Annotated in this window: 49 protein-coding genes, 1 other RNA gene and 1 pseudogene (1 of these 51 running past the window's edge); 30 read left to right on the forward strand and 21 right to left on the reverse strand. The window is 33.9% G+C overall.

Features of this window, described 5'->3' with window-relative positions:
- Positions 1-37 precede the first annotated feature (37 nt).
- A complete protein-coding gene (gene gltX / locus AAGD65_RS01115) occupies positions 38-1,390 on the forward strand; it encodes a glutamate--tRNA ligase (RefSeq protein ID WP_264682963.1) in 1,353 nt (450 codons plus the stop codon).
- Positions 1,391-2,240: 850 nt separating this feature from the next.
- Here gltX and AAGD65_RS01120 read toward each other — a convergent pair.
- Entirely contained in the window at positions 2,241-2,696 is a 456-nt protein-coding gene (locus tag AAGD65_RS01120; RefSeq protein WP_264682964.1) for an Hsp20/alpha crystallin family protein, read from the reverse strand.
- Positions 2,697-3,068: 372 nt separating this feature from the next.
- Between AAGD65_RS01120 and AAGD65_RS01125 the strand changes: the two genes are divergently transcribed.
- On the forward strand, positions 3,069-3,776 hold the full coding sequence (locus tag AAGD65_RS01125) for a pyridoxine 5'-phosphate synthase (protein ID WP_010402508.1): 708 nt from the start codon (positions 3,069-3,071) through the stop codon (positions 3,774-3,776).
- Between the two features lies 1 nt (position 3,777).
- On the opposite strand, the gene AAGD65_RS01130 is transcribed toward AAGD65_RS01125, so the two are convergent.
- The 3 genes from AAGD65_RS01130 to rplM all read right to left on the reverse strand — a co-directional run bounded on the left by AAGD65_RS01130 (position 3,778) and on the right by rplM (position 5,133).
- Complete coding sequence (locus AAGD65_RS01130) at positions 3,778-4,080, reverse strand: HU family DNA-binding protein (RefSeq protein ID WP_019236673.1); 303 nt, start codon at positions 4,078-4,080, stop codon at positions 3,778-3,780.
- Between the two features lie 145 nt (positions 4,081-4,225).
- Entirely contained in the window at positions 4,226-4,627 is a 402-nt protein-coding gene (gene rpsI / locus AAGD65_RS01135; protein WP_410542121.1) for a 30S ribosomal protein S9, read from the reverse strand.
- Between the two features lie 47 nt (positions 4,628-4,674).
- Entirely contained in the window at positions 4,675-5,133 is a 459-nt protein-coding gene (gene rplM, locus AAGD65_RS01140) for a 50S ribosomal protein L13 (protein ID WP_006014941.1), read from the reverse strand.
- 119 nt (positions 5,134-5,252) lie between these two features.
- Between rplM and AAGD65_RS01145 the strand changes: the two genes are divergently transcribed.
- From AAGD65_RS01145 to AAGD65_RS01160, 4 genes are all read left to right on the forward strand, one after another.
- Positions 5,253-6,488 carry a TolC family protein gene (locus AAGD65_RS01145; protein ID WP_341810951.1) on the forward strand — a complete coding sequence of 412 codons (1,236 nt, stop codon included), beginning with the start codon at positions 5,253-5,255 and terminating at the stop codon, positions 6,486-6,488.
- Positions 6,489-6,498: 10 nt separating this feature from the next.
- On the forward strand, positions 6,499-7,044 hold the full coding sequence (locus AAGD65_RS01150) for a PopZ family protein (protein WP_264682966.1): 546 nt from the start codon (positions 6,499-6,501) through the stop codon (positions 7,042-7,044).
- A gap of 75 nt (positions 7,045-7,119) precedes the next feature.
- Positions 7,120-7,698, forward strand: coding sequence for an RlmE family RNA methyltransferase (locus AAGD65_RS01155; protein ID WP_064085440.1), 579 nt, complete (start codon positions 7,120-7,122; stop codon positions 7,696-7,698).
- Positions 7,699-7,867: 169 nt separating this feature from the next.
- On the forward strand, positions 7,868-9,505 hold the full coding sequence (locus AAGD65_RS01160) for an SLC41A family transporter (RefSeq protein WP_264682967.1): 1,638 nt from the start codon (positions 7,868-7,870) through the stop codon (positions 9,503-9,505).
- A gap of 529 nt (positions 9,506-10,034) precedes the next feature.
- Here the strand turns inward: AAGD65_RS01160 and AAGD65_RS01165 are convergent.
- Complete coding sequence (locus AAGD65_RS01165; RefSeq protein ID WP_341810952.1) at positions 10,035-11,612, reverse strand: lysine--tRNA ligase; 1,578 nt, start codon at positions 11,610-11,612, stop codon at positions 10,035-10,037.
- A gap of 64 nt (positions 11,613-11,676) precedes the next feature.
- On the opposite strand from AAGD65_RS01165, the gene AAGD65_RS01170 reads away from it, so the two are divergent.
- The 11 genes from AAGD65_RS01170 to AAGD65_RS01220 all read left to right on the forward strand — a co-directional run bounded on the left by AAGD65_RS01170 (position 11,677) and on the right by AAGD65_RS01220 (position 28,733).
- The gene (locus tag AAGD65_RS01170; RefSeq protein WP_006015054.1) at positions 11,677-11,973 is read left to right on the forward strand and encodes a type IV secretion system protein VirB3; all 297 of its coding nucleotides are present in this window, start codon (positions 11,677-11,679) and stop codon (positions 11,971-11,973) included.
- A 9-nt stretch (positions 11,974-11,982) separates the two neighbouring features.
- Complete coding sequence (locus AAGD65_RS01175; protein ID WP_010402460.1) at positions 11,983-14,388, forward strand: VirB4 family type IV secretion/conjugal transfer ATPase; 2,406 nt, start codon at positions 11,983-11,985, stop codon at positions 14,386-14,388.
- Positions 14,381-16,978 carry a type IV secretion system protein gene (locus AAGD65_RS01180; RefSeq protein ID WP_264682969.1) on the forward strand — a complete coding sequence of 866 codons (2,598 nt, stop codon included), beginning with the start codon at positions 14,381-14,383 and terminating at the stop codon, positions 16,976-16,978. The genes AAGD65_RS01175 and AAGD65_RS01180 overlap by 8 nt, the downstream gene beginning before the upstream one ends.
- Before the next feature lie 17 nt (positions 16,979-16,995).
- Positions 16,996-19,524 carry a type IV secretion system protein gene (locus tag AAGD65_RS01185; RefSeq protein WP_264682970.1) on the forward strand — a complete coding sequence of 843 codons (2,529 nt, stop codon included), beginning with the start codon at positions 16,996-16,998 and terminating at the stop codon, positions 19,522-19,524.
- The gene (locus AAGD65_RS01190) at positions 19,521-22,427 is read left to right on the forward strand and encodes a type IV secretion system protein (RefSeq protein WP_264682971.1); all 2,907 of its coding nucleotides are present in this window, start codon (positions 19,521-19,523) and stop codon (positions 22,425-22,427) included. The genes AAGD65_RS01185 and AAGD65_RS01190 overlap by 4 nt, the downstream gene beginning before the upstream one ends.
- Before the next feature lie 81 nt (positions 22,428-22,508).
- Positions 22,509-25,763: a type IV secretion system protein gene (locus AAGD65_RS01195; RefSeq protein ID WP_264682972.1), complete on the forward strand. Its 3,255-nt coding sequence runs from the start codon at positions 22,509-22,511 to the stop codon at positions 25,761-25,763.
- Positions 25,747-26,376, forward strand: a complete 630-nt coding sequence (locus AAGD65_RS01200; RefSeq protein ID WP_064085846.1) for a hypothetical protein — start codon at positions 25,747-25,749, stop codon at positions 26,374-26,376. The genes AAGD65_RS01195 and AAGD65_RS01200 overlap by 17 nt, the downstream gene beginning before the upstream one ends.
- 104 nt (positions 26,377-26,480) lie before the next feature.
- Positions 26,481-27,029: a 16S rRNA (guanine(966)-N(2))-methyltransferase RsmD gene (gene rsmD / locus AAGD65_RS01205; protein ID WP_007302024.1), complete on the forward strand. Its 549-nt coding sequence runs from the start codon at positions 26,481-26,483 to the stop codon at positions 27,027-27,029.
- Between the two features lie 87 nt (positions 27,030-27,116).
- Positions 27,117-27,434, forward strand: a complete 318-nt coding sequence (locus AAGD65_RS01210; RefSeq protein ID WP_264682973.1) for a hypothetical protein — start codon at positions 27,117-27,119, stop codon at positions 27,432-27,434.
- A 440-nt stretch (positions 27,435-27,874) separates the two neighbouring features.
- Complete coding sequence (locus AAGD65_RS01215) at positions 27,875-28,222, forward strand: transposase (protein WP_264336399.1); 348 nt, start codon at positions 27,875-27,877, stop codon at positions 28,220-28,222.
- 28 nt (positions 28,223-28,250) lie between these two features.
- Positions 28,251-28,733, forward strand: a complete 483-nt coding sequence (locus AAGD65_RS01220) for an IS630 family transposase (protein WP_252154099.1) — start codon at positions 28,251-28,253, stop codon at positions 28,731-28,733.
- Between the two features lie 9 nt (positions 28,734-28,742).
- Here the strand turns inward: AAGD65_RS01220 and AAGD65_RS01225 are convergent.
- The 4 genes and pseudogenes from AAGD65_RS01225 to AAGD65_RS01240 all read right to left on the reverse strand — a co-directional run.
- A pseudogene (locus tag AAGD65_RS01225) lies at positions 28,743-29,936 on the reverse strand (IS4-like element ISWen1 family transposase); the annotation flags it as partial.
- 235 nt (positions 29,937-30,171) lie between these two features.
- The gene (locus AAGD65_RS01230; RefSeq protein ID WP_341810953.1) at positions 30,172-30,459 is read right to left on the reverse strand and encodes a hypothetical protein; all 288 of its coding nucleotides are present in this window, start codon (positions 30,457-30,459) and stop codon (positions 30,172-30,174) included.
- Positions 30,460-30,474: 15 nt separating this feature from the next.
- Positions 30,475-31,803 (reverse strand): IS4 family transposase, encoded by a 1,329-nt coding sequence (locus AAGD65_RS01235; protein ID WP_264682442.1) that lies wholly within the window; start codon positions 31,801-31,803, stop codon positions 30,475-30,477.
- A 57-nt stretch (positions 31,804-31,860) separates the two neighbouring features.
- Complete coding sequence (locus tag AAGD65_RS01240) at positions 31,861-32,145, reverse strand: hypothetical protein (RefSeq protein ID WP_341810954.1); 285 nt, start codon at positions 32,143-32,145, stop codon at positions 31,861-31,863.
- A gap of 135 nt (positions 32,146-32,280) precedes the next feature.
- Between AAGD65_RS01240 and AAGD65_RS01245 the strand changes: the two genes are divergently transcribed.
- Positions 32,281-32,889: a superoxide dismutase gene (locus tag AAGD65_RS01245; protein ID WP_264375731.1), complete on the forward strand. Its 609-nt coding sequence runs from the start codon at positions 32,281-32,283 to the stop codon at positions 32,887-32,889.
- Between the two features lies 1 nt (position 32,890).
- A complete protein-coding gene (locus AAGD65_RS01250) occupies positions 32,891-34,165 on the forward strand; it encodes a M16 family metallopeptidase (protein WP_264682975.1) in 1,275 nt (424 codons plus the stop codon).
- Here AAGD65_RS01250 and AAGD65_RS01255 read toward each other — a convergent pair.
- From AAGD65_RS01255 to AAGD65_RS01270, 4 genes are all read right to left on the reverse strand, one after another.
- Positions 34,162-34,479 carry a hypothetical protein gene (locus AAGD65_RS01255; protein WP_264682976.1) on the reverse strand — a complete coding sequence of 106 codons (318 nt, stop codon included), beginning with the start codon at positions 34,477-34,479 and terminating at the stop codon, positions 34,162-34,164. The two genes, AAGD65_RS01250 and AAGD65_RS01255, sit on opposite strands and share 4 nt — an antisense overlap.
- A 103-nt stretch (positions 34,480-34,582) precedes the next feature.
- Positions 34,583-35,794, reverse strand: coding sequence for a tRNA guanosine(34) transglycosylase Tgt (tgt, locus tag AAGD65_RS01260; RefSeq protein WP_264682981.1), 1,212 nt, complete (start codon positions 35,792-35,794; stop codon positions 34,583-34,585).
- Positions 35,795-36,295: an NADH-quinone oxidoreductase subunit NuoE gene (gene nuoE, locus AAGD65_RS01265; protein ID WP_010402402.1), complete on the reverse strand. Its 501-nt coding sequence runs from the start codon at positions 36,293-36,295 to the stop codon at positions 35,795-35,797.
- Positions 36,296-36,392: 97 nt separating this feature from the next.
- Positions 36,393-38,465: an ankyrin repeat domain-containing protein gene (locus AAGD65_RS01270; protein ID WP_341810955.1), complete on the reverse strand. Its 2,073-nt coding sequence runs from the start codon at positions 38,463-38,465 to the stop codon at positions 36,393-36,395.
- 588 nt (positions 38,466-39,053) lie between these two features.
- Between AAGD65_RS01270 and AAGD65_RS01275 the strand changes: the two genes are divergently transcribed.
- The 5 genes from AAGD65_RS01275 (at position 39,054) to AAGD65_RS01295 (ending at position 44,479) form a co-directional block, all read left to right on the forward strand.
- On the forward strand, positions 39,054-40,442 hold the full coding sequence (locus AAGD65_RS01275; RefSeq protein WP_341810956.1) for a hypothetical protein: 1,389 nt from the start codon (positions 39,054-39,056) through the stop codon (positions 40,440-40,442).
- A 15-nt stretch (positions 40,443-40,457) separates the two neighbouring features.
- On the forward strand, positions 40,458-41,204 hold the full coding sequence (locus AAGD65_RS01280) for a hypothetical protein (RefSeq protein WP_341810957.1): 747 nt from the start codon (positions 40,458-40,460) through the stop codon (positions 41,202-41,204).
- Positions 41,205-41,361: 157 nt separating this feature from the next.
- An RNA gene (gene rnpB, locus AAGD65_RS01285) (RNase P RNA component class A) lies at positions 41,362-41,711 on the forward strand.
- A gap of 129 nt (positions 41,712-41,840) precedes the next feature.
- Positions 41,841-43,169 (forward strand): IS4 family transposase, encoded by a 1,329-nt coding sequence (locus AAGD65_RS01290; protein ID WP_264682442.1) that lies wholly within the window; start codon positions 41,841-41,843, stop codon positions 43,167-43,169.
- A gap of 77 nt (positions 43,170-43,246) precedes the next feature.
- A complete protein-coding gene (locus AAGD65_RS01295; protein WP_341810867.1) occupies positions 43,247-44,479 on the forward strand; it encodes an IS256 family transposase in 1,233 nt (410 codons plus the stop codon).
- Between the two features lie 376 nt (positions 44,480-44,855).
- On the opposite strand, the gene AAGD65_RS01300 is transcribed toward AAGD65_RS01295, so the two are convergent.
- Positions 44,856-45,626, reverse strand: coding sequence for a response regulator transcription factor (locus tag AAGD65_RS01300; protein ID WP_264682989.1), 771 nt, complete (start codon positions 45,624-45,626; stop codon positions 44,856-44,858).
- A gap of 323 nt (positions 45,627-45,949) precedes the next feature.
- Between AAGD65_RS01300 and AAGD65_RS01305 the strand changes: the two genes are divergently transcribed.
- From AAGD65_RS01305 to AAGD65_RS01320, 4 genes are all read left to right on the forward strand, one after another.
- Positions 45,950-46,927, forward strand: coding sequence for an NAD(P)H-dependent glycerol-3-phosphate dehydrogenase (locus AAGD65_RS01305; protein WP_064085646.1), 978 nt, complete (start codon positions 45,950-45,952; stop codon positions 46,925-46,927).
- Positions 46,928-47,003: 76 nt separating this feature from the next.
- Positions 47,004-47,429: a phosphatidylglycerophosphatase A gene (locus AAGD65_RS01310; RefSeq protein ID WP_341810958.1), complete on the forward strand. Its 426-nt coding sequence runs from the start codon at positions 47,004-47,006 to the stop codon at positions 47,427-47,429.
- On the forward strand, positions 47,419-48,210 hold the full coding sequence (locus tag AAGD65_RS01315) for a GNAT family N-acetyltransferase (RefSeq protein WP_064085647.1): 792 nt from the start codon (positions 47,419-47,421) through the stop codon (positions 48,208-48,210). The genes AAGD65_RS01310 and AAGD65_RS01315 overlap by 11 nt, the downstream gene beginning before the upstream one ends.
- Positions 48,211-48,245: 35 nt before the next feature.
- Positions 48,246-49,382: a hypothetical protein gene (locus AAGD65_RS01320; RefSeq protein ID WP_264682992.1), complete on the forward strand. Its 1,137-nt coding sequence runs from the start codon at positions 48,246-48,248 to the stop codon at positions 49,380-49,382.
- A gap of 3 nt (positions 49,383-49,385) precedes the next feature.
- Here AAGD65_RS01320 and AAGD65_RS01325 read toward each other — a convergent pair whose 3' ends face one another.
- From AAGD65_RS01325 to AAGD65_RS01350, 6 genes are all read right to left on the reverse strand, one after another.
- The gene (locus tag AAGD65_RS01325; protein WP_007302009.1) at positions 49,386-50,174 is read right to left on the reverse strand and encodes a succinate dehydrogenase iron-sulfur subunit; all 789 of its coding nucleotides are present in this window, start codon (positions 50,172-50,174) and stop codon (positions 49,386-49,388) included.
- A 54-nt stretch (positions 50,175-50,228) separates the two neighbouring features.
- The gene (ybeY, locus tag AAGD65_RS01330) at positions 50,229-50,687 is read right to left on the reverse strand and encodes an rRNA maturation RNase YbeY (protein WP_015587883.1); all 459 of its coding nucleotides are present in this window, start codon (positions 50,685-50,687) and stop codon (positions 50,229-50,231) included.
- 339 nt (positions 50,688-51,026) lie between these two features.
- Positions 51,027-51,425, reverse strand: coding sequence for an EVE domain-containing protein (locus tag AAGD65_RS01335; RefSeq protein WP_015587882.1), 399 nt, complete (start codon positions 51,423-51,425; stop codon positions 51,027-51,029).
- Positions 51,425-52,609, reverse strand: a complete 1,185-nt coding sequence (ftsZ, locus tag AAGD65_RS01340; RefSeq protein ID WP_264682995.1) for a cell division protein FtsZ — start codon at positions 52,607-52,609, stop codon at positions 51,425-51,427. Before ftsZ ends, AAGD65_RS01335 begins: the two co-directional genes overlap by 1 nt.
- Positions 52,610-52,840: 231 nt before the next feature.
- Positions 52,841-53,365 carry a hypothetical protein gene (locus tag AAGD65_RS01345; protein ID WP_264682997.1) on the reverse strand — a complete coding sequence of 175 codons (525 nt, stop codon included), beginning with the start codon at positions 53,363-53,365 and terminating at the stop codon, positions 52,841-52,843.
- A gap of 77 nt (positions 53,366-53,442) precedes the next feature.
- Complete coding sequence (locus AAGD65_RS01350) at positions 53,443-54,954, reverse strand: YifB family Mg chelatase-like AAA ATPase (RefSeq protein ID WP_341810959.1); 1,512 nt, start codon at positions 54,952-54,954, stop codon at positions 53,443-53,445.
- 120 nt (positions 54,955-55,074) lie between these two features.
- Between AAGD65_RS01350 and AAGD65_RS01355 the strand changes: the two genes are divergently transcribed.
- Positions 55,075-55,845: a polysaccharide deacetylase family protein gene (locus AAGD65_RS01355; protein ID WP_264683050.1), complete on the forward strand. Its 771-nt coding sequence runs from the start codon at positions 55,075-55,077 to the stop codon at positions 55,843-55,845.
- A gap of 20 nt (positions 55,846-55,865) precedes the next feature.
- Positions 55,866-57,422: a penicillin-binding transpeptidase domain-containing protein gene (locus AAGD65_RS01360; RefSeq protein ID WP_319803477.1), complete on the forward strand. Its 1,557-nt coding sequence runs from the start codon at positions 55,866-55,868 to the stop codon at positions 57,420-57,422.
- Positions 57,423-57,520: 98 nt separating this feature from the next.
- Here the strand turns inward: AAGD65_RS01360 and lon are convergent, their stop codons facing one another.
- On the reverse strand, positions 57,521-57,671 hold the end of the coding sequence (lon, locus tag AAGD65_RS01365) for an endopeptidase La (RefSeq protein WP_264683052.1). It continues 2,306 nt past the right edge of the window; 151 of the gene's 2,457 nt are visible here — the last part of the coding sequence; its start codon lies beyond the right edge, outside the window; its stop codon occupies positions 57,521-57,523.

Below are 57,671 nucleotides of genomic sequence, written 5' to 3' on the forward strand. Positions count from 1 at the left end.
TTAGTTATCATCGGTTACGTTATCACAATAGACAAATATGCCAGGTATAGTCACTAGATTCGCTCCATCACCAACAGGATTTTTACATATTGGAGGAGCTCGTACTGCGTTATTTAATTGGCTCTATGCAAAGCGTCATGGTGGGGAGTTTTTGCTAAGGATTGAAGACACTGACAGAAAACGTTCAACACAAGAAGCAATTGATGCAATAATGGATGGGCTAAAATGGCTTGGAATAAACTATGATGGAGAAATAATATACCAATCGAGAAGAATAGCTAGACATATTGAAGTTGCAAATCTTTTAGTTGAAAAGGGTAGGGCGTATCACTGTTACTGCCCCGAGAATGAAATTGCAGAAAAGAAGGCAAGAGCAAGGGAAGAAGGAAAAATATATAAGCATAAGTGTACTCATTCGACATCAAGCGCAAACCCTGTTGTCCGTTTCAAAGTGCCAGACTCAGAAGATATTGTTGTTGACGATAAAATATACGGCCAAGTTACAATAAGTAGCGATCAGCTTGATGACATAGTAATCTTGCGCTCTGACAATACTCCAACATATATTTTTGCTGTAGTGGTTGATGACCATGATGCTGGAATAACCGATATTATACGTGGCTCTGATCATCTCACTAATACCTTCAAACAATTACTGATATATCAGGCTCTTGATTTTGATGTTCCACGCTTTGCACATGTACCGCTAATTCATGGAGAAGACGGGAATAAGCTATCTAAAAGGCATGGGGCTACAAGTGTTTGCGATTATGAAAAGATGGGAATATTGCCACAGGCAATGCGTAATTACTTGCTAAGACTTGGCTGGAGTCATGGCAACGATGAGATTATTAGCGATGAGCAAGCAATAGAGTGGTTTAATTTAGAAAGCATCGGTCGCTCACCTGCACGGCTCGATTTCAAAAAACTGGAGCATTTGAATAACCACTATATTAGTAATATGAGCAATGAAGATATTCTGACTCTAATGCTTAGAGAAAATACTCTAACTGACAAAAAAAAGGGCTATTTACTGCAGGGACTGACAGAGCTGAAAAAAAGAGCAAACTATCTGACCGAATTATTGGATTTAGCAAAATTTTATATTCAAGTTGATTTGAGTGAAGAAGCTCAGCAAATTGTCAAATCTAACCTCGATGTAATTAAGTTACTTGCATCATTTCTTTCGAGTGTAGGTAGTGAAGATTGGAATAAGAATTTTTTATCTTCTCAGATTAAGGAATTTTCAAAATTACATAATATAAAAATGAGCGATATATACCACTCATTACGCGCCCCAATAACTGGAATAATGGATGCGCCTGGAATCATCGATATCATGGTAATTCTTGGTAAAGATGAGTGTATAAAAAGATTGCGAGCAGTTTAAATAAAAAATTACTTGACAGACTCTAGTAGCTTCATTATAGTGGAGAATGAAGATTTTTTAGGATCCAAAATCTATCTTCACCTGCAGGTTTTTTCACCAAATAATCAAATTTCAGCAAAAAATATATAAGTTTATTTTTGCTAGCTCTTTATTCATATAGGAGGGTTTATGTCTAGAATTCCTGATACTTGACTTTTATTTTTAAGTTAAAAAAACAATTGGCGCCTATGGTTTTCACATTAAATCATTTTAAATTGTTAAAGTTAATACGGGCTTTTTTTGCCTTTTTTTATTGGTATTTTTTTCATATTTTATTATATCATTATACTGTGGTACCATATAGACTTCAGTTTCATGATAAGGGGAGCAGGCTCCGTCTCAGCTATGGAATTAAAAAATGACTATGCATAAGATCTAATGGTGTGTCTAATCTATAGATAATTTTTTGTATTGCTAAGTTAATATTTTACATATCTGTTCAGTAAAGTGGCAAAAAAGACAACTAAATGAGTATCATGAAAGTAGCTTACACGTAGCTGTAGGAATATTCATTTTTTAAGGTAAATTACACAGCAAATATTGTCATTCAAGTACTGTAATTCCAGCTTCTATAATGTCATGCCAGTGCTCGACACTGGCATCGAGCAAAATTTATCACAAACAAGACAACATTTTCAATTAAAAAATCAGTGTCTGGGTGCTAAGATGACACCTTCATAAGGGAGCCAGCATCAGCTACTTTCATGACATTCATTTAGTTGTCTTTTCTCATTTACCTTATTTTGCCACTCTGCTGAACAGATATTAAAATAGCAAGCCTCAAGGTCAGAAGCCTGCTATTACTTACTGGTTACTTTACATCAATTTTCTTGGTGTGTTTCTCTGACTTAGGTATGGTTACATGCAATACCCCATCTAAAAAGTTGGCAGATACCTTATCTTGCTCTACATTTGTTGGAAGTTGAATAGATCTATAGAAAGAACCATAGTACCTTTCTTTATGGTAAAACTGCTTATCTTTTGATTCATTATTACATGTTTTTTCACCCTTCACTATTAAGTTATCGCCAGATATACTAATGTCTATGCTTTCTTTAGGAATACCTGGTAACTCTAATGATAGGCAATAGCTTTCCTTTGTTTCATAAAAATCACAAACTGGTAGTAGACTACTGCCTCTTTTGGAAAGCTCTGGGTTCCATCCTGTAAAAAAGCTATCAAATATGTCATCAACGGCTCTTTGTAACCCTCTTACACTAAAATTATCACGATTATTGTTTTTATTTAAATGAACTATATTACTCATGTTGTACCTCCTTTTACTAATACATGCATTACATAATCACTCCACTTATTAATTTCAATCCTAAATCTAAAATTTTTTAGATGCGAAAAATTTTCCCCGTTTACTATAACTTGATTATGAGAAAAAATCTTGTTTGGATTACCACGAGTAGTTCTATAAACTAGATTAACTGTAAAAAAGGGCAAGTGTATGCAAATTTATTACTTCTCTTTCCACTTCCACAATCAAACAATTTTGAATGTTTCTTATTTGACTTGTCAACAATGAGAATTGGTATAACTGCTAGCTCCGTCTTTCAGCTATGGCATTAAACAATGACATGCATAAGATCTAATAATATGTATAATTTATAAATAATTTTTGAGGTAAATTGTGAAATTGGGCGTTAATATTGATCACGTTGCAACCCTTCGCAACGCACGTGGAGCTTCTTATCCAGATCCATTAAAAGCAGCAAAAATAGCTATTGATGCTGGAGCAGATTTTATCACCGTACACTTACGAGAAGACAGAAGGCATATCAGAGATGAGGATGTATTCAATCTAAAACAAAACATTAGCACTGAGTTAAATCTTGAAATCGCAGCTACGGAAGAAATGCTCAAAATAGCAAAAGAAGTAAAACCCTATTCGATTTGTATAGTACCAGAAAAAAGAGAAGAATTAACAACCGAAGGTGGCCTGAATATCGTGAATATGCACAGTAAACTTTCTGGTATAATAGAGGAAATGCATAGCTTTGACATAAAAGTCTCACTGTTTATCGATCCAAATATTAATCAACTAAAATATCTTGAGAAGCTAGAAAGAAAGCCTGACATAATAGAAATTCACACAGGGGATTACTGTGATAATCCATCAGAAGAAAAATTAAAACTTATTACTAACTCTGCAGAATACATTAATAAACTAGGAATAGAATGCCACGCAGGGCATGGCATAAATTATAAACATGCTAAAAGAATAAAAGAGATACCTCACATCTCAGCTCTTAATATAGGCCATTCTTTAATCAGCGAGGCTATATTTCATGGCTTACATAGTGTAACTAAAAAGATGAAAATGACAATATCTAAGTAGCTTATACTTTCTCTTTGGTATTTAAAGTACTTGAAAGAGCTTGACTTGCTTTAAACCTTACTCTTTTCTTTTCAGGAACGGTCATAATCTCACCATTTTGAGGATTACGGCATTGTCTTTCCTTACTTATAGCAGTAGAGAATGTCCCTATTCCATGCAAACGTATTTCACCTTTACGATTTAGATCGTTCTTGATTGTTTCCATAAAAATATCATGAAGCTTACCCAAACTAGCTTTTGTTATATCTATACCTTGACTAGAGCACTCTTGACTCAGTTGGTTTACTATATCTTCTTTACTCATAAATTACCTTAATATTGAAAAATTACATAAACAGCATATTATGCTAATACCAATAGTCAACTAAATTCGTCATAAAAAGAGAAAATGTCATAAAACCTTGTAAGAACTTGTATAATATTTACAAAAAAATACCATTATGAAACAATTATCTCTTAGAAAACTGACATTTTTTCCGAGCTTTATGTTGACCATATTTCTTACGCTCAACAACACGTGAATCTCTAGTTAGGAATCCACCCTTACGTAATATAGAGTGTAGATCTTGACTTATACTACTTAAAGCTCTGCTTATTCCATGAGCTAAGGCACCTGCTTGGCCAGATAGTCCTCCACCTTTTACAGTTGCAAACACATCATACCTATCTAACATAGAAGTTACTATGAATGGCGCTTTAATCATTTGACACACTGATTCTCTTTTAAAATAAGAAATTAAATCATCTTTTTTATTAACACTAAATTTTCCACTTCCTGGCTTTATCCATACTCTTGCTACAGATTCTTTCCTTCGACCTGTAGCATATGAATGACCAAGTGAGTCAATCATTGCCTTTTTTGGCTGATCATTATTATTTATTTTCACTTTTTACTCCATTATTTCTTATTTTTACGATTTAAAGAGGCAAAATCTATTTTTTCAGGTTGCTGTCCTTGATGCTTATGTTCTGAACCAGAATAAACATACAAATTTTCAAACCGTCTACGTGCCATAGGACCATCATCAAGCATTCTTTTTACTGCCATTTTTATCACACGCTCAGGGAATTTGCCATTTAAAATATTATCTGGAGTAGTTTTCTTTAAACCACCAGAATAACCTGTATGCCTATAGTAGATTTTATCTTTAAGTTTCTTTCCGGTAAAATGTACCTTTTCTGCATTAACAATAATTACATTATCTCCACAATCCATATGAGGTGTGTATTCAGGCTTATGCTTTCCACGCAATAGCGCTGCTACAAACGCTGCAAGCCTTCCTACTACTAATCCTTCTGCATCTATAACAAGCCATTTTTTATCGACTTGTTTCTCTTTTAAGAAAAAAGTTTTCATATATCAATACATAACAGTAGATTATGATACACTGAGTTGCTTGATAGTGTCAACAACATTAGTTATTGATTATTAAAGTAATTTATGCTAATAACTTTAATAATATGCTAGAAAGCAAAATGTTTCGATTGATTATTATACTTATAATTGCTTTTGGTACTATAGGTTGCTATGCAATCGATTTGGAAGAAGCCATAAGCAAAGCTATCAAAAATAGCTCAAAAATAAAGTCTCAGTTTTACCAATATAAGAGTGCTGAAAAACAGCTGAAATCTTCTGGATTGGCTGGATTTTTACCTGACATTAATTTACAATATAATTTCGATAGTAATTTTAATATTATTAACGATCGACAAAACTCTGGAAAGCGTCTAACATTAAGCCAAAGAATAATAGACGGTGGGGGCACTTTTGCTACATTTAGCCGATCAAGTCATCTTCTTAAAGCAGCAAAAATTAGATTTCAGCAGTCAAAGCAAGAAGTTGCACTCAGCGCTGTGAAAGCATATGTTAATGTTTTACAAAAGGCAGAAATATTAAAACTGAGAGAACATAAAGAGCGTGTTTCTTTAGAGCATTTGTCAGCTATGAAAAAACGCTTTTCCCTTGGAGAAGTTACTAATGCTGAAGTTTTGCTAGCAAAAGCAAAATTTTCGTCTTCTATATCCGAAAGAGTTGATGCTGAAGGTAAATTAAAATTGGCAAATATTGCTTATTATCATTTGATTGGCGAAGATGCTGATGAACTTTCTGAAGCTAATGATAAATTACCTTCTGTTCCAGAGCTAAATGAATGTTTACAATTAGCAAAAACTAATAACTTGTCCCTAAAAGCAGCAGTTTATCAAAAAAGAGCAGCCGGAATGGAAGTGATCGCTGAAACTTCCAAGTGGCTTCCTTCTTTGAATCTAAGCGCAAGTAAAAATTTTGGAAAGGACAATATAAAATTGGACACGTTACTAGAAAATGTGAATGTTGTCTTTACTCTTGATATTCCGATCTTTAAAAGAGGAGTTAATGTTTTTGGTGTTAGTAGAGCTAAAATGGATGCAAAAAAATCTACCTACGATTATTATGAAACGGTAAAAAATATAGAAGAAGCAGTTGTAAATGCTTGGAATAACGTGCTGACAGCAAAAGCTATTATTAAAGCAAGTCAAGAAGCAGAAAAAGCAGCAGCTTTAGCATTGGAAGGAGTTGAGCAAGAGGTAAACTTAAGTTTAAAGAGTACATCTGACCTTTTGGACACTGAAGATGCATTATTTAAAGCACGCTCCGATCTGGTTGGAGCAAAAAGCAATTATGTAATTAGTGTTTACAACTTGCTTTTTATGATAAATAGTATAAACCTTTAAATTTAATGGTATGAGCGATAATCAATCTGTAAAAGATATCCTAGAAGATATAAAAAAAGCTATATCGGGTAAAAATCCAAGTGGCGATAGAGCAGAAATAATAGATGAAGATGATGACGTATTATGCCTTGAAGAGGAATACCTAGAAGAAATTGAAAAAGATGTTGATGATAAAAAGGAAAATAGTGAAGAAGAGAACGATTGCCAAAGTGAGAAAATAGCTTTTAACAATAATCAATCTAACAGCCATAGTTACAACTCAGAAGAGAAAAATTTGTATGATAATATCCAAATGAGTAATAACAAAGTGAGCTATCAAGAACAAAGTAACGAGCATTTAGTTTTAAAAGAAAATATGGAGGAAATTAAAACATTGCTTGAAAAGATGCAAAGCGAACTACGGCATAAACAACAAAAAAGAGCGGATCTTACTGTTGAAGAATTAGTTGTATCTCTTTTAAAACCTCAGCTTTCAGAGTGGCTGAATAAGTATCTACATGCATTGGTAAAAGAAGTAGTTGAAAAAGAGCTCAAAGATATAATCAATAATAAGTAGGTTATTAGTATAAAGACCAGAGTAAAAACAGCTAGAGGTAGAAAGTTATCTTCAACAAGATGGCTACATCGCCATTTGAATGATCAGTATGTGCAAAAAACCAATAAGGACGGTTATAGATCGCGCTCGGCATATAAGTTAATAGAAATAGACGATAAATTTAAACTACTCCAACAAGGGCAAAAAATTATTGATCTTGGCGCTTTTCCTGGTGGATGGTCACAAGTTGCATCTAAGAAAGGAGCGAGTGTGATTGCTGTTGACATAAAACCAATAAACGCAATTAGTGGAGTAGAGTGTATACAGTGTGATATTATCAGCGAACTTGAAATTTTAAGAGAAAAATTCAAGGATCACAAATTTGATGTAATTTTATCTGATATGGCACCAGAATCTTGCGGTTTAAAATCGTTAGATCATATCAGAATTATGCTTTTATGCGAAGCAGCGCTCAATTTTGCAAAGCATTTTTTGAATCATGATGGCAAATTTGTAGTAAAAATTTTTCAAGGAGAGTCTGATAAAGATTTCTGCAATGAGCTAAAAAAAATGTTTAAAACAGTAAGATACTTCAAACCAAAATCAAGTAGATCTGAATCTACAGAAATGTATTTGGTCAGCTTAGGCTTTATTGGTAGCAACTCTTCTATATAGAAGATACTTACAGAAACGTTGACGAATCTTATCCTATTAAACTGAAGATTAATAACGCTCGCACAAAAGCCCCTTTTTCTTGCTTGAGTGTTTATGATAGTTAATTAAATTCTTGACTTTATTGCTTAAGTATATAATAATTAAAGTATATTATATAGGAGAGTTTGATATGACAAAGTATGAAGATTTCACAGCGGAACAAAAGAAATTATATGATCGGTTAAAGGATGCGATAGAAAGTAAAAAAAATATTACTCCTATTCTTGAAGAAATTAAAGAAGCAGAGATATTAAAAGAAGTTCTTACTACTGCAAATATACCTAAAGGGTTATCAGATGATACGGAGTATAATCTAACACCGCTTGCCTATGCTATGCATTTCAGTAATTTTAAGGAAACAATCAAAGTTATTTTAGAAAAAATTGAAGATAAAGAAAAAGTTCTTACTACTGCAAATATAACTGAAAGTTTACCAGGTGGTACAAAGTATAATCTAACACCGCTTGCCTATGCTATGCATTTCAGTAATTTTGAGGAAATAATCAAAGTTATTTTAGAAGAAATTGAAGATAAAGAAAAAGTTCTTACTACTGCAAATATAACTAAAAAGTTACCAGGTGGTGCAGAGTATAAGCTAACACCGCTTGCCTGTGCTATGCATTTCAGTAATTGTGAGGAAAAAATCAAAGTTATTTTAGAAGCAAGTGAAGATAAAGAAAAAGTTCTTACTACTGCAAATATAACTGAAAGTTTACCAGGTGGTACAGAGTATAATCTAACACCGCTTGCCTATGCTATGAATTGCAATAATTTTAAGGAAAAAATCAAAGTTATTTTAGAAGAAATTGAAGATAAAGAAAAAGTTCTTACTACTGCAAATATAACTAAAAAGTTACCAGGTGGTGCAGAGTATAATCTAACACTGCTTGGCTATGCTATGGCTTTCAATAATTTTGAGGAAATAATCAAAGTTATTTTAGAAGAAATTGAAGATAAAGAAAAAGTTCTTACTACTGCAAATATAACTACAAATTTATCAGGTGGTGAAGAGTATGAGCTAACACCGCTTGCCTATGCTATGCATTTCAGTAATTTTGAGGAAATAATCAAAGTTATTTTAGAAGCAAGTGAAGATAAAGGAAAAGTTCTTACTACTGCAAATATAACTAAAAAGTTACCAGGTGGTACAGAGTGTAATCTAACACCGCTTGCCTATGCTATGCATTTCAATAATTGTGAGAAAAAAATCAAAGTTATTTTAGAAGCAAGTGAAGATAATAATATGTTAGAAGAAGTTTTTGCTCGTGTAGAAGGAAATGATCGTCAAAGACTTCAGGAGATTTTAAAAACATTAAAAAGTCAAGAGCAAGATGAAGGGCAAGATGAAGGGCAAGAAACTAAAATTGATAATTGGCTAGAAAGACTTGCAAATAGCATGTCTAATTGTGAAAGTAATGAAAAGCCTTTAGTGTCTGAAAGTAGCGTGCCTAGAACTGAAGAAAATATAGTAAAAACTACTAATAAATCAATAATGATTGGTAGTGTTTGTGGTGTTGTAGCTGCATTAGCAGTTGGTGGTGGATGTTTTGCTGCTGGTGTTGCATTACCAATATTGGCTTTAATTGGTATAGCTGTGGCTGCTGCTGTACTCACAGGACTTGTTGCTGGTGGTATTATATATGAAGTGTATAAGCCTTGTAATGAGTTAAAGGAGGCTATTGCACAAGCAAAGTCAAGTCCTGGTAATCAGCTAAATGGAGTTGATGTACGATCAGAAGTTTCTTCACAGTCAAGTGTAACAGTGTAGTTAAGTAGAAGGAAGAAGTCTCTTCTTCCTTTTCTCCAAGTTTTCTTATTTAGCAAGGTATCTAGATACCTTGCTTAACACCAAAACAGAATTAAGGTTTAAACATCCTAGGTGTATTAACATTCATTTTGAAGACAGCAAATGGTGTCATCCCAGCGCCCTCTTTCTTGTTATTCCAGTACTGGGATTCAGAAAACTGACCAGGTTGGTCACGCGCTGGCTCTCTAAAATTACTTTAGTTGTAAATATTAAGAAATTTACTAAATAAAAAAAGACAAAAGAATCCCCATATAGCGAGTTTTAATAATTTAAATTGATAATGTGCTAACAAGCGTGATTTGGCTGAATGTAGAAAAAATAAAAAAAGCTGCTATAATTTTATGTAATTTGCCAATAAATATCTGAGTTTTTTACTGAATTTTGTCGTTGAGCCCAAAAACAAGGATAAATACCTTTATTGGTATAATAAGGAAAGTGGGAAGGTTTGTCAAGTAATAAAACTAGAGAGCTCAAATGAAAGAAGTAAACTCTAAAGTGTACGTTCAGTAGCACTTTCTATAAGAGAGATTGTATTATCTATCCCATAAAGCTTTATAAAAGATCCCATTCTAGGACCGGTTTTTTGGCCAAGTAATGTTTCATACAAAAACTGAAACCAATCGCGTAAGTTATTGTAATTATGTTTTTTTCCGATGGAGAAAACCTGAGATTGAATCTCTTCAGCAGTGGCTGTAATAGGCAGGGAATGTAGGTTGTTCTTTAAATCTAGTAACGCTTCTTTCTCTTTTTCGTTTGAAGCTTTATACGCTTTTGTTGGCTTGATAAAGTCGTGATAATACCTAACTGCAAAATCCGAAAGCCTATCTAGCATTTTGTTGCTTTCTGGTGTAACGTTTGGTGCATAAGTTGATATAAAACCCCAAAGAATCTCTTTATTTTCAGCATTACAAGCTGCTGCCAGGTTTAAAAGTAACGAAAAATTTATGCCTGAAGTTTCTACGTTTGGAACTTTACCCTGGTGGATGTGCCATACAGGGCTATTTACATCCTTTTCTTCACTCTCATTGTAACGCTTAGCAAACTCTAAATATTCATCAGTTGATTTTGGTATCACATCAAAATATAAACGTTTAGCTTTTTTAGGACTCTGAAAGATGTATAACGCTAAACTCTCTGTGGGTGCATAAGTTAGCCACTCCTCAATTGAAATACCATTTCCTTTTGATTTTGATATCTTCTTTCCTTCTTTATCAAGAAATAACTCATAGCAAAACAAAAGCGGTGGCTTTTCTCCAAGTATTTTACATATTTGACTTGAAAGCACAGCAGATGGAGTCAAATCCTTTCCATGAGCTTCGTAATTAACTCCGAATGCAGCCCACCTCATCCCCCAATCAGGTTTCCATTGCAGTTTACATTTTCCTTTTGTCACTGGAACTTCTATTTTTTCCCCGTTTGGGTCTTCATACGTGATTGTTCCTTTATCTGTATTTGTTTCAATTACTGGAACTTGTAAAACTTGGGAAGTTTTTGGGCATATCGGCAAGAATGGACTGTAAGTCTGCTGCCTTTCTTCCCGAAATGATGGAAGCATTACGTCCATCACTTTATCATAATTTTTCAGCAGGAGTAAAAGTTTTTCATCGTAAACACCAGATTTATAACACTCTGTTGCACTCCTAAATTCGTATTCAAATCCAAACAAATCAAGAAATTTACACAACAACGAATTCATGTGATGACCATAACTCTCATGAGTGCCAAATGGGTCAGGTATCATGGTTAATGGCTTGTTCAGATTCTCTCTTAGCATTTCCTGATTTGGTACATTATCTGGTATTTTTCGCAAACCATCCATATCGTCGGAAACTGCAATGATTTTGGTTTTTATACTAGGAGCTATTTTTTTTAGAGCGTTTGCAATAACTGTGGTACGAAACACTTCCCCAAAAGTACCAATATGTGGTAAACCCGAGGGACCATAACCAGTTTCAAATATTATCTCTTTTTTATTAGGGAATTCTTGTAGTATTTTTTCTGCTTCTTGAAATGGCCAGCTTATAATCATTGAATTTAAATTAATTATCTTACCTAAAGTACTATTCATTTCAATAGATTTTTAATTAATGATGTAGTATTAGTGTTAGAGCTCTTATTAGAAGGTTAAAGATATGTCTACTGGCAGCATACAAACGAATCAATTATTTAAAGGTCTTACAAGACCTGCAATGCTCTTTGGTGTGAGTTATATGTTTGCAATATTAAACGTTCTAATTTGCATGCTAATTTTCATTAATACAAATGATCTTAGAGTAATTCTCCTGATGTTACCAGGTATACATGGACTTGGCTATATAGCTTCTGCAAAGGAACCGTTGTTTATTGAGTTATTTATGGTAAAGTTGGGAAAATGTTCCAAATGTTTAAATCGGTTTTATCATGGAGCCAATTCTTATGACATTACTTGATGTTATGCAATGTTGAGATTTAGAGCTATTCAATCAAAGAATAAATCTATTCTAAGTAGAGAGGTTCACGCTGCCGAATTTATACCTTATTCTTGCTATTGGAATAGTACAACCTTGATAACAAAGCAGAATTGGTTAGTTAAATTTATAAAATTAAATGGCTTTGCGTTTGAAACGGCCGATGATGAAGACTTGGTGATACAAAATAATATCAGAAATCAGATGCTAAGAAGCATTTCATCTCCAGCATTTAGTTTGTACTTTCATACCATCAGGCGTAAGAAGAATATCTTTTCTGATGAATTTGCAAACCAGAGTTTACCAAATTTTTTTGCTAACCATGTAAATCTAAAATGGAGAGAAAAACACGCAACTAGGCAATCTTTTATTAATGATTTATACATTACGATTATTCGTAGGGCAGATACAAAGGGAGTAGAATTTTTATCACATCTACTGAAAAAATTTGGGCATGTAACTTCAAAACATGCTTGGGAAAGTGATATGCGTGATACCTATGAAGATTTAGAGGAAACGACAAATCGTATAGTAACAAGCCTTAGGAATTATTCGCCTAAAGTCCTTGGAGTAAAAGAAACTCCAAACGGACTGTTTTGTGAAATAATGGAGTTTCTGTCTAGAATTGTAAATTGTGGCTTTGTTACAAATACGCTTTTTCCACTAAAAACTGAAATATCAAGATACTTACCAGTTCATAGGTTATTTTTTGGTCATAAGATGATACAGGTTGTGACTCATAATGAAAGTAAATATGCTGGAATAGTTAGTATCAAAGAATATGGAAATAATACTTCCGCAGGAATGCTTGATTCTTTTTTACAACTTCCTTATGAATTTATTATCACGCAGTCTTTTCAATTTACAAATAGGCAAATGGCAATTGCGAAAATGCAGATACAGCAAAATCGTATGATACAATCTGCAGATAAAGCTATTTCTCAAATAGCAGAAATTTCTCATGCGCTTGATGATGCAATGAGTGGTAAAATTGCGTTTGGTGAACACCATTTAACTATCTTATGTATAGAAAAAAGCCCTAAATCATTGGACAATGCTTTATCATTGGTTGAATCGGAGCTTTCTAATTGTGGTGTTTATCCTGTTCGTGAGAGGGTTAATCTAGAACCAGCATTTTGGGCGCAAATTCCTGGTAATTTTGATTATATAGTAAGAAAAGGTACAATAAGTAGTCTTAATTTGGCCGGTTTTGCATCTCAACATAATTATCCTACTGGTAAAAAATTCAATAACCACTGGGGAGATGCTGTTACAGTTTTTGATACAACATCTGGCACTCCATTTTTCTTCAACTTTCATATAAGGGATGTTGGACATACTATGATAATTGGGCCAACAGGTGCTGGCAAAACTGTTTTAATGAATTTTTTATGTGCTCAAGCAATGAAATTTTCTCCAAGAATATTCTTTTTTGATAAAGATCGCGGTGCAGAAATTTTTTTAAGAGCACTTGGTGGTATCTATACTATAATAGAACCAAGAACTAAGACAAATTTTAATCCTCTGCAACTTGACGATACTCCTGATAATAAAACATTTTTGATGGAATGGATAAAATCTTTAATTTTAGTGTACAACGATAAATTCACTTCAGAAGATATTGCTAGAATTAATGATGCAATTGAGGGAAATTTTAAATTAAAAAAAGAAGACAGATTTTTGAGAAATCTTGTACCATTTTTAGGACTTGCGGGCCCTGATACTCTAGCTGGAGCAATATCTATGTGGCATGATGATGGCTCTCATGCTGCAATATTTGACAATAAAGAAGATTTGCTAGATTTTTCAAAAGCAAGAGTGTTTGGCTTTGAAATGGCTAGCTTGCTAAAAGATCCTGTTGCTCTTGGGCCGGTCTTGATTTATTTGTTTCATAGGATTAGTATATCGCTTGATGGCACTCCATCTATTATTGTTCTTGATGAAGCATGGGCGTTAATAGATAATCCAGTTTTTGCACCTAAGATAAAAGACTGGTTGAAAGTGCTGAGAAAGTTAAATGCTTTTGTAGTTTTTGCTACTCAGAGTGTTGAAGATGCAAGTAAAAGTGCTATTAGTGATACGCTTGTACAGCAGACAGCAACACAAATTTTTTTGCCAAATCTGAAAGCTACTAGTGTCTATCGAGATGTTTTTATGTTAACTGAACGTGAGTACATACTGATCAAACACACAGATCCAAGTACTAGATTCTTTTTAGTAAAGCAGGGAGTTAATGCTGTAGTAGCTAGAATAGATCTGAAAGATTTGGATGATGTGGTCAACGTGTTATCTGGACGTGCGGAAAGTGTTCTATTGTTATATGATATACTGAAAGAAGTCGGAGATGATCCAAAGATGTGGTTGCCTGTGTTTTATCAAAAGGTGAAAAATGTTTAAAACTAAACTGTCATTACTGTTAGTTGCGATATTTTTGTTAAATATAGATTTTTTGCTCTCTTATCCAGTGTTTGCAGATACAGTAAGTGGTACTGACAAAACGGAATTTGTTAGCAGATTTAATTCTACTGGTAGCTTTAGCCGTGCCTCTAATCCTGACTGTAAGGCGTTTAAAACAGCTGCAGCAGTTGCTGGGATAGCAATTGCTATTGGTGCAATATTTACTGGTATTGTTTTGATTGTCTCTTCTGCTGGTTTATTTACTGCTCTTGTTATCGTTGGAATGATAGCTGCAATTGTTGGAGTCTGGAAAGCAATAGGGGGGCTTGTTGTTTGTGAACATAGTTTTGTTAAACACCCAGTTGCACGTGGTCATGATGGAACATACAAAAATTTTAAAGAAGACACAGGTTATAATGGCTGCACCAATAAAAATTACCAAACAGAAGATGAATATTTTTCTTGTTTGCAAGATAAAGCTCGGGAAAACGTGAACAAAAAAGACTATGACGGGAAAAGAGCAGAAAAAGAAGCCTTAAATTCTAACGTTCAGGAGAGTACAGAAAGTTATTACTGGCCAAAAAACGGTGTGCAATACAGTGAATATATAGAAATATGTCATCGAAATCCTTTAACTTTTGGTAATCTTTTTAACAAGAAAGACTTTGATTCCAGAGAAAAACCTGGATACATAGACTTTGATGTAAGGGAAAAAGATACTGGATATGTAGATGGGTCATGGTCCCCGACGGTCGATGGTGAGCTGAAATGTAAAGTTCTCAAAGCAGGACAGAGCGAACCCATACATGGATCAACATTTAAAGCAGTGAAAAAAATGGGCAGATTATGTGTGGAGTTAGCAAGTGTGAGAATGCTTGGTATCGAAATGACTCCTTGGCCGCAAGGGGTTGATATGGGGTGCACGGAATTGCCACCTGACCCACTTGCTCCTATGTGTGAAAAATCTGTGATGAAATTCAAAAATAAAGATGGTACAGGTGAATATGAGGAAGATCTTAATGATTCTAAAAATAAGGACAAAGATTACAAAACTATTATAAGGGAAAAGAAAGGAGGGGGAAAAATTTTTGTAGGTTATGACAATAAAAGCTGTTTTAGCTCGTATGTCTCTGAAGCTTGCTACAATCAAGCGGGAAGTAAGTCATTATCTCCTATTCCTATAACTTCTATGATAGTGCAATGTATTAAGGAGTCGTTAGATAATTTAGTGGCAGGTATTGATTCAAGTGGTAACTTACTTACAGACAAAAATGGACATGCTAAGGGTAGTTTTTTGTCTGTAGCACAAAAAAGACTGAAGAACACTGTTACTGCTATCTTAATTTTAGCTTTGATATTGTTCTCTATAAAAGCCATGTCTGGTGGAATGCGTAGTCCACAAGAAATGTACATGTTGATCATTAAATTCGCTTTAGTGATTTACTTTACGACAGGTAGCACTATGTCTCATTATTACGGGGAATTAACAAAACTTTCGAACGGCTTATCAGAAATAGTGCTTAAAGCTTCATCTGAGAGTAAAAATATATGTAATTATGAGGCAGGTAAAGATTATGAATACGATCGTGCAGGGCAGAAGGTATCCTACAGTTATCTTGCACCTTGGGATAGGCTTGATTGCAGAATTTTATTTTATTTAGGTGCCCCTTTAGATGGAATTGGTGGCAAAATTGGTACTGGAGGTGTTGCAACGTTAGCGGTTTTGCTTGGCGCTGCTCCTGTCTTGTTAGTTGCAGGTTCGGTGATTGGTATTATTTTCGCTGGTGGACAAATTTTAGTAGCTCTTGTCTGTATATTTATGGCCATTTTGCTGATGATGGTTATTTTGTGGATGTGCTATGTATTTATTTTATCTCTAGTTGCTTTAAGTGTAATTGTTATTCTATCACCTTTGTTTATTCCTATGGTTTTATTCCAACACACCAAAGGATATTTTGACGGCTGGGTGAAAGAGTTGATTACCTATAGCTTATACCCGGTTATCCTTTTTGCGTTTTTATCCTTTATGTTCATAGCATGTGATAAAATCTATTTTAAAAATTTAAATTTTAAACTGGACGAGTCATATAAAAATGAACAACCAGACAAGTCATATGAAAAGAAACAAGCAGAAATCTCATATAGTAAGAAAAAACAGTGGTTTAAATTGAAAGATGGGGAATGTGATAAAAATGAAACTACTCTCGCATGTATGATGCAAAATTATAGCTTTAAAAAGAGCAGCATACTTGGTCTATTCGACTTTACATATATGGAGTTTGGCAGCTCTCTAATCGGAGAATTATTAAAATTGTGTTTAGTATTATTCCTCTTTTACCACTTTTTAAACGTTCTTCCCGGCATGGCTGCTGAGCTTGCTGGTAATCACAGGGCAGCACTTGGTTCAGGTAGCACTCCTGCACAAATGGTGAATAAAGCTTTATCTGCTGCCAAAGCTGCTGCTGGAGGTGCTGGTCAAGTTGCTGCTGCGGCTGTAAATAAGGCAAGAGGAGCTATTGGAGGAGGTGGAGATGATAATAAGGGATCGGGATCTTCCTCTAGTGAATCTATAAAACCAGGTGGAGAGTGAGCGCAGGTGAGTAACAGATGTTTGAACATTTGAGCAACCAAAACTTGGTTAAGCTATGCATAAGTTTTGTGATACTCTTTTTATTATCTGGGTGCGGGTGTATTAAGCCAGAAGATTCATCAGGCTTGCGTGAGAAATTGGATATAGTGTCAACAGAGCAGAAATGGGTTGATTCTGGAGTCTATATTTCGAATAAAATAAAAGTAACAGAGATTAATATAATACCTGATAAGGTTAATTTTTGTTCGCAATATAAAGATTTTGTAATTGAACCTGGAGTAAGAAACGTTACATTACCGTTTGCGCTTAAAGCTGGCGATGCGATAAGCTTTAGTGTTGTTGGAAGTAAAATGTGTAGAAACGATAATGGCACGGTCACCTATAAAAAAATTGATGAGAGTTGCGGTGAAGGAGAGACGGAGTATTTTGCACATGTTTTAAATCAAGAGAATTGTCAAGGTGAAATATGCCCTAATAAATATATCATAGGTAACGCAAAATGGTTGAATGGAAAAGAATACTGGAATCCAAGTTTTGTAAAATCTGATCAAGATGAAAAGGAGATTGAAAATATCATTAATTCTATAAAACAAGGAGAAAATATAGACTGCAGGAGGCTTTCAAGCAGTCAGAAAGTTGAGATAGATACGTACCTTTTAAATCTTGCGTGTGAGAATACATGTTATTATGCCAGTCAAGATTGTGTGCAAATTGAATCTAATACTATAGATGGCAATAAACGTAATGTAGCTAAAAATCTTGCCAACGAACTAGCTGTTGGAAAAGTAAGTAAGGAAGAAGCTATCAAGAAGGCTGTAGATGGTATAATGGGAGTGTTAGATGATAGCAACATAGCTAAAGGACACAGCGATAGTTCAGATGGTGAAAAGGATAAAGTAAATACAGAAAAAAATACCAAGGGAGCTGTGGATGATATAAGAAAAAAGAAAATGAAGAGGATAAAGACTTACATTCCATCATTAAAGGTGTCGATAGGAGGAAAGGAAAGTTTTAAATATGTAAGGAGTGATGGTATACGAACTAACTTTGATCATAAGATCAAAGAAAACTATGATAAAGGTACAGAGTTAGTATTTACACTTAAAAATGCTAAAGAAAAGAATGCTGGTAAAGGGGGATATAATATAAGGGTCACAAAGAGCCATAGTCTAGCAAAAAACTTATATATACATGTTTCTGATAAGTTTCCTGAGCACAATCCTGGTGAAATTCTGGGGGATATACCTGTGGATATCAGTGAAGTTCATAATACTGAGTATATGGAAAGATTAAAAGAAAAGCTAAAAGACAAGAGTGGCACTATATATTACGGAATAAGAGATCATGGCTGTGATTATAAGAAAAATGAAGGTCAGTTTAGCATTAACCTTACAACTAAAGAGCCACCTGTAAGAACTTTTAGTGCGATATATAATTTTTTTGATGAAAAAGTAAAAATTGCATTTTTTGGTTCCAGTTATAAAAATTCAGAATGGAATCACTCTGAATCTAGTCCCGTGAAGTCTCTTTATCAAAGTTTTGTAGCGTCAGATAGAACAAAGACTATCAGATCCACAATAGTGTCGTTATTAGTGTTATATATAACTTTATATACCCTTTATTACTTTTTTGGATTGTCTCATGCTTCTACATATGAATTTTTAATTATATGTGTAAAGATAGGAGTTATTACCCAATTGCTGAACGATAACAGTTGGAGTTTTTTTTATAACAATGCATTTTCTATTTTTGTTAATGCTCCAAAACAGTTAATAGAAATAGCAAATTTCAGAGGTACAACATCAAATGTTTTTGAATTTCTTGATTTACCGCTCAATAGGTTTTTATCAGCACACTCAGTGTTACTAATAGTATCTCTTATATTCTCTGGTCCTTTGGGTATTGTATCGTTTTGCTTGGTGATTTGGGGTTTGATAACAGTGAGCTTATCGATGTTTAACGCCTTATTTTCTTTTATCACATCTATAGCAATAGTTGCATTATTGCTTTCCTTGGCGCCTCTTTTTATTATTTGCCTTCTATTTGGATATACTAGACAGATGTTTCACAATTGGGTCAAAAATTTAGCAAGATTTGCAATTCATCCGGTAGTGCTTTTAATTTTTATATCATTAATAAGCCAGGTTATGGATTATATTGTGTATTCGGTCTTTAATTTTGAGGTCTGCCCTACATGTATACTTAATCTTAACTTAAGGATTTTTAATCCTTGTATTTTTTACGGTTATGCTTCCAAACATGTACCTAATATTACCGCTATGATGGCTTTTGTGATTTTGGGACATGCCATGAAAGCTTTAGTTGAGGCATCTTCAACAATATCTGATTCGTTGTTTGGTGTTTATGTAGCAAGCGAACCAGGAAGGCAATATCAGCAAAGCTTAATGGGAACAGTAGGTTTAGATGAACAAAGTATCCAAAGAAGAGCAGGTCAGCAATCTGGTACACCAAGTCGAAGACCTCAAATACCACAATCAGCTCAAAGATCAGCACCTAAAATACCGACAAACACAGGAAATCAATGATGAGCAGAAAATCATTATTATTGATACTATGTCTTGTAATTACTGGCTGCACAATGGATTGTGTTGAACCTGGGTTGCAGAGCAGAAATACTAGTGTCAGTATAGATGTTCCAGTTCGTGAAGCTGGCGAAGGAGTTAAAATTCATTGGGTTGATTCTGGTCAAGTAATTAGCAAGGATGAGAAAATCAAATTTACTCTTGGTGGGTCAGTAAATTTTTGTCCTCTTAAAGAAGGGAAAAATCCAAAGAGAGTACTTGTGCCCGCTGTATTTTGTGCTAATGATTTAATACCAAATTACAGTAATAAGTTAATTGATAATGCTAGTCTTGATGAACGAGAAATATGTGGGGATATAGGCTTTGGAAATAATGAATTCTATAGCAATAGACGTTATGTAGATACTGGAATTAAAGCAAATCTTGGTGATAAGTTAAGCTTTAGCTTAGTTCCCAGAAAGATAACGATTAATTATGACAATCCGGAAGGGAAAGGTATCAGCTTTGATGACAATTGCTATAGAGCTGAAGAAAATGATAAAAAAGACAAAGCTACAATAAAAGACATGCTCAATGGAGGAAAGTTCTTTTGTGGAGAAAGTGGTAAGAGGACTAAAGTAGAATTTCCTAAGATTAATAAAGAGAACATAGAAGAAAGAAGAGTGCTAGTTGGTAATGGCTACACTCCATATGATAATAAGGTACATTTTAATAAGGATTATATTCAAAATTCATGGATAAATGGCGCATTGTTAGATTTACGACGAACTAAAATAGGACTGGATAAATTATGTAATGGGAAAAAATGTGATTTTAATGAGATAAGCAAGTACAGCTCTTATGAGCTTAATTGTTACTATCAAAATATATGTTACAACGCAAAAGGTATAGGGGAGAATTGCGTCTCTTCTATAAGGTATGAGAAGTATGATAAAAGAAATACATGTGACATGTATTCTCATCTTAAACGTATTGAGGATGAACTAAAAGAGATTGAAGAAAATAAGAGGGATTCTAAGCAGATTGACATTAATTTAATATCAAATTCTAAATTAAACTTCAAAGAGGACAGAGAAGATATTTCTTGGGCTGAGGCTCTTGTTGCAAAAGTTGGCGATCTTAATAATCAGAATACTGCTAAAGGTATTCAATGTTTTCCAGAGAGAAAGGGTGCAAAAGGGGATAATGTGTGTTCGCAAATTGGTGATAATTTTGAACATTTTTCTTTGAAATTAAATCATGATTATAAAATAGATGAAAAAGATATAATACCTGGTAGTAGTGTGATGCTTGCTATAGCAAGCAATGGCAATTACTTTCTTCATAGAGGTGGATATCATGTTGCAGTGACTAGATCATGTAACTTCGATAGTGGTGAAAAACTGTATATGTACTTGGGTGATAGCCCGCCAGAAGATCCATCTGCTCGAAAGACTAATAATTTCAAAAAAGTAAAGAAATTAGATAAAATAACAGAGGATAATGTAGACTATTACATAATAGATGGAAGTCATTTAAAGGATAAAGAGTCTAAAAAGATATACTTTGGTATTAATGTAGAAAACGTAAAGAAAGATGATATTACGGACAAAGAAGGCAAATATTATGAAGATAACAAATACACAGTAAATTTATTTTTAAAAAGAAAAATAAACGATTTTATTTCATCAACTGTAAACAAGATTTTTGATTTCATAACAGACGGGGGTGAAGACGGAATTAAAATTCCATATGAAGGATATAGAAAGGGGCTTCTACAAGGAATAAGAGCTTTGCTTATTCTATACGTTATATTTACTGTTGTTGGCTATATGCTTGGAACAATACAATTAAGTAAATTCGATTTTATTATAAGAATATTCAAAATAGCATTTATAGCTTTTGCTTTTAGTGATAGAAGTTGGGAATTCTTTGGTACAACTTTGTCTGGGCTTTTTGTTGATGGTAGCATTTATTTAGTTGATAGTTTTTCTGGCTATATAGGAGAAGGAGGTAAAAAATTTGCATTCTTAGATTTAACAGCGGGAGTATTATTTACAGGAGAAACATGGCTGAAATTTTTGTCTTTAATGCTATCAGGACCTTTTGGCTTTATTGCATTTTTGGCAATACTTTATGCTACTTTTGTGTTTTTAAGATGCATTATTAGTGCTACGTTTAAGTATGTAATATCTACTGTTTTAGTGGCATTTTTATTGTCATTGGCACCTTTATTTATCGTATTTATTCTATTTCAACAAACTAAAACATTATTTGATAATTGGATAAAAACGCTGGCTCATGTTTCATTGCAACCAGTCATTTTATTTTCATCCTTGTCTCTTTTAAACCAGTTAATGTATTCAGTTCTATACAACCTCACAAATTTTTCTGCATGCTATCAATGCTTAATTAGTGTAAATTTTTTATCGTATGATCTGTGTCTTATGAAATCAATATTACCTCTTGGGTATAGTCCTGGTACTAGTGTTGATGTTGCGCTCAGTACTGGAGAAAGGGCTGGTGGGCACTTTGCAGCATTACCTATAGATCTAATCCAGGCATTTATATATCTCATCATTGCTAGTGCAATGGAAGCTTTTGTTTCTATATCAGAAACTATGGCGCAGGCGTTGTTCAGCTCTGGTTATGGAGTTGCTCAAAGTGTTAGTCATATTTCTAGGAGCGCATCACAAGCTATGCTGTCAACTGTTGGCCTTGATGATAGAACCCAAAATATGATACATAACATCAAGCAGGGAATGAGTAAAGATCGTAGCAAAATTGAAGCTAAATTGCCTGATACACCAAAGCAAGCAGATGGGAAAGGGAGTGCTGGCAGAGAAATGAGCAAATCTGAAACACTAAGCCAGCCAGATAAGCAAAAGGATTCTGATAAAACAAAAGGACAAGTCAAGGAAGATTGATGAGATATATGGAGTAACTAATTAAAAAGATATTTGAAGTAAGGTTTTAGAAATTTATTCTGTATTGGAAAAAGTTTAGGTATGCAATCACGCTTAGGCAAATGTTGGTTTAGGTTATTAATTTTGGTAATCTGTGTTCTGGTTACAGGTTGTAGTAAGAATGATATGCCTTTTCCAAGATGTATATCTGCTGATTATTTTGGTCCTGAACCCATTGCAATTGGTGCTCATTTTCCAATCGGTCATGATGCGTTTTTTCCAGAAGGTGAAAGTGGAGAACCTATTGATCCTGAAACCGGAGAAATCAATTATGGTTTTCACTCTAATCAAGTGGTGAAGTGGAAAGATACTGGATTTGAAACCAATGGAGATAGTTTAGTAGTACGAGTAAATGGTGCATGGACATCTTGGAGCAATAGTAATAAGAAGAAATCTCAAAGTAGTTATAGTTTGGAAAGTTTGGAGCAGTTAAAATATGCAACCAAATTTGAAAGAGGGGAAGGTGACAACAGTCTGCCTGACTTTCACTTGGTTTGTAATGATTATAAACCTAGCATACAAAAATTTTCAAGTAAGCCTAATGCAAGTTGCACTGTAAATTGCAAGTGCATTAATGAAGATGATAGCGCAAATACAGTATCACGTGGTGCTCCATGTTGGTTTACTAACGGCCATGGTGCTTATCTTTTATTTAAAAGGCCTAGCGATTCTAGTCCTAACGAAAATTTAAAATCCATGCGTAACCCTGAGTCTCCTACTGTACATCTAGGTTACAATTCCGTAGCGGAAGATGGAAGTGGGCTTTTTACTTTAGACAGAGATAACACCACATTACAGGACAGAAATTGTAATAAGGTGAGGTTAGAAAAAGGATGGAAAATATATGTAAAGATATTAGATAGATATTATCTAGATAATGCAGGTGGCTACTCTTTTGAATTTTTGAGCGGAGTGCAGAAACCAAGTAACTTTGGATTTTTTGATTACGTTTATAACTATCTAAAATGTGTATTATTGATTAACGAAAATTGTAAAAAGCATTTTGATAGCAATGATCCTGCAGCTGCACAAGCGATATTTCAAAATATAGCTGAAAAAAGTACGAGCTTTCACAATTTTGTTCTTTCCTTGCTTGTTCTATTTATAGTGATTTCATCGCTTCTTTATCTTTTTGGAATGATAAGAGAAACTAAGCATGATATGCTCATCAGAATGATGAAAATCACTCTAGTAATAGTGCTTATATCTCCTGGAAGTTTTAGATTTTTCTATGATCATTTTCTTGTTTTATTTGTTAAAGGTCTTGAACAATTGATAAGCATAATTACTAATTTTGCTCCCAACATGAACACCGGAGGTAATTCAAACGTTGCTCAAGGAAATGAAGCTAAATTGTTTAGCTTCATGGAGGATATGTTTAATAAGTTTTTTGCTTACTCTGTTTGGAAAAAGTTTGCAGCATTTTTACATTATCAAATGTGGGCAAGTCTCCTTATGATACCGGCAATTTTTGTAGGGATTGTCTTATATTTCCTGCTGTGTATGTATGCTTACATAATATTCCTTTCTGGTTTTATGGGTATAGCTTTTCTTGTAGCTATAATGCCGCTATTCCTAATCTCTATTTTATTTTCACCACTGAAAAGTCTATTTGAGGGTTGGATAAAATTCTGTATTAGTTTCTGTTTGCAATCAATTATGATATTTACCCTGCTGTCATTACTTGCTGCGATGATAATGAATACCTTTTATAAACAGTTAGGCTTTACTGTGTGCTATAATAAATGGCTTGAAATAAAGTTATGTGCTCCAAAATGGGTATTTGGTGGTTTTTGTATAATTGATAAAGAATACTTTAGCTGGACTCCAGGGCAAATTTTTGTACCTTATGCTATTGGAGAGGCTTCTCCATTGAACGTAGATAAGAATATAGAAGGTATAGAAAAACTAAGCAGAATAGGTGGTACAGTAAAGTTTACTGGTGGCGCTGGATATATCCCTCTTCCACCAGATTACATTAATAAAGGTTTTCGTTATATAGATTATCCTTTCTTTAATCCAATTCCTGGAACTAAAGATAATCCAGCAGACCACTATATTGCGGAAAGTGATATGATAGTTAGTAATGGCTGTAGTGCAAAAGATCTAGTACGCTTAACAAATAGTTTATCTCATGCATCAGAGAGGGCTGACATTATATTACTGATCAACAATATAGAGAAAAGGATAGGTGATGTTAGTGAAATAATAAAACGCTACTGTCAAGATATAAATAAATGCAATAGTTATAGGGAAATAATTAATGAAATAAGATCTTTAGTGCGGAGTGCGATAAAAAAACAAGGTTGTAGAATACTGAAACTTCATGATTTATATAAGGATCCCAACAGTGAATACTGTCAGAAATGTAAAGATTGTGAGGATTGCAAAAATTATAAAGAAAATAGTGATTACCAAAGGGTGCAAGACATACAGAGAGGTTATTTAATCAACGCAGGAGAGATCTTTGTATTGTTCTTGCTTTCGTTTTTGATGTTTTCTTTGAAGGAGTTTGTACAACAGATGGGCTCAAGCATTGCCGGTGGTGGGTTTGGTGTTTACAATATATCTAGTATGTATCAAGCATCACCTGTGACTGGTTTAATGCAGGGATTAAAACAACAGATGCAAGATAAAATTGGTGGAGGGCTAGAGTCTTTAGGTAATTGGGCTACTCATGTACCGGACAGATTAGCTGGAGGTACAGCTAATTTGCTAGGTAGAATACCAGGAGTTGGGGGTGTGCTGAAATATTCTATTAATGTGCCACGTAAGCTTGTAGGTGCTACTATTGAAGCAACAAAATTTGCAACATCACCTAAAAATGATGTTGATAAGCTTGAGGAAAAAATCTACAGGGCGTTTGGAATTGATAAAGAAGATATTGCACATAGAAGAATTGATAAATATTTAGAATATTATAAAGGATATGTAGGATCACATTTGGGCTATACAATAGAAGATGCTATGAAGTTTACTTGGGAACATGGTCTCGACTCTATAGGAATTAACCCTGCTACAGGAGAAAAGGATGGTTACCAGCATAATCTACTCTATAGAGCAAAAACATATAGACGGGAATTTCTTGAGAAGCTTCATGACTACACTATTGGCCGCAAGAGAGAACCAGAAGAAGATGAATCATCAAAAGAAAATAAGCCTAATCAATCAAATCGAAAATTAGGTACGGAACCAGAAACCCTAAAAAACACTACAGAAGCTATACGTGCCGGAGAAGATAGAGAGCGTCAAGATAATGAAAGGAATGAGAACATAGAGAATGATGAAGAATCGTAATTTCAAAGGGCTAAGTTATTATGGTCTTCAGCAAGACGAAGATGGTAATATCAAGTTAAACGATTACAATGATGTTTTAAATGCGCGCAGAGCGAGGGTAGATTTGTTACTAGATAGCACTAAGCAAGGTGATGTTAGTCTTTCAAAGCTAAATAAAGCTCTGAATGAGAGACTTATAGATGATAAAGGGCTATCGTCAGAATTTGACAAAGAAGACAAAGAAATTGCACAGAAGGAGCTTAAGATGTTCTCTATTTTAGACGATCTTGATAATCTTGCAAACATTGAAAGTGAAGATCTATTAGAGGTTAGTTTGTTACTATCAGATCTTAGTTTTATAGAGAGAAATATTGTGTTGAATGCCGATCAGAGTTCTGATCTAATAGGGTTCAAAAGTCTATTTATAGAAAAAAAAGCATCTGGTGAGGAATATAGTGATGAAGAGTGTCACAATTTCCTCGATAGTATAGAGAAAATCAATACTTTAATTAAGTTAGAGTTAGAAAGTAGAATTGAAGGGATGGGTCATGATGAAAAAAACAACCATGATGATTTACAAGACGAGATTGGTCGTGCAATCAGTATAGAAAATAAATCAAAGAAAAGCGATTGATCTTGCGTTCCTCCACAAGCAACCTTCTTTCTATTAGACTGCTGAAGCTATGTTGACATTAAATGTGTATTATAAATAATTAGTTAACTTCGAACTTGTTTTATATGTTACGTGTTATTGCGGGTAAATATCGTGGAAGAAAAATAACTACAGGCAAGAATTTAGCTGCACGGCCCACTATGAGTAGTGTCCGAGAAGCAATATTTAGTATACTTTCTTCAAGAAAACCTATTTATAACCTAAATGTACTTGATTTATTCTGCGGAAGTGGCTCTTTTTCATTTGAAGCACTTTCTCGAGGTGCTAAACATGCATTCATGGTAGATTCAGATTATTACAATTTGCAACTGCCTAAAAAAACAGCAGAAGATTTTGGAATTACGAACGATATCACGTTAATTTGTTGCAATGCTAACGGATTACCAAGACCTATTTCAAAGTGCGATATAGTTTTTATGGACCCACCTTATAATATCAATCTGGTTAACTCAACTTTAGACGAGTTAGCTCACTCAGGCTGGTTAAATGATAATGCGTTAATAATTCTAGAAATGAGGAAAAATGAAGGTTTTGAGTGCAATAAAAACTTCAATATAATTGTGGAGCGTACCTACGGTATTGCAAAAATAATTTTTCTTTCTTCACTCACTTGAATTTCTTTTGTAAACATCTATAGCTAAGCTAAGTAAGATTTTTCCGAGGACTGAAAGAAAAAATCAATTCGTTTTGGTGGGAATAGGGTGTGTAACAGCAAATCAATACGAGTTGATATACTAGAAGAAGCAGTATGGAAAGAAATGAAGATGGTACTCAAAGAACCAGAGGTAATGACAAAGGTTAGACTTTTAAAATATGAAAATAAGCAGGCAAAGGATGAGATTGAAAAACGCGCAGATAAAATAGAACAAGGTATAGAAAAATTAGCTTATGTATATGCAAGGGGTCATATAACGAAGGAAAAGTATGACTTAGAAGTTGAGAGCATGGAAAAGGAGTTAAAGGAATCAGAGATCAAAGGGAAGAAGCTATCGATGAAAAGAGGCTACAGAGAGAATTAGATTTTATCACAAACAGTGTAGAAAGTTTTTCCTCTGAGAGAGCTTAATCAAGCAGACTATGAAACTAAACTTGATATAATAAGAAAGTTAGTTCAACGCATTGAAATTGATGATGATAACGTGCATGTAGTATTTCGGTTGAAAGAACTCGCTCGAAAGGGAGTGTTAAATAAACTGTGTCAAACCGAGAAGTAAAGTAATAAATTGATAAAATGGAGGTTTGACACAGTTTATTTAACCATACGCGTCAAGTTAAGGAAAAATGAACAAATTTAGTGCACTCAAAGTTGATATTCTTGTTTTTCTATATTTATCTTTTAAGGAGAATTTTGACCAGGTTGAGATGAGTTTTTTGAGGAAAATTTGAACTTTACTGACTACACAATTTATAGTATTTCCTAAAGTAAATGATAAAGGTATAATGAAGTATTTGAGTTATAATGGCATATAGTGTGGATTTAAGGGAAAAGGCAGTATTGATGATAGAAAAAGGGAAGACAAAGGTTGAGATAGCAGAGCTCATGGAGATAGGAATAGCAACTCTGTACCGCTGGTTAAAAAAGAAAGCTGCTGGTGAAAGCCTAAAGCCATCTAAAAACGGTAGCTTTATTCGAAAAATAGACCCAAAAATACTCGAAGAATATGTTACAAAGAATCCAGATCATACTCTGGCAGAGATGAAACAAAATCTTGGATTTGGAATAAATTCAATTTGGTATAGACTAAAACAGCTAAAAATTACTTTAAAAAAAAGTCACACTATATCAAGAGCGCAATCAAGAAGATAGGCAGCAATTTATTGATAAAATCTCAAAAATAGACCATTCCAGCATCTTATATATAGATGAAGCAGGAGTTGATAATAAGTTATACCGAGAATATGGACGTGCTCCAAGAGGAAAGAAAATTTATGCAGATATTCCAGGGAGAACTCGAGAGAGAATCAGTATAGTAGCCGGGTGGATTGGAATGAGATTTATTGCACCAATGACTTTCAAAGGTGGGTGTGACAAAGAGGTATTCAATATATGGTTGGAGAAGATGTTATTACCTAAATTGCCACTTGGCACAACCATAGTTATGGATAATGCTACATTTCATAAGACCACTAAAACAAAATCATTAATAGAGTCTTTTGGCTGTCATGTGCTGTATCTTCCAACATATTCACCAGATTTGAATCCCATAGAACACTGTTGGCATACCATCAAAAGCCGCCTCAGACCTCTAATGTATAAATGTACAGACTTACAACTTTTGGTTGGTAATACCATAATGGAAATTTATCATTCATTTTAGAAAATACTATAATGTTAAGAATAACTCTCTAACCCGCCTTTTTAGCTCAATAAATGCCTTTGTTAAGCTAAGTTCTGTATTCTTTTTCACTTCTGTGCAACCAACTATGCCGTGAAATATAAGAATTGCGCACAATTTAGCATATAGTTCACATAATACTCTGCATGGCTTTCCTTTTAGCTTATCAAGTCTGATATGGCTTTTATACAATTTAAATAATAACTCAATTTGCCACCTTACTCTGTAAATCGTTAATACTTGCTCAGCACTAATTTTATTTTCTGGAACATTAGTTATAAATATTGACCAGTTCAACAATTTTTGATTTCTTTTAGAGGATGTATATCCCTGCGATCTTGCTAATCTATTAGCTTTCCTTCTTCTGGCCATAGACTGTTCTTCAGTTAGTTTCTGACATATAATTCTTACTCTAATTTTTGCTTCTTTTCCTAACAATACCTCGTTTTCTAAAAATAACTTATCCTCTAAACATTCTAATAACTCCATTTTTTGATTTGTTTCTACATCATATATGTTGGTATCGGATTTATAACGACTTATGAAATAAGCTCCTATTTCATTGATTTGTTTAAAAGAACTTGACACAAAATAACCGAGATCAGATATTAGCAAATCATTGCTTAATATATTACTTAAATGTTTCCTATATCCCTGGTCTGATCTTACTCCCTCCGTTAAATTAAGTTGGTCTATTATCTGATTCATGTAGTCGAAAACTAATTGTAACTTTATTCCAGACTTAGTATTGCTTTCATAGCCACTGTAGCTAGTACCATAACCTTTATACATCTCTTCCATACTGTTAGGTAGAGTAATATAGCTACTGTCCAATAATTTAACACTATTAAATTGCTGTAAGATTTTGCAATCAACTTGCAAGATATTTTTGAAGAGAACCACAGATTCATTATACATCCTTTTCATAAATTCCACTGCTTCTTCAGTAAATCTAAAATCCAAACCTTGTTTTGTTATATCTATCGAGTCCTCGTTTAGTAATTGACACATTGTTTCTACGCTACAATTATCAACCCCTATATTACCCAAGACCATGGCTTTTACGAACGATGAACCTTTTAGCTTTCTCTTTCTTTTTATAAACCTTGTTGTAGTTGAGATTTTATCTGCTTTTTCATTAAAAAATTCTTTGAGCTTTTTTGATAAGCTAGTTATTTTATTCATTGGTTCTCTCACTAAAAGTATTTCTGGGAGAACTTATACCTTATTATTCTATCTCTTTCATACCTTTATTTCCTTAACTTGACGCGTATGGTTTATTTAACACTCCCCAACATTCTATCGGGATGCCAGTGTCAGCTACTTGCATGACATCCTCTTGCTTCTATAGGTGTCTTTATCTCGTCTACTTTATTTTGCCACACAGATACAATGGTTTCACATGCACTTGGTAGGCTATCTATTTTGAAAAAGAAGGACTACCAACACCTTCACTTTTTGCATCACTAAACTTACTTGCTACTTTATCAATAGTCCAAACTAGTGGTGTAATAACAAGCGCAGCAGCCCAAATAACAGCACTAACAGCATAACTCAAAACTGTGTTAACAAATTTAGATAATGCCCTACTATGGTCCCATGTCTTATGTGACAACATGGATGAATAATCTATGAACGATTTTGTGTTACGCTTAAGATCAAAACTATCTACTACTTTCGCTAATCCTTTTGCCGGCCAGTATGACAAATCATACGCGTCAAGTTAAGGAAAAATGAACAAATTTAGTGCACTCAAAGTTGATATTCTTGTTTTTCTATATTTATCTTTTAAGGAGAATTTTGACCAGGTTGAGATGAGTTTTTTGAGGAAAATTTGAACTTTACTGACTACACAATTTAATGTTAAGAATAACTCTCTAACCCGCCTTTTTAGCTCAATAAATGCCTTTGTTAAGCTAAGTTCTGTATTCTTTTTCACTTCTGTGCAACCAACTATGCCGTGAAATATAAGAATTGCGCACAATTTAGCATATAGTTCACATAATACTCTGCATGGCTTTCCTTTTAGCTTATCAAGTCTGATATGGCTTTTATACAATTTAAATAATAACTCAATTTGCCACCTTACTCTGTAAATCGTTAATACTTGCTCAGCACTAATTTTATTTTCTGGAACATTAGTTATAAATATTGACCAGTTCAACAATTTTTGATTTCTTTTAGAGGATGTATATCCCTGCGATCTTGCTAATCTATTAGCTTTCCTTCTTCTGGCCATAGACTGTTCTTCAGTTAGTTTCTGACATATAATTCTTACTCTAATTTTTGCTTCTTTTCCTAACAATACCTCGTTTTCTAAAAATAACTTATCCTCTAAACATTCTAATAACTCCATTTTTTGATTTGTTTCTACATCATATATGTTGGTATCGGATTTATAACGACTTATGAAATAAGCTCCTATTTCATTGATTTGTTTAAAAGAACTTGACACAAAATAACCGAGATCAGATATTAGCAAATCATTGCTTAATATATTACTTAAATGTTTCCTATATCCCTGGTCTGATCTTACTCCCTCCGTTAAATTAAGTTGGTCTATTATCTGATTCATGTAGTCGAAAACTAATTGTAACTTTATTCCAGACTTAGTATTGCTTTCATAGCCACTGTAGCTAGTACCATAACCTTTATACATCTCTTCCATACTGTTAGGTAGAGTAATATAGCTACTGTCCAATAATTTAACACTATTAAATTGCTGTAAGATTTTGCAATCAACTTGCAAGATATTTTTGAAGAGAACCACAGATTCATTATACATCCTTTTCATAAATTCCACTGCTTCTTCAGTAAATCTAAAATCCAAACCTTGTTTTGTTATATCTATCGAGTCCTCGTTTAGTAATTGACACATTGTTTCTACGCTACAATTATCAACCCCTATATTACCCAAGACCATGGCTTTTACGAACGATGAACCTTTTAGCTTTCTCTTTCTTTTTATAAACCTTGTTGTAGTTGAGATTTTATCTGCTTTTTCATTAAAAAATTCTTTGAGCTTTTTTGATAAGCTAGTTATTTTATTCATTGGTTCTCTCACTAAAAGTATTTCTGGGAGAACTTATACCTTATTATTCTATCTCTTTCATACCTTTATTTCCTTAACTTGACGCGTATGGTATGACAAATACGCCAATGCTAGATATAAAGGTTGCAGAATTACACTAGCTAACGCAAAAGTAGTAGTCTGAATCATAGAAGGATTTTGGTAACTACCAAGAGCTACATTTTTCACTGGCCCAACAACACTGTTGATAAGGTAAACGGATTTATAGAAACTATTTTGTGGAATTTTGTTACATCCAACACTTTTGGTAGGAACATCTCCAAACTTAGCATATTTCTTAAAATTATCATATAAATTTAACATATTACCCCTCTAAAATAAAAACATAATTATCTTACTAATATCGCTTGTTTTAGAATAAATGTAATCACTACCTAACTAAATTATCTGTTGCGCAAAAGCACATATTACCATACCATCGAAAATAAAGAGGTCAGCATGAGTTTTACTTTACCTGAGCTGCCATATGATAAAGCAGCTTTAGAACCTTACATATCTGCAAATACATTGAATTTTCATTATGATAAGCACCATAAGGGATATTTAAATAAACTCAACGAACTGGTTGAAAACACAGATTATCAACATATGGAAATTGAGGAATTAGTAACGAAAGTTCATGGAAATAATAATACAGTTCCTATTTTTAACAATGCAGCACAAGTTTGGAATCACACTTTTTATTGGAATTCAATGAAAAAAAATGGTGGTGGTGAGCCTAAAGATGATGGTCTTCTAGCAAAAAAAATTCAAGATGATATTGGTGGCTTTGACAAATTTTGTGAAGAATTTTCAAATTATGGAGTAAGCCAATTTGGCAGTGGATGGGTGTGGTTAGTGCTTGAAAAAGGAAAACTCAAAATCACTAAAACTCCAAATGCGGATCTACCGCTAATTTATGGCCAGGTGCCACTACTTACTATGGATGTATGGGAGCATGCATACTATTTGGATTGCCAAAATCGCAGAATTGACTACATAAAAGTTTTTCTTGATCATTTGATCAATTGGGATTTTGTAGAAGAGAATTTAAAGAAGAATATATAAGATGAATATACCACAAGTAACAAAACTAGATAATGGTCTGCGCATAATAACTGAGCGAGTGCATGAAGTTGATTCCGTAGCTTTAAATATACGAGTTGGTGTTGGCAGTAGAGCTGAAAGTGCAAGTCAAAATGGAATATCTCATTTCCTAGAGCACATGGCTTTCAAAGGAACGAAAACGAGGACTGCATTTGAAATTGCAAAAGCTTTTGATGATATAGGTGGAGCCTTCAATGCCTGCACCGGTAGAGAAAGCACCAGTTATTACGCAAAGGTTCTTAAAAAAGATATAAATACTGGCATTGATATATTAATAGATATATTAATGAATTCTACATTTCCAGACGATGAATTGGAACGCGAAAAGGGTGTTGTAATACAAGAGATTTTTCAAACTAATGATTCACCGAGCGATATCATTTTTGATAAGTATTTTGAAGCAGCTTATAAAGATCAACCATTTGGTAGGTCAATCTTGGGTACGCAAGATACTGTCAAATCTTTTACTCGAGCTAATCTAGATAACTACATAAATGAGCATTACTTTGGCGAGAACATTATATTTGCTGTTGCAGGAAATGTTGAACATGAGGAAGTTGTTCAATTAATCAAAGACTTTCTCTCAAAGATTCATTCAAAAGAGCTGAAAAAAAGCGAGAATGCAAGTTATACCGGTGGTGAGTATTTAGAACATCGTAAATTAGATCAAGTACATTTATTAATTGGTCTACCTAGTGTTTCTCGTGATGATAATAGATATCATACATTCAAAGTTCTTGATGCCATACTGGGAAGCGGAATGTCATCACGCCTATTTCAGGAAGTAAGAGAAAAGCAGGGTCTTGCTTACTCCATTTACTCATTCAACTCTAGCTATGCTGATACGGGAATGCTTTCGATTTTTGCTGGTACAGATAGTAGTAATCTAGATAAGCTTTTAAAATCCATAACGACAGAGCTAAAGAAATTGTCTACAGATGATTTAAAGGAAGAAGAAGTAAATAGAGTAAAAGAACGAGTAAAATCTCAAATTTTAATGTCACGCGAAAGTGTTAGCTCACGTGCTGAAACATTAGGACACTACTACGGTAACTATAATAAATACATCAGTAAAAATGAATTAATAGAAAAAATTAGTGCTGTTACTATTTACGATATAAAAAAAGCAGCAGAAGAATTGCTATCTCAGCATGAAAAAATTACTTTAGCTGCGATTGGAGAAATTAATTCACTGCCAAGTTACGATAAAGTTGTTTCTATGCTTAGTGTACTTTAATTATGTTGCTTATGCTCACTAAAAAGTTCAATGAATGGTTGCAAAATCCTTTCTATAAAAAGTTTCCTTTCTGGTTCATCGCGTATACCACTAATTATTTTATTGAAAGCTTTTTCGCTGTTTTGTAAAAATAAATAGCTTTCTACTGATTGCACAATAGACAAGGCAGTTAAAATTCCTCCTATCACTAAACAAGAAGCTATAGCAGGTACGGTACCCACTGCAATTCCAGTTGAGATCAATGATAAACCAGCTAAGAGTGTAAAGGCTGAAACGCAAAACGCTATTTGATGTTTTTCTTTATTTTTAACCATAAATGCCTCACAAAATTATATTTCTAGTATACCCGTATATATACGGTACTGTCAAGTTTTTAAAGAAGATTAAAAAATGCAACGCACATGTACAAAATATGAACTAGGTATATAATTCACAATGCAGCGGTATTTCACTAATCCAATTATTTTTTTCCTGATCTAGCCTATCATTCAATATTGCTTGTCTTATTGATTCCATCAACTTATTCATGAAGAAAACATTGTGAATGGTAACGAGTGTATAAGCCAGCAACTCTTTAGCTTTCAGTAGATGGTGTATATAGGCTCTTGAATGTTTTCTGCAAGTAAAGCACAAACAGTCATTTTCAATTGGGTTATCATCTAGTTCGAATCGTTGATTTCGCAAATTAATATGCTCTTTGCACTTTGAAGAAATAGAATCTCTATTTTTTACTTTAACAAGCGCGCCACCATGTCTTGCGAGGCGAGTTGGATGCACGCAATCAAATGTATCAACTCCAAGCTCTACTCCACGAAAAATGTCTACAATTCCACCAATACCAAGCAAATGAGTAGGCCTATCTTTTTTTAAATGTTTCATAATAAAGGAAACTACATCATACATCTGCTCTTTACTTTGACCAAGTGATCCACCTATTGCTTGACCAAAAAATGGCAAATCGTTGATAAAATCACAACTTTCTCTACGCAAATCTTGATACACTCCGCCTTGACTAATTCCATAAAGCACCTGTTTGCCATTATTATTTTTTTCAAATTCATTTAAAGAACGTTCAGCCCATCTATGGCTCATGAGCATCGATTTCCTTGTGTACTCCTTGCTGACGTGAAATGGAGTACATTCATCTAAAACTAAGATTAAATCTGCACCTAATTTTTGTTGAATTTGTATCGACTTTTCAGGAGTTAGACAATAAGTTTTACCATTTATGTAAGAACGAAAAATTGCCCCATCCTCGTTAATTTTGATCAGAGTTTTTTGTTTCTGTCTTACTCCCTTTATCTCTTCTGAAACTGATCCGTGTCCTAAACTAAATATCTGGTATCCACCAGAATCAGTGAGCATTGGCCCACTCCATCCCATCATCTTGTGCAAGCCACCAAGCTTTGCCACAGTATCTTCTCCCGGTTGGAGCATTAGGTGATAGGTGTTGGAAAGTATTATCTGAGTACCTGCTTCTCTGATTCTCTCGATATCTGCAGCTTTAATAGCAGCTTTGGTTGCACAAAATATAAATGCTGGTGTTTCTATACTTCCATTTGGAGTTTTGATCGTTCCAACTCTTGCAGAACCTGATTGCTTGGTTATCCTAAACGAGAACTTTTCCATCTATTTACTTGAAAGTTCTGCTATGATATTTTCCACTTTTTCAGGAGTGAGGTTTTCATAAAAATCGTTATTGATCTGTACAACAGGGGCATTAACACATGCACCAAGACATTCAACTTCCTTTAAAGTAAATAGATTATCTTTAGTGGTTTCACCGATATTGATTCCAAGCTTCTTTTTAAAGGTACTTAAAACTTCCTCGCTATTGCATAACCAGCAAGGAGTTGTTCTACAAACTTGTATTAGATATTTACCTACTGGCTTTAAATTATACATGGTATAAAAATTTGCCACTTCATACACGCGAATATGTGGAATATGAAGCATGTCAGCAACGTAGCGCATGGCAGATTCAGGAACCCATCCGCATTGTTCTTGTACTAGATACAGTAAAGGCATAACAGCGCTTCCTTCTCTACCTTTAGGATACATCTCTATAGACTTTTTTGCTTTGCTAAGATTGTCTGGTGTAAAACTAAACTGCTCTTCTTTCTCTTTCATCTAATAAGGTTCATGTAAATCTCAACAAATTATACTTGAAGAGTTAACAATTGCAATTAGACTTCTTGCATAATCTAAGACCTACTGTAAACCAAGCTTAGTATAATCCAATTTGACGTACCTTATTATTTTTTTTACTTTGTAATTGATCTACATGAGAAACTTTTTCACCACTTTGTAATCTTTCTCCCTGGAAAATTCCTGCAGGCCTTTCAAAGTACCCACGTTCAATAGCATTGTAAACTGAGTAACCACCAAATAAGCAATTTTTTCCTATTTCTTCTCCACAATCTTTTAATTCTTTCAACCTCTCTTGATCTCTTACTTCTACCTTTATCCAGTTTTTATTTTGCTTATCAGGATATAACCTAACGTCTAACTCTCCCTTAGTGGTAGGGAAAGTCAACACTATATCACTATCGTCCGCAAGATTGGTGTAATTCCTTATACCATTCTTTGTTATAATTGCTACCTCACTTTTACCAATCTTTATTATATCTCTTTCATAGTCTATGTTTCCCTGAGCTCGCCTTAACTCACTAGCTTTTTCTGTGAGCCTTGCAACATTTATTGTGCTATCCTCAGAATATTCTGAATACAAAGTGGTGTTATCCATTTTTGCATTTCTTACCACACCATTAATAACTGCTCCTTTTATAACTTCCATAAAATCTAGAGTGCTATATATATACTCGTAATAAGCTTCTATCATATTCCCTTTGTGCTCTTTAAATTCAGATTCTAGTGTATCAATTACTTTCATATTATCCTTATTATATAACACTGCCCCTATTGATACCAACTTGCATACTATCCTGCTTGCAACTTCAGGATTCTTTCCTAACTCACCAATCCTTTCCATAACACAATCTGTAAAGTTACGCTTCTTATCTTGAGAAAATCGTCTGTTAAATCTTCCTCCTGAGAGAATAGCTTCGTTTACAACTCCTTCCAGTTCATCCATATTTTGAGCTTTAGAAACTTTATCTAAAAATTCTTTTAGCTTTATCTGTCGATTCGGCGGTAAATTACTCCATAAATCCCTAGAACAATACTCCTTCTCATCATAACTTGACCATTGTAAATTGATTGCATCTGCTTTCAAAAGTAATCTTTTTACTTCAAACTTAAGTTGGTTTTTTGCTCTTTCATCAGTACCTGAACGAGCAAAAGAATCAAGATTTTTAGCATGTTGATGCACCTGTAACTCTCCTTCATTACTTCGAAGATTCAAAACCATTCTTAGATCTTGATCATTCCCAAAATCATCTAAGAATTCTTGTAGATCTTCAACAACTGAATCACCTTCTGAGTTGTTTACTATATCCAACAACTTTCTTCTCAAGCCCCCCTGTCTCTTAGTTAAAACGTAACCTGAACCATCTTCGAACCAATCTTTTGTTTCCATTATAGAGCGTAACTTATCACTCAACTTATCTCGCTTATAAGTCACAAAGTACTTTTCAATATGTTCATGATGATTATCACGTGCAACTTGCAGAGGAGTTTTTCCTTGTTTATCACCTTGATCAGAAATAGCTCCTTTCTCTAAGAGTAAAACTACGCCTTCAGAACAACCAACACTAGCAACATGATGCAAAGGCGTTTTTTTTTCATTATCTTCTGCATTAAGGTCAGCTCCCTTTTCTAAGAGAGCAGCTATACTATAAGGTCCAGTAGCATAGTGTAATGGTGTCCTTCCTTTATCATTCTTGATATTAGGGTCAGCTCCTGCTTCTAAAAGCAAACTTACGGCACAATCATATTGTTTTTTTGCCCAAGCCATACTTGATATTATGTGCAATATCGTCAAACTAGACTCTCCCCTTTCACAATTAAGAACGGTTTTTAGATCTTGATTATCTTTATTATTTAATAAAAACTTTTGAAGTTGTCGGTAACTATCTCCTGCACTCAAAGATCTCATTGCACTAAAAATAGATAGCAATTCCTCATCTAACTCTTCTTGACTGTCTGTCAACTCAGTTGTAACAAGCCACGCACACATTAAATTATCAAACGAGCCTTTTGTAGCTTCAGCAATATCTACCAAATGACGCCTATCAGGAAACATGAATAAACTTTTAATCAATTCATATTCATAATCCTGTTGTAGCTCGTTTTCTATTCTACTTTCCTTATTAGAATCTTGCCCAGTAACTTCTGGCATATTTACTCCTCACTTTATAAAACCGAATGTAATTATAACAAATAAAGCTAATGCAAGCTAGCTTTCTACTACTTCTTGTATAGTTATATCACTAACACGTAGCGGGATTATAAACATTAAGAAATTAACTAGATGGAAAAAAGGCAAAAGAATCCCCTAGTAGTGAGTTTTATAATGTAAATTGGCGCCGTAATAATGTGCTAACGCTTATTTTAAGCAGATTTTGGCTGAATGTAGAAAAAATAAAAAAGCCGCTATAATTTTATGTAATTCGCCAATAAATACCCTGAGTTTTTTACTGAATTTCGTCATTGAGCCTGCAGATCAAAAACAAGTTTTGAGTCATAAATACCCTTGATGTCATGGTAAGGGTATTTGGGGGATTTGTAAAGGAATTTCTGTTGTCAACAAGCTGCTAAATTTATTATATGGTTTCAAAGGAAACATATTGTCTATGGGAAATCTGGGTTTATTAGCGTATTATCTTAGAGTACTTAAAAATTAATTTCTTAATTTTAGTTAAAATTTTATTGACGTTACATATAGAAATAATCATAATAGCGTTTTATTAAAATTTTAAATATAATTATGTCTATATTAAGTAGATTGTTTAGAGTTAATACAACTACACTGAAAGTTAAAGAAGCGATAGGTTTTAACCCAGTAAACGTAGGGTTGATTGAAGGAAATGGAGTTACTTATGGACTCAGCTATCAAGATAACGGCAATGGAAGCAGTAGAGTAAAGTTACTTATTAGTCCATTATATCAATCGAAAACATACGAGTGTGATACATGTGTCAACGTAGCAAATGAATTCAAGGGCCAATTATCTCCCACACTAATAGAAAATTCAGCTGAAATAGATAAAGTTGGAGTTATCTTTCCTACAGAAGAAATTAACAAAAAAGAAAAGTGCATCAAAGGCTTAACATTCAACACTTATGAAATCAAGCATTCAACTAATGTTCCCTTAGTTGAATACGTAGGAAAAGTAAAATTATATAAGAACATTGATATAAAGAATCTTGCAAATGAAGACAATAGTTACTTTTTACCAAAAGCAGTAAAAGTTGGTAATGGTAATGTCATTGTAATCGCTCATAACTTAAAGGATCAAACTTTAGTCTCTTGGTATTTACAATCAGACACGGATGGAAAATTTAAGGTTTTGCGTGAAAAAAACGGTCTTATAGAAAGAAAATTATTCAAATTTGATAATCCAGGGCAATTAGTACTAGATGAAAATACGATGCTTTATTCGCAAGTGAGACCAAACGTTCCTGAAAATCAAGAAGTAAGAACAAATATCTTTAAATTCGATATGGCTAAATTAGTTCAGAATCTGAAAGATAGAAAGGGAGCTAATGACTTTTTGCTCAGCAATAAAAATGGTCAAATAAATATAACTTCATCTATTGCCTTTAATCCAGGTGAAATAAATTTTCTACAGTACGTAAAACGAACTGAAGGCGATGATCAGATTGCTTTTCTTGCGAAAAAACAATCTTCTAATACGCAAGAATTGCATTTAGCAAGGCTTGCTAAGAAAGGACCAAAATCAAATTTTACTGTTTGTGAATGTGAAGATCCTATAGAACAATTGTATGTTAAAGACAATGGTCAAGGAGGTTTTATCGTCACTGCGGTAAGTGGAGAGAGTATTATAACTTTTAATAGAGAGAGCTCTGGAAAATCTTCTGAAGCAACGATAATACCGACAAGCAGTATCAAAGCTCTCAGTGATTTTGTTAATATCATTAACGGCCAATTGATGCCTAGTATTATTTCCAGCAGTACTGTGGCTCCTATAACTGTTACAGAGACGGTTGTGACTTCTAAGAAAACGACGACTGCTGCAATTACTAGCACAACAGAAACCGACACTGTAAAGACTACCAAATTAACAACAGAAGCATCAACTATCATTGTACCAACTTCCACAATGAGTAAATCTTCAACAGAGTCAACAACTTAGGCAAGTACAGTAACAGTGGAGTCAACAACAGTAGCATCAACTACCACTGCACCTACTTCTACAACGAGTAGGCCTTCAACAGAGTCAACAATTCAAACAAGTACAGTAACAGTGGGGCCAACAACAGTAGCAAAAATAACTACTACTTCACAAGCGACCACGGTTGCTACAACGTCAACCAGTGTGCCTTCGGAAACTGAAACAAGTACTGTAAAACCTACAGCAGCAACTGTTGCGTCAACTTCTACGATGAATAAACCTTCAACGACTCAAACAAGCACAGTAACAGTGGAGCCAACTGTGCCAACAACAAGCTCAGAGAGAACTACACAAACAGTGTCTACTATGCCAAGTACTAGAACAAGGGAGTTGACAACTCCTATGTTCACTACAACTTTATTTTCTCAATCTACTTCTTCACCACAGCCTACTCAACTTGCTATAGGGTCTAATAGGGCAGGAATGATAGGGGGATCTTTAGTTGGATCAATAGGTGTTGCTGGAATTATAGGATTCATAGCATATAAATGTATTAAGAAATATCACGGTTATTATAATACTACTCATGTGTTAGAATTAGCTGATTTGGAATCGCATTCAAATGGTAGCGATGAAGAAATTTTTATCGCTATTAACAGAATTAGCCATATATCTATGCAAACTATGGATCAATCTGGAACGGTGCTAAACAGTATATCGGTGGAGAGTAGTAGTCGGTCAAGAAGTAGCTCATCGTCTTCAAGCGGTGGACCAGGATCTTGACTGACTGAGCTAGAGTCTAAAAGTGAAAAAAGCTTATCTTGGGATAGCGATGATGTACCGGAATATCACCTTTAGCTATTTGTCTGAATGTTTTTAGTATGTAGACTGTTAGGAAATTTTCTTTTGCTTTTGTGATTTTAATGTTAAAGTATAATTTCTAGGTGAAATAAGTAGCTGCTGTTGTGTGATAAACACAGCAGAGGAAAGTCCGAGCTCCAAGAAAAGGTAGTGACGGGTAACGCCCGCCGGAGGTAACTCCAGTTATAGGGCTACAGAAAATTACCGCCTAAAATATTATTAGGCAAGGGTGAAAAGGTGTGGTAAGAGCGCACCATAACAATGGCAACATTGGTAGTCAAGTAACCAACACTAGGAGCAAGATTAAATAGAAGTAGATTTTATGTTTTTCTCATATCTACTCGGGTAAATCGCATGAAGTAAATGGTAACATTTACTCCAGATAAATAGCTACATAAACAGAACTCGGCTTATATTTCACCTAGGCAATGCATGAATGTCAGCCATACTAGGGAATGTTCAAAAAAGCATACGCGTCAAGTTAAGGAAATAAAGGTATGAAAGAGATAGAATAATAAGGTATAAGTTCTCCCAGAAATACTTTTAGTGAGAGAACCAATGAATAAAATAACTAGCTTATCAAAAAAGCTCAAAGAATTTTTTAATGAAAAAGCAGATAAAATCTCAACTACAACAAGGTTTATAAAAAGAAAGAGAAAGCTAAAAGGTTCATCGTTCGTAAAAGCCATGGTCTTGGGTAATATAGGGGTTGATAATTGTAGCGTAGAAACAATGTGTCAATTACTAAACGAGGACTCGATAGATATAACAAAACAAGGTTTGGATTTTAGATTTACTGAAGAAGCAGTGGAATTTATGAAAAGGATGTATAATGAATCTGTGGTTCTCTTCAAAAATATCTTGCAAGTTGATTGCAAAATCTTACAGCAATTTAATAGTGTTAAATTATTGGACAGTAGCTATATTACTCTACCTAACAGTATGGAAGAGATGTATAAAGGTTATGGTACTAGCTACAGTGGCTATGAAAGCAATACTAAGTCTGGAATAAAGTTACAATTAGTTTTCGACTACATGAATCAGATAATAGACCAACTTAATTTAACGGAGGGAGTAAGATCAGACCAGGGATATAGGAAACATTTAAGTAATATATTAAGCAATGATTTGCTAATATCTGATCTCGGTTATTTTGTGTCAAGTTCTTTTAAACAAATCAATGAAATAGGAGCTTATTTCATAAGTCGTTATAAATCCGATACCAACATATATGATGTAGAAACAAATCAAAAAATGGAGTTATTAGAATGTTTAGAGGATAAGTTATTTTTAGAAAACGAGGTATTGTTAGGAAAAGAAGCAAAAATTAGAGTAAGAATTATATGTCAGAAACTAACTGAAGAACAGTCTATGGCCAGAAGAAGGAAAGCTAATAGATTAGCAAGATCGCAGGGATATACATCCTCTAAAAGAAATCAAAAATTGTTGAACTGGTCAATATTTATAACTAATGTTCCAGAAAATAAAATTAGTGCTGAGCAAGTATTAACGATTTACAGAGTAAGGTGGCAAATTGAGTTATTATTTAAATTGTATAAAAGCCATATCAGACTTGATAAGCTAAAAGGAAAGCCATGCAGAGTATTATGTGAACTATATGCTAAATTGTGCGCAATTCTTATATTTCACGGCATAGTTGGTTGCACAGAAGTGAAAAAGAATACAGAACTTAGCTTAACAAAGGCATTTATTGAGCTAAAAAGGCGGGTTAGAGAGTTATTCTTAACATTAAATTGTGTAGTCAGTAAAGTTCAAATTTTCCTCAAAAAACTCATCTCAACCTGGTCAAAATTCTCCTTAAAAGATAAATATAGAAAAACAAGAATATCAACTTTGAGTGCACTAAATTTGTTCATTTTTCCTTAACTTGACGCGTATGGTTCAAAAAAGTGTGTCAAACCGAAAAAAAAGTAATAAATTGATATAAAAAATGGAGGTTTGATATGAGTCAAGCAAATAGAACTACTGGTTTGGTAGATTATAAAGAATTAGAAACAAATATCCTGTCATCTATACGAGAAGGAAGACCATTGACAGGAAGAGATGGAGCATTAACACCGTTTATAAAAAGGCTGCTAGAGGCAAGTCTGGAAGGTGAAATAGAAAGCCACATGTCAGCTAAAAGTGAAGAAAATAACCGAAGAAATGGAAGGAATGCAAAAACTTTACGTACAGGTTCAGGCTCATTTGAACTATTAACACCAAGAGACAGAGAAGGAAGCTTTGAACCGCAAATAGTCAAAAAAAGGCAAACAAGCCTACATCCAGAACTTGAAGCAAAGGTCTTAAGTACATACGCCAGTGGCATGGGATACAGAGACATAGCTTCACACGTTGAGGAAATATATGACCATAAAATATCAGCAGCAGAGATATCCAATATTACTGATAAACTGCTACCAATAATCAATGAATGGCGCAGCCGTCCACTGCAATCAGTGTATCCAATAGTGTTCATGGATGGCATGTTTTTTAAGGTCAAGGAGGACGGACATTGCGTAAGTAAATGCATGTATAATATATTGGGTATAAATCAAAATGGCAGAAAAGAAGTATTAGGTTTTTATCTGGCTGAAAGTGAGGGAGCTAACTTCTGGTTGGGAGTTTTAAATGACCTCAAAGAAAGAGGAGTAGAAGATATTCTGATTGCATGTGTAGATGGGCTAAAAAGCTTTCCTGCAGCCATCAACAGTGTATTTCCCAGTGCAGAAGTGCAGCTATGTATAGTACACCAAATAAGAAATTCTCTGAAATATGTATCTAGTAAAGATATGAGAGTTTTCATGAATGATCTGAAAAAAATATATCGTGCTTCAAGTAAAGAAATTGCTGAGAATTATCTGCTTGAGCTGGAAGAAAAATGGGGAGAAAAGTATCCTTTAGTTATAAAATCCTGGCAGAACAATTGGGAAAACTTATCCAGTTATTTTAAGTATTCTGGGCCAGTTAGGAAGCTGATTTATACCACTAATCCAATTGAGGGGTTGCATAGACAAATCAGGAAATTTACTAAAACTAAGGGTTCATTTACTAGTACAAATGCCTTGTACAAACAGGTATATTGTGCTATAAAAAAGGTAGAGCAAAAGTGGATTATGGCTCTACCTAATTGGGCTTTAACTATGTCTCAACTTGATATTTTCTTTCCAGATAGATTGAAAATTGAGTTGAACTAAAAATGCGGCTTGACACACTTTTTTGAACATTCCCCCATACTATGTAAATGTATCAAACATTTCACATATCCTGTACGCTCAATTTGACCACCTATATTCCTTTTACTTCTTGGCTTATCTCTTTATTTTATTTCCTTTTGAACTTAACAAAGCTTGAATTTTAACCGAGCTTTTCCTTTAACTCGTCATTCTCTATCTCTAAAGCCTTACTTTCTTACCTATAACTTTTTAGCTCCGCTTCCAACTTTTCTATTTTTTGCTGCAAGTCTTTGTAAAGTTCTAAAAGACTAACCATGTTACCTCACTTTTACGATTGGTTTTTATCTTATTTCATCTACCTATTTTGTTGCTTCAATGAATGGGTGAATAAAGCATTTCATGCGCTGTCCTTCACTTGTTCTGCTTGATAGTCACTACTGCTTTCGCTTATATTAGCACTAGAGTATTCCTCATCGTCAACATACTCTTTTAGAACATATCCTCTACCCCAAACGGTTTCTATGTGGCTTATTCCATCATTTGCACTTTCAAGTTTTTTACGTAATTTACACATAAAAACATCAACTATTTTGTTGTCTGAAGGTTCGTCCAAGCCATTGTAAAGATGGTTTAAAAACATTTCTTTTGTCAACACTGCTCCTTTACGCAATGCCAGCAATTCTATCATGGAATACTCTTTGTTAGTAAGGTGAACTGTTTTGCCTTTTACCTCAACAATCCTGTGATCAAAATTGATATTCATATTACCAATCTTTATCACTGATTCGGGATGGCCTTTAGTACGTCGGACTATGGCCTTAATTCGAGCTAATAATTCGCTCTTGTGAAATGGCTTGGTTAAGTAATCGTCGGCACCATACCCAAGTCCTTTAGCTTTATGGTTGGCAGCGGAGATACACGAAAGTATTAAAACAGGAACTTTGATTTTTGCACTTCTTAATCTTAACAGTATATCATATCCATCAATATCACCAGGCAGGTGTATATCTAGAATAACTAGATCGTAACAGTCTCCACCCGAGGAAACCATATTATTGTTATAATCTTGTGCAGAAGTAACAACGTCGCAAAAATGTCCATCAGAAGTTAAGGCATTAACTACAGTCCTTGCACTTACTTGATCATCTTCAATTAATAATATACGCATATTTTACACCCCATAAATAATTTATAATTTTAGTAATATATATAACCAAGGAAAGTAACAAATCAAATTTTTATTAATGAATAATAGAAATTACACTTATTAATTAATAGTTAATGTGTCGTTCCAAAATTATACAAATAGATCTAAAATACAATAGATATACTATAATAATACTATTTTTAGTAAATATTGAATAGAAGCTATTTTTATTAAAAGAATACTTAGGTTAATAGATATTTAAACTATTTTATACTTTTATGTTATATTTTTAATTTACTTATTCTACAGTTTTAAATTATAAGTAATACTTTCAGGAATATTGAGTGGTAATATCAGTTTTAGGTGCTGGCGCATGGGGTACAGCAATTGCGATTTCATTAAGTAGTAAGAAAAATGTAATTTTGTGGACTCGCAATAAGGCCATATTTGAATCAATTAAAGAGAAAAGAGAAAGTGACAAGCTACCTGATTGTCCAATTTCTGATAATGTATCAGTAAAATTAGCTATTGAAGATGCAGTTAATGCTTCAGTAATAATTCTAGCTGTTCCTACTCAGTCTCTAAGGGAGATATGTCATCAATTGAATGATTGTAACCTAAAAAAAAATGTGGCAATAATTTTGGCTTGTAAGGGAATAGAAAAATCTACATTAAAATTACCTAGTGAAGTAGTCAATGAAGTTTTACCTAATAATCCTCTTGCTGTTTTTTCTGGTCCTAGCTTTGCTATAGAAGTTGCAAGAAAATTACCATATTCGATGGTTCTTGCATGTCAAAATGAAGTATTAGGTTTAAAATTAGTATCAGAGCTACAGCAAGAAAATATTAAATTGTACCTTAGTAGCGATGTTATAGGAATACAAGTTTGTGCAGCGTTAAAGAATGTTTTTGCTATAGCATGTGGGGTTGTTCTAGGTAGGTTTGGGTTTAATGCTCATGCAGCATTAATTACGAAAAGTATGAGTGAAATTAAGGCTTTATACTCAGCAAAAGTTGGTGACGGCAATGTAGATATAAATACACTACTTGGACCAGCATGCTTAGGCGATTTGGTTGTGACATGCACATCATTAAATTCAAGAAATCTATCTTTTGGATCTAAAGTAGCTAATAGTAATGGTTCTAGTGCTCAGCAGATTTTATCAGAAGGTAAGTCGGTAATTGAAGGTTTTAACACTGCTAAGTCTGCATTTGATTTAGCAGAAAAGCTAAAGATAAAAATGCCCATATGTGAAGCGATCTATAGATTGCTATATGAAAATACTTCTATAGAAGATACTATTTCTGTTCTTGTAAATTAGTTTTATATTTCGGTATATTGTGAAATTTTTATATAAATTAATATCAACATGGTGGCTATCTGGCACGGTAAAACACATGCCAGGTACTATAGGCAGCTTGGCTGCTTACCCAATTGTTCCTATATTACTCAATGACAGAATTTTAGGTACAGCAATTATTTTTTTTTTATTCTTAGTTGGATTATGGTCTACAGGCAATTATATACAACATTACAAAGCTCCGCATGATCCAAAAGAGGTAGTAATTGATGAAGTAGTTGGTCAATTGCTGACAGTACTTCTAGTTTCAATATTATTAGAACAAGAAATGAATAGCTCTGTATTGTTGGTGTGCTTTTTCTCCTTTAGGTTTTTTGATATAATAAAAGTGTGGCCTATAAATTTGATTGATAAAAATACAAAAGGTCCTTTAGGTATTATGCTAGATGATGTTTTAGCTGCAATTTTAGCCTTTGTTTTTATAGGAGCCTTTTATTGTTTATTGTTGGTTTATGCAGAATAAAAAAATTTGTTATTCAAGCTTAATTATTCAGAACCTAAAGGATTATATACTTTATGCAACGAATTTGTCCAAGTGGGAAATACATGACGAATTTGATAATGTTATATTTACAGTAAATGGTACCAGAGAATCGTTATTTAATTTTGTGTTTTGTGAAGATCAATGTACTGAGCTTTCCATATGCAGAACTCTAGATTATCTCAAAGCACGAAATATAGAAGCAACATGGATAATAAGTCCACGTATAAAAATAGGGGGTATTTTAGAAAAATGCGAAATAAAACACGTTAGCACACCAAAAAAAGTTTTACTCAATATAAAAGATTATTTTTTGCCTGATGATGCTGTTCCAAATTTGAAGTTCAATGTTGTAAATAGTAGTGAGCTCTTAGAGCAATTAGATTTACACACTTCTAAAATTTTTTATCACAGAATTAGTATTGTTAGCACATTTTTTCGCCAATTATCGAATTATGATGATAAGAGCTCAAGGTTAAGATTTTTTCTTGTAATGCTAAATAACGAAATTGTTGGAACATGCGGTCTTTATATTCAAGACAGCATAGCTGGTTTTTATAGCGATGGAGTTTTACCAATTTACAGGGGTCGTGGAATAGGAACTCAAATGGTTCTAGAAAGAATAAAGATAGCTAGGCAATTTGAATGCAAATACATAGTAGCACATTGCATGAAACCTTCTGTAAACCTTTATAAGAGATTAGGCTTTAGGGTATTGGGCAATCTTCACTTATATACCTCTTCAGTACAATCTCTTTGCTGAGAGATTATAAATTTTTATATTTGTTTTAGAATACTATGTTTTTTTTGTATGAAATAGTTTTACTACTAATTCTAGTATTCTTCTTTTTCTCATATTCTAAATTAAAAATTAGTAATAAAATTAAGGACTTACAACATCAAAATGTTATCATAAATAATTTAATAGATACTGTAAATGATGGATTTTATATTTGGGACGCAAAAAAACGTATAGAAAAATTTTCTCCCAATTTACTAATTTTGCTTAATACTGTTTTTTATTCATTTAATGAGTTTGTAAATTTTTTTGAGCAATCAGAAAGCTTAATTAAAAGTTTTGCTGAGGCAAAGGAAATAAATAAATCTTTTACTCTAGATTTAAAGTCAAAAGACAGTGAGGTTTATTGCACATGTTATGGTAAAAGCATAATAGATTATTCTAATAATGTGATTGGTGTGTTGTTATGGATAAGGAATATCTCCGATTATAAGATAAAAGCTAATGAACTTGAGTTAGAAAATAGTAAGCTTATGCGAGAATTGGAGAACTATAAAAAAATTTTTGACTCTTTACCATTTCCAATACTGAAGCACAATAAGAATAAAAAAGTAAGGTTTTATAACTTATTTTATGATAAATATATAGGCAGCTCTAAAAAATTTACTGTTGCGAGTGGCTCCTATAACGTAAAACCAGGAGAGTGTGTAATAACTTACAAGAACGAACCTAAGGTTTTTAATTTTGTTGAAGTTCCAATGCAAAATTCTAATAGCATAGTAATGTATGGAAAAGATATTAGTGATGAAAAAAAATTACATACTGAGCTAAGCAATTGTTTAGCTGCACAAGAAAGTTTGCTTGAGAAGCTATCGATTGCTGTAGCGATATATAGTAAGAATCAAAAGCTAAAATTTTATAATAATGCTTTTATAAAAACTTTTCAGTTTGATCCAAAATTTTTGGAGTCTTATCCAACTTATCACGAGATTATGCTTCACCTATTTGAATCTAAAAAGCTTTTAGGAAAAGAGGATTTTCAAACTATTAATAATCAAAGACATGAGTTGTTTAAAAGATTACTGGAATCATATGGTGAAACAATACATTTCATGAACGGAAGAACGTTTAGAGTATTAACAATACCCTATGCTTCAGAGGGTCTACTATTTTCTTACGAAGAGTGCCAGAAATAACACTCAAATTCCTTCTCTCTCTACCATAAGCTGTTTTACTTTCGCTATCGCTTTTGCTGGGTTAAGACCTTTCGGGCAGGTTTTTGTACAATTCATTATTGTATGACAACGATACAACTTAAATGGGTCGTTTAAAGAAGCAAGTCTTTCTTCTTTCTTATTATCACGACTGTCAGCAATCCATCTATAAGCTTGCAGTAATATCGCTGGCCCTAAAAATTTATCACCATTCCACCAATAGCTTGGGCAACCAGTCGAACAGCAAGCACATAGTATACAATCAGACAGACCATCCAATTTTTTTCTATCTTCAGGAGATTGAAAGTATTCTTTATTTTGTAAGGCAGATTTATCTGTTTGTAACCAAGGTTTAATCGATTTGTATTGCTCATAAAATTGGCTTAGATCTGGAACTAGATCCTTTACTATATACATATGAGGTAGTGGATATATTTTTACTTCACCTTTTATATCATGTATAGATTTAGTGCATGCAAGAGTGTTGGTACCATCAATATTCATTGCACAAGATCCGCATATTCCTTCTCTGCAAGAGCGTCTAAAAGTTAAGGTTGAATCTATTTCATCCTTTATTTTTATTAATACATCAAGTACCATAGGGCCACAATTATCCATATCGATAAAAAATGTGTCTATTCTTGGATTTTTATCATCATCAGCAGACCAACGATAAATTTGAAATCTTCTAATATTTTTTGCTCCAGTAGGAGTAGGATAAATCTTGCCCTTTTTATTAACTTTAGAATTTTTTGGTAAAGAAAACTGAACCATATTGCTTACCTTTTACAGCTAAAACCCCTTTTTTGTAAATAACATATTTTGGTATTATCTACCATACTTTTCCTTTTCAAATTCAAGCAAAGCTAAAATCTTGCTCTCTAAACTTTTCATTATAATTTCTTCATCTTCTTTTTGATGATCATAGCCAAGTAAATGCAGCAATCCATGAACTAACATGTGTGCAGTGTGAGTGAGGATAGATATACAGTACTCATGAGACTCTCTTTCTATTGTATCTACTGCAATTGCTATGTCTCCTAGATCACATTCACTAGATAACTGTTCGCATGGAAATGATAGTACATTAGTTGGCTTATCTATTTCTCTAAACTTAAGATTAAGTTGATGTAGCAAGTTATCATCAGCGAGAGCTATTGATATATTTGGTTTATAATGATCTATTTTTAATTCTTTTAGAGAAGCATTAATAATATTTAATACAAAACTCTGTGGGTCCTTCGTAATACTATGCCACCTCTTATCAAGAATATTTACTTCTAACATGAATAAAGCACCAGAAAGCACATTATCCCATCACTTGACATTGGAACCCAAAAAAGAAGAATTATAGACCATCGTATCATACACACAACTATACGAATATTGTACACTAGAAGTATGTCATCCCAGTGCTCCGACACTGGGATCCAGGAATTCTGATTAGACATTAGGTGAGTGAATATAAAAGCTATATTAAAACACAACATTTTTAATGTGGTTGCATTACAGCTGGATTCCAGTGTCAAGCACTGCTTTGTGTTTGATGCAAAATCGGCTACTTCGAAACAAACACTCATACAGCTGTATGTTGTGTGCTGAGGTAATATTGTTTGGCAACAGGTATTATACATCACTCATCCTTATTATTTCATTCCACTCAGTCTCTAAAACCGGAGAAACTGATAAACGTGATTGTTTTAATATAACCATATTTTTCAAAAGTGGGTTTTGTTTTATACTGTTTAACGTCACTTGGTTACTTAAAGGTTTCAAAAGTTTTACATTCACTAGTCCAAATTTGGAATTATAAACATGATAATACTCCTTTAATACTTCAACTATTCCAAGTATAACTCTCTCTTTACCTGTATGATAAAAAAATGCAAGATCGCCTAATTTCATAGCTCTCATGTAATTTTGAGCTTGATAATTGCATACACCATTCCACTGCGTCACCTGCTCCTTTTCCATTTTTTGCCACGAGTATTCACTTGGCTCTGACTTTAGTAGCCAAAATTGCATTATTTTTTTCTTCTTAAATAAGCTGGTATATCATAAACATTGCTGCCCCACTTAACTCTTTCATTTGTTTGCTCAGTTGAAGCATATTCTTTTGTTTCTGATATTGGAATTTGATTATAAGGCCATTTAAAATTTTTTTCCTCTGCTGGGATCTTGTTTTGATTAACAGATGAATTGTCGTTACAGCTATCAATGCCAGTTGCAAGAACAGAAACTCTAACTCTTCCCTCCATCGCCTGATCAAAAGTGGCACCAAATATTATATTTGCATTTTCATCCACTTCTTCACGCACTCTATTTGCTGCAGAATCAACTTCAAATAGAGTCATATCTCCACCACCAGTAATATTAATCAATATTCCTTGTGCGCCTTTCATTGATACATTATCAAGCAATGGATTAGATATCGCAGCTTCTGCAGCACTAATTGCCCTATCTTCTCCTTCTGCCTCTCCAGTACCAATCATTGCTTTACCCATCTCACTCATTACTGTTTCTATATCAGCAAAATCAAGATTAATCAGTCCTGGCATGATCATCAAATCAGTTACTCCTCTTATGCCAATATGCAGAACATTATCGGCGAGTTGAAATGCGTCAGCAAATGTAGTTTTCTCGTTAGCAATTCTAAATAAATTTTGATTGGGAATGACAATAAGTGTATCTACGTATTTTTGCAACTCTTCAAGTCCAAGCTCTGCAATGCGCATACGTCGCACACCTTCAAAACCGAACGGCTTAGTTACAACTCCAACAGTCAGTATCTTTTTTTCTTTTGCTCCCTTATCTTTAACTACCGCTCTTGCTTCTCTGGCTGCCTTTGCAATTACCGGTGCAGCACCTGTTCCAGTACCACCACCCATCCCTGCTGTGATAAAGAGCATATGACTATCTTTTATATGCTCCATAATTTCATCAATTGATTCTTCTGCTGCACCTTTACCAACATCAGGCAAAGCACCAGCACCAAGGCCCTTAGTTAAGTTAATACCAAGCTGAATTTTTTTATCACATAATGACTTCTCTAACGCTTGAGCATCGGTATTTGCTACGACAAAATTTACCCCTTGTAAATTGGATTGGATCATGTTGTTTACAGCATTTCCGCCAGCACCACCCACTCCCACAACGGTAATCCTTGGGTGTAATACAGGTAGCTCTGGTAAACTAAGGTCGATTGACATTTAAATTTTACTCAAATATTAGTGAATTCACTTGATAACAAGTTACTGCTTTTTTAACAATATGCAAACATTTTTCATTTTGACATACGCAAACAGTAAACAAGATTTACTTATTCTTAACATTATTAATCATTAGGTGTAATAATTGCAGGCTTCCAAACAACACCACTTAGAATGCAAAAAAAAATTGTGCAAAAGGGATAGGCTTCTATCCCTTTTGCTTTGTTGAAACTATACTTGATGTGATGCAACTTCCAATTTTATTGCAATATCAGTAAGAACTGTTAATGGTTCATTATTTTCAGTCATTTTAACTTTATTGCTTTCTAACTTAGCATTGCCTTGAGAATCTTTCTCACAATTATTAAGTACAATTTGCTTTACTTCCTCAATTTGACTTGCCTTATTATTGTTTTTATATGCAAGCATAGGTGCAGCTATTATAGCTGCTACTGCAGCAAGAACTACCAAACTAGCAATGAGTGGATGAGCAACTGCAAATGCAGACATTGCAGTAATCGCAGGACTAACAAGTGTTGCAGCTTTTGTTCCAACTGTACCAACAAAAGTTGCATAAGCTGGACTTAAAAAATAAGCAGCCGTAAGCGAAGCTACTGCTGCAATTGTTACAAAAGTAGCGGCTGTTTTATACGGATGTTCTTTTACAAGATCCCAACCTTGCACAGGAACTTCTTTAGCTGCTGACCAAAGCCCTTCACTTCTGTATTTATTTTTTATTTCTTCAATTCTTGCCATAACTTTACTCCAAAAATATTAAAATTTCACTAATGGCAGTATATAGCAAAAAAAAGCTGCCCGTCAAGTAAATTAATTTATTTATACATTCTTATTCTGTAATTCAGCGCTTCTGCAATGTGTGCTTTCTTTACCTCTTCACTTTTTACAAGATCTGCAATGGTTCTTGCGACTCTTAATACGCGTGTGTAGCCTCGATTAGAAATATAATTTTCTTTCAATACGTATTTTAGCAATTCTAACCCTTCCTGATCTGGTTCAGTGAATTTATTTAATGCTTCACCACTGACTTCTGCATTGCAACGAATATTAAATTTACTATAACGCTCAGTTTGAATTTTTCTCGCTGCTATCACCCTTCCTCTTATAACCTCGGTACTTTCTCCCTCCACAGAGATTTCAGGAGAAAGTATGCTAACGTTTGGCATTTCAATGCATATGTCTATTCTATCAAGCAATGGTCCTGATATTTTGTTTTTGTAATCTGTGCCACACTTTGGAGCTTTGTTGCACGATCTACTTGCATCACCTAAATAACCGCACCTGCAGGGATTCATTGCAGCTATAAGTTGAAAATTAGCTGGATAAGTAATGTGAGCATTTGCACGTGCAATAGTTACCTTTCTATCTTCAAGTGGTTGGCGTAGAGAATCAAGCACAAGCCTTGGAAATTCAGGTAGCTCATCAAGAAATAACACACCATTGTGAGCCATGGTGATTTCCCCAGGCTTTGCATTTTTTCCTCCTCCTATCATCGCTGACATCGAGCATGAGTGATGAGGTTCACGAAAGGGACGAGTTACTTTAAATGTTTCGTTACCGGCTTTTGTTATGCTAGAGATGATATTAACATCAATCATCTCTTGTTCAGTCAAATCGGGTAATAGCCCTATAAATCGCTTAGCAAGCATTGACTTTCCAGTACCAGGAGGTCCAACAAGGAGCATATTGTGTCCACCTGCTGCTGCAATTTCAGCTGCTCTTTTTGCAACAACTTGACCTTTAATATCCTTTATATCTGGAACTGAATTTTTTTCTTTGGGTGCAGCGCTATAGTTAAAAGTTACCGGCTGAATTAACTGCTCACCCTTAAAATGTCTGATAATATCGGTTAATTTCTCTATAGCCAGAATAGAAACATTCTTTACCCATAAAGCTTCTACTCCATTTCCCCTTGGGCAAATTACTCCTTTATTTGCCTGTTTTGCATTGATTGCTGTTGGAAGTACTCCTGAGATTGGTATGACTCTGCTGTCTAGTGCAAGCTCGCCCATAATTATATAAGACTGAACTTTTTCAACTGGTATCACATTCATTACAACAAGTAATCCAACAGCAATAGCTAAGTCATAATGACTACCTTCTTTAAGCAAATCCGCAGGGGAAAGATTAACTGTGATTCTTTTTGGAGGTAACAGAAGATTGATTGAATTTAACGCTGCTCTGATACGCTCTCTGGATTCTGCAACAGTTTTATCCGGCAGTCCAACAATATTAAAAGCTGGAATACCATTTGCCATGTGAATTTGTGCATTAACATTTACTGTGCTGGTTCCCTGAAGTGCAACGGTATTTATATTTGCAATCATACTATATTATATAAAGTTATTAATATAGTATATTGACAAAGTAACGAAGTAAACAGTAGCTGTTAAAAGTGGTTTAATTTAGCAAAAAAGTGTAGTACTCTATCACTTTGCTGATTATATATGTTTATAAGAATAATCGCTTTTCTTTTGTTATATTCAAGCGCAGTTTTCTGTAGTGATTGTAACTTTAACTTACCATATCGTGGGCTCAGTTGTGATTTGGATCTATCATATAGAAATTTAAGTAATATAAAGAAATTATTGAATAAAAAAGATAAGTTCGTTGCACTTACGTTTGATGATGGACCGTCTTATAATAGAGCAGGAGATATTATTAATATTCTGGAGAGCAATAAAACAAAAGCGACATTTTTTGTGCTTGGTGAGCGTATAAATAAAAAAACATCTGAAATAGTAAACAAAATCCATCAAGCAGGTCATGAGTTAGGCAATCATTCTTGGTCCCATAGGAAGTTGACATCACTTTCAAGTGAGGAGCAATTGCAAGAACTGGAAAAGACAAATGTGGCAATTAAAAATGCAACAGAACAGAATGTAAAATGGTTTCGCCCACCATATGGATGTCATAACGATAATTTGATCAAAAATACTAATCGATTAAATATGTATTCCATACTATGGACAGTCGATTCTCTGGATTGGCAAGGTGATAAATCAGAGATTTTGGTTGAAAGAGTTTTAAGCAATGTACATAATGGAGCGATTATATTGTTCCATGATCACGATAACAAATCAAATACAGTTGAAGCTTTACCTCAGATTATTGAAATACTAAAAAAATCGGGTTATGAGCTTGTTACCTTAAGTGATTGGGAAAAGAGGGTTTGTGATGTAGTGAAAGCTAGAAATGTGCCAATAAAAGGAGGATGAGTGCATTCTAAAGGAATTCTATGTGGACAAAAAACAAGGTCTTCAACCGCAGGGCATTCATATTAGGTGGTATTCAGCTTACTATTTCTGCTATTTTTAGTTGTAGGTTGTATACTTTACAAGTACGAGATAGACAAAAATATGAAGTGCTATCCAATAATAATAGGATAAAAGTTGTTACTATTGTGCCTAAACGAGGCAGGATTTTGGATAGGAATAGCGTTGAACTCGCAGTAAACAAAATTTCGTATATTGTTTTATTTGATGGGCAGAAAACCTTTACTAGGGAAGTTGATTTGCAGATGTTATCAGAAATTAAACCTGATTCAACAAAATCATCAGATACAAAAATAACTGCTCTTTATAAACGTTATTACCCGTTTGGTTCGATATGTTCTCATATAATCGGATATACAAAAAGACAGCAAGACATAAATGAAGCAGGGGTTAGTGGAATTGAATATACATATGATCATGTATTAAAAGGCAAGACCGGAAAATCTGAGCAGGAAATAAATTCTAAGAAGCGTATCATGAGAGAGTTATCTAGCATACCGCAGCAAGACGGACAAGATATACAGCTGACAATTGATGTTGATTTACAGAAGAAAATTGCAGAGATATTTAAAGACCACCAAGGTTCCATAGTGGTAATTGATGTAAATAACGGAGAAATTTTAGCATTATATAATTCACCTTCTTACGATAATAATCTTTTCACTAGCAGATTATCAAATGAAACTTGGAAAAATTTAAACAATCCTTCATTACCGCTTGTAAACCGTGCATTATCATATCAAATTCCACCTGGTTCAATATTTAAAATAATAGATGCGCTTGCGGGTTTAAAAGATGGAATAATAACACCAGAAGAAAAGTTCTCGTGTAGGGGCTATATGAAAATAGGTGAACGAAAATTTCGTTGCCTAAAAAGCAAAGTCCATGGATATGTATCTTTAAACGAGGCAATGGCCTTCTCATGCAACACTTACTTTTATAATATAGGAAAAAAAATAAATGTAGATTCTCTACTAGAAATGGCTAGCAAATTTGGTATAGGAAGTGGACCATTAATTGGAATGTTTAAGGAAGAAGCTCCGGGATTGTTGCCTGATGTGGATTGGCGTGCACGCAAGCTATATTCAGAGTGGTATTTAGGTGATACCATTAACTTAGTTATAGGACAAGGGTATTTACTTACAACGCCATTACAGCTTGCGGTTCTTGCAGCGAGGGTTGCAACAGGAAAGGAGGTAATTCCCCACATTGAGATGAGTAAACCAGGGCAAGACTTTCTTGATATTGATGTGAATCATGAGCATCTTAGTGTGGTTCGAAAAGCTATGTTTGACGTGGTGAATTTTAACTATAGAAAAGGACTAGGCAGTATACAAATTGCTGGCAAAACCGGTACACCAGAGATAAACTCTAAAGGTGAAAGTCATAAATTGTTTATCGCTTATGGCCCCTACCATGACCCGCGCTATGCAATCTCAGTGTTTATAGAACACGGCAAAACTCCACGCCAAGATGTTGCAATTGCTAGTGAGATATTGCAATATATGCTTGAAAAATGAACTTATGAAATTGCCATATATGTTACTTGTAATTTATATATTCAAATCAGAGCTTTTAGGTTAAAAAAAGAAACGAAAATTGCATAAACCTTTTCAATTTAGTGCTTTAATGTTTCTAACGCAGAGAAGGTACTATCTTTATTTTCTATGGAGGAAGGTAGACTATTTTGATTATCACCATCAATTGAAGTAATAGGGTGAGTTAAAGCAATTTTTATAACTTCATCAATATTCTTAGCAAAAATTACG

The organism is Wolbachia endosymbiont (group B) of Chesias legatella (genome assembly GCF_964026945.1).
Taxonomy (GTDB): domain Bacteria; phylum Pseudomonadota; class Alphaproteobacteria; order Rickettsiales; family Anaplasmataceae; genus Wolbachia.

Excerpts from the sequence above, each read along its gene's own strand:
- AAGD65_RS01235 (WP_264682442.1), bottom strand. The coding sequence starts at position 31,803 with ATGAATAAAATAACTAGCTTATCAAAAAAGCTCAAAGAATTTTTTAAT.
- AAGD65_RS01250 (WP_264682975.1), top strand. The coding sequence starts at position 32,891 with ATGAATATACCACAAGTAACAAAACTAGATAATGGTCTGCGCATAATA.
- tgt (WP_264682981.1), bottom strand. The coding sequence starts at position 35,794 with ATGGAAAAGTTCTCGTTTAGGATAACCAAGCAATCAGGTTCTGCAAGA.
- ybeY (WP_015587883.1), bottom strand. The coding sequence starts at position 50,687 with ATGTTAGAAGTAAATATTCTTGATAAGAGGTGGCATAGTATTACGAAG.
- AAGD65_RS01150 (WP_264682966.1), top strand. The coding sequence starts at position 6,499 with ATGAGCGATAATCAATCTGTAAAAGATATCCTAGAAGATATAAAAAAA.
- AAGD65_RS01130 (WP_019236673.1), bottom strand. The coding sequence starts at position 4,080 with ATGAGTAAAGAAGATATAGTAAACCAACTGAGTCAAGAGTGCTCTAGT.
- rpsI (WP_410542121.1), bottom strand. The coding sequence starts at position 4,627 with ATGATTGACTCACTTGGTCATTCATATGCTACAGGTCGAAGGAAAGAA.
- rsmD (WP_007302024.1), top strand. The coding sequence starts at position 26,481 with ATGTTACGTGTTATTGCGGGTAAATATCGTGGAAGAAAAATAACTACA.
- AAGD65_RS01300 (WP_264682989.1), bottom strand. The coding sequence starts at position 45,626 with ATGCGTATATTATTAATTGAAGATGATCAAGTAAGTGCAAGGACTGTA.
- AAGD65_RS01145 (WP_341810951.1), top strand. The coding sequence starts at position 5,253 with ATGTTTCGATTGATTATTATACTTATAATTGCTTTTGGTACTATAGGT.
- AAGD65_RS01255 (WP_264682976.1), bottom strand. The coding sequence starts at position 34,479 with ATGGTTAAAAATAAAGAAAAACATCAAATAGCGTTTTGCGTTTCAGCC.
- AAGD65_RS01350 (WP_341810959.1), bottom strand. The coding sequence starts at position 54,954 with ATGATTGCAAATATAAATACCGTTGCACTTCAGGGAACCAGCACAGTA.
- AAGD65_RS01345 (WP_264682997.1), bottom strand. The coding sequence starts at position 53,365 with ATGGCAAGAATTGAAGAAATAAAAAATAAATACAGAAGTGAAGGGCTT.
- AAGD65_RS01215 (WP_264336399.1), top strand. The coding sequence starts at position 27,875 with ATGGCATATAGTGTGGATTTAAGGGAAAAGGCAGTATTGATGATAGAA.
- AAGD65_RS01185 (WP_264682970.1), top strand. The coding sequence starts at position 16,996 with ATGTTTGAACATTTGAGCAACCAAAACTTGGTTAAGCTATGCATAAGT.
- AAGD65_RS01310 (WP_341810958.1), top strand. The coding sequence starts at position 47,004 with ATGCCAGGTACTATAGGCAGCTTGGCTGCTTACCCAATTGTTCCTATA.
- AAGD65_RS01175 (WP_010402460.1), top strand. The coding sequence starts at position 11,983 with ATGTTGAGATTTAGAGCTATTCAATCAAAGAATAAATCTATTCTAAGT.
- gltX (WP_264682963.1), top strand. The coding sequence starts at position 38 with ATGCCAGGTATAGTCACTAGATTCGCTCCATCACCAACAGGATTTTTA.
- AAGD65_RS01275 (WP_341810956.1), top strand. The coding sequence starts at position 39,054 with ATGTCTATATTAAGTAGATTGTTTAGAGTTAATACAACTACACTGAAA.
- AAGD65_RS01360 (WP_319803477.1), top strand. The coding sequence starts at position 55,866 with ATGTGGACAAAAAACAAGGTCTTCAACCGCAGGGCATTCATATTAGGT.
- AAGD65_RS01120 (WP_264682964.1), bottom strand. The coding sequence starts at position 2,696 with ATGAGTAATATAGTTCATTTAAATAAAAACAATAATCGTGATAATTTT.
- AAGD65_RS01180 (WP_264682969.1), top strand. The coding sequence starts at position 14,381 with ATGTTTAAAACTAAACTGTCATTACTGTTAGTTGCGATATTTTTGTTA.
- AAGD65_RS01335 (WP_015587882.1), bottom strand. The coding sequence starts at position 51,425 with ATGCAATTTTGGCTACTAAAGTCAGAGCCAAGTGAATACTCGTGGCAA.
- AAGD65_RS01200 (WP_064085846.1), top strand. The coding sequence starts at position 25,747 with ATGATGAAGAATCGTAATTTCAAAGGGCTAAGTTATTATGGTCTTCAG.
- nuoE (WP_010402402.1), bottom strand. The coding sequence starts at position 36,295 with ATGAAAGAGAAAGAAGAGCAGTTTAGTTTTACACCAGACAATCTTAGC.
- AAGD65_RS01295 (WP_341810867.1), top strand. The coding sequence starts at position 43,247 with ATGAGTCAAGCAAATAGAACTACTGGTTTGGTAGATTATAAAGAATTA.
- AAGD65_RS01195 (WP_264682972.1), top strand. The coding sequence starts at position 22,509 with ATGCAATCACGCTTAGGCAAATGTTGGTTTAGGTTATTAATTTTGGTA.
- AAGD65_RS01240 (WP_341810954.1), bottom strand. The coding sequence starts at position 32,145 with ATGTTAAATTTATATGATAATTTTAAGAAATATGCTAAGTTTGGAGAT.
- AAGD65_RS01320 (WP_264682992.1), top strand. The coding sequence starts at position 48,246 with ATGTTTTTTTTGTATGAAATAGTTTTACTACTAATTCTAGTATTCTTC.
- ftsZ (WP_264682995.1), bottom strand. The coding sequence starts at position 52,609 with ATGTCAATCGACCTTAGTTTACCAGAGCTACCTGTATTACACCCAAGG.
- AAGD65_RS01270 (WP_341810955.1), bottom strand. The coding sequence starts at position 38,465 with ATGCCAGAAGTTACTGGGCAAGATTCTAATAAGGAAAGTAGAATAGAA.
- AAGD65_RS01160 (WP_264682967.1), top strand. The coding sequence starts at position 7,868 with ATGACAAAGTATGAAGATTTCACAGCGGAACAAAAGAAATTATATGAT.
- AAGD65_RS01165 (WP_341810952.1), bottom strand. The coding sequence starts at position 11,612 with ATGAATAGTACTTTAGGTAAGATAATTAATTTAAATTCAATGATTATA.
- AAGD65_RS01190 (WP_264682971.1), top strand. The coding sequence starts at position 19,521 with ATGATGAGCAGAAAATCATTATTATTGATACTATGTCTTGTAATTACT.
- AAGD65_RS01170 (WP_006015054.1), top strand. The coding sequence starts at position 11,677 with ATGTCTACTGGCAGCATACAAACGAATCAATTATTTAAAGGTCTTACA.
- AAGD65_RS01325 (WP_007302009.1), bottom strand. The coding sequence starts at position 50,174 with ATGGTTCAGTTTTCTTTACCAAAAAATTCTAAAGTTAATAAAAAGGGC.
- AAGD65_RS01245 (WP_264375731.1), top strand. The coding sequence starts at position 32,281 with ATGAGTTTTACTTTACCTGAGCTGCCATATGATAAAGCAGCTTTAGAA.
- AAGD65_RS01315 (WP_064085647.1), top strand. The coding sequence starts at position 47,419 with ATGCAGAATAAAAAAATTTGTTATTCAAGCTTAATTATTCAGAACCTA.
- AAGD65_RS01290 (WP_264682442.1), top strand. The coding sequence starts at position 41,841 with ATGAATAAAATAACTAGCTTATCAAAAAAGCTCAAAGAATTTTTTAAT.
- rplM (WP_006014941.1), bottom strand. The coding sequence starts at position 5,133 with ATGAAAACTTTTTTCTTAAAAGAGAAACAAGTCGATAAAAAATGGCTT.
- AAGD65_RS01355 (WP_264683050.1), top strand. The coding sequence starts at position 55,075 with ATGTTTATAAGAATAATCGCTTTTCTTTTGTTATATTCAAGCGCAGTT.